Genomic DNA, 57,671 nt, shown 5'->3' with positions numbered 1-57,671 from the left:
TATCATGTTGGCAGATTTGGTAGAGAAAGGTTTTCAAAACAAATTAAAAAGAAAAAGTAGAGGCGTAAAGCAAATTAGCCTTTGGGTTTTACATAATACCTATATGCCAAGTGTGCTTATTGAAACTGGTTTTATTACCAATAGTACCGAAGGTAAATATTTAAACTCTTCGAAAGGACAACAAGAAATTTCGAAATCTATTAGTGATGCTATTTCAGATTATAAAGCTTCTTTAGATCAAAATATAGGCGAATTTGTTTTCTCACCAGAAGTAGATGAAGAATTTCCTAGTGTTAGTAGTGAACCAGAACAAATTGTGAAAAATGTAGTTTTTAAAGTGCAAATTGCCGCTAGTTCTAGAAAATTAGCGCCAAAAGCATATAATTTTAAAGGTTTACCCGATGTTTCTAGAGAAAAAGAAGGGAATCTTTATAAGTATTTTCATGGCTACACATCAGACTATACCAAAGCGAAGCAACTGCAATCCAATGCTAAAAAGAAAGGATATACTTCCTGTTTTGTCGTCGCTTTTAAAGAGGGAAAAAAAATTACACTAGACCAAGCCTTAAAAACAAGTGCTAATTAGAGTCGTTCTTTGTAAATTTATTTCTAATTTTGTTTCATAACCAATCCAATATACGTTGAAGTTATCTAGAGAAGTTAAAACTGCCATACTTGTTATATCAGGAGTTGTATTCCTTATAATAGGTATCAATTATTTGAAAGGAGTAAACATCTTTCAACCCAAAAATGAATTCTACACAGAGTTTGATTATAATGCACTTACACCATCATCTCCTGTTACTATTAAAGGAAATAATGTAGGTAAAATAAATAGCATTAAATATGATTTTGAATCTGGTAAAACACGAGTTGCTTTTACTATAGATAAAGACTTGAAATTCTCTAAAGACAGTAAAATGCGCCTATACGAACTAGGTTTAATGGGAGGAAACGGAATTGCAATTATTCCAACGGAAGGAGGAGTTCCTGCAAAAAATGGTGATTTCTTGCATTCGGAAGTAGAAGAAGGTCTTGTAAAAAGCCTAACTAGTAACTTTTCTGGATTGAGTTCTGGATTAGATGGTACTCTAGAATCTGCAGATTCTCTTTTAGTAAGTTTAAATAGATTAGTAGAAGACGATTCTGAAAAAGGCTTGAAAAATGCTATTGGCGAATTGAACGCTACTATAAAGTCGTTTAAAACATTATCTTATTCTTTCAATTCTCTAATTGCTAAAAATGATGAAACGCTAACTTCTATGCTTACTAATTTTGATAAAGTAAGTAAAGATTTAGGAGCGCTTTCCGAAGATTTAAAAGATGTAGAATTATCTAAAACCGTGAAAACCTTAGACCAAACTTTACTCAATGTAAATACGCTTTTATCCGATTTAGATAAAGGAGAAGGTACGCTTGGTAAACTACTTACAGATGACGAGTTGTATACCAACTTAGAAGTAGCCTCACAGCAACTACAAGAGTTATTACAAGACTTTAAACTAAATCCAAGTAGATATATAAAAGTATCTGTTTTTGGTAAAAAAGACAAAGCAGGATACATAAAACCAGAAAGCGAAAGACAATAAACCAACCTATACATGAATTACTTACCAAATATAATATTTGCCATTGCACTAATTGTTGGTCTTGGCTATTTTGCAAAAAATGTAAAAAAACTTGTCCGAAATATAAAGTTAGGACAAGATGTAGATGTTAGTGATAATAAATCACAACGTTGGAAAAACATGGCAAACATTGCTCTAGGGCAAAGTAAATTAGTGAAACGCCCGGTTTCCGGATTTTTACATGTTGTCGTATATGTAGGTTTTATTATTATAAATATTGAAGTCTTAGAAATTATAATCGATGGTCTTTTTGGTACACATCGTATTTTTTCTAGCGTATTACCAGAAGCGGTATATGGCTTTTTAATTGGTACTTTCGAGGTTCTTGCTCTATTAGTACTCGTTGCAGTAATTATTTTCTGGATAAGAAGAAACATTATAAAATTAGCGCGTTTCTGGAAACCTGAAATGAAAGGTTGGCCAAAAAGCGATGGGAATATCATTCTGTATTTCGAAATGGTATTAATGACCTTATTCCTTGTGATGAATGCTACAGATCTTCATTTTCAAGACATGAATTCTGGAAACATAATAAGCCAATATATTGCACCATTATTTTCTGGAATGGCAGAAGGTACCGTACATTTCATAGAAAGAGCAGCTTGGTGGTTACATATTTTGGGTATATTAACTTTTTTAAATTACCTATACTTTTCTAAGCATTTACATATTCTTTTAGCGTTTCCAAATACCTTTTATGGTCGTGTAAATAATAAAGGAGAATTAAACAACTTAGCATCTGTAACTAAAGAAGTAAAAATGATGATGGATCCAGATGCAGATCCATTTGCAGCAGCACCAGAAGGAGCAGAAGATGAAGTGCCAGAGAAATTCGGAGCAAGTGATGTACAAGATTTATCTTGGGTACAATTACTAAACGCGTACACATGTACAGAATGCGGAAGATGTACTAGCGAATGTCCTGCAAACCTAACAGGTAAAAAGCTTTCGCCTAGAAAAATCATGATGGATACTAGAGATCGTCTAGAGGAAGTTGGGAAAAATATAGATGCAAACAACGGCGAGTTTAAAGAGGATGGTAAACAACTATTAGGCGACTATATCACCAACGAGGAAATTTGGGCATGTACTAGCTGTAATGCTTGTGTAGAAGCTTGTCCGGTAAGTATCGATCCATTATCTATCATTATCGAAATGCGTCGTTATTTGGTAATGGAAAAAAGTGATGCTCCTACAGAATTAAACAATATGATGACCAATATTGAAAACAACGGAGCGCCTTGGCCATACAATCAGCAAGATAGATTAAACTGGAAAAACGAATAAAATAATTTAGGCGTGTCCAACGAAGCTTTAGCGTAGTTGGGCGTTACCCAAGGGTCGCGCTATCGGCAGTCGCTTTTTTTGAGAAAAACAAAAAAGAGCTTCAACAAATGCCTCCATCGCTAACGCAGTCTTTCAGGAACGAAAGTAATTTGAAAACAGAAGAAGCATTAGTAAAAATAAATAACAAGTTTCACATGCTAAAGGTTATAAAGCCAATAGCTAAAAGCTAAAATAATGAGCGAACAACTTAACGTGCCAACCATGGCAGAATTAATGGCAGCAGGTAAAACACCAGATATCTTATTTTGGGTTGGTTCTGCTGGAAGTTATGATGATAGAGCAAAAAAAATCACCAAAGCATTTGTTAAAATATTAAACAAAGCTGGAGTTAATTTCGGAGTTCTAGGTACCGAAGAAAGTGCAACTGGAGATCTAGCAAAAAGAGCAGGAAACGAATTCTTGTTCCAAATGCAAGCCATGATGAATATTGAGGTTTTAAATATGTATGAGGTAAAGCGCATTGTAACTTGTGATCCACACGCATTCAACTGTTTAAAAAATGAATATCCAGGTTTAGGTGGTACTTATGAAGTGATGCACCACACCCAATTTATTAAGCAATTAATAGATTCTAATAAATTAGATATTAAAGAAAGTGATTATAAAGGAAAACAAATAACTTTTCATGATCCTTGTTACTTAGGTAGAGCAAACTCCGAATACAATGCACCAAGAGAAGTTTTAGGTTCGCTAAATGCTAATTTAGTAGAAATGAAACGTCACAAAGCAACCGCATTATGTTGTGGAGCAGGAGGCGGACAAATGTTTAAAGAACCTGAAAAAGGAGATAAAGACATTAATGAGCTTCGTACAGAAGATGCATTAAAAACTAATCCAGATATTATTGCAACGGCTTGTCCGTATTGCATGACAATGATGTCCGATGGAGTTAAAGTAAAAGAAAAAGAAGCACAAATAAAAGTGATGGACATTGCAGAACTAATTGCAAGTTCACAGAATTTATAAGACTAATACTAATTACGAATGCAATAGAATAAAAGCAGCAATCGTTAATTCATATTCATTTATCAAAAGAAAATGCTAGTAGAATTTAATACATTACCTGAAGAATCTCGTGTTTGGATCTACCAATCAAACCGTTCTTTTACCGAACAAGAAATAGAAGAAATTTCAAATAAGCTAAATATATTTGTCGAAAACTGGGCGGCACATGGCGCAGATTTGCAAGCAGGATATACTGTTATTTATAAGCGTTTTATCGTTATTGGTTTAAATCAAGACATGAACAATGCAACGGGCTGTTCTATTGATGCGTCTGTTCATTTTATTCAACAATTAGAAAAAGAATACAACGTTGATTTAATGGATAAAATGAATGTTTCTTACAAGCAAGGAGAATTCATTGCATACAAGACATTAACCGATTTCAGAAAAATGGCTAAAGATAAAGCGGTTTCTAAAAACACTATTGTTTTTAATAATCTAGTAAATACGGTTGCCGAATTTAAAGAAAATTGGGAGGTGCCTGCTAGTGAGAGTTGGCATAGTAGATTTTTAAATTAAGGATAGTAAATAAACAGTAAGCATGACCAACGAAATTTTTTTATTAAACATTTCTGGACCAGACAAACCAGGACTAACTTCAAGTTTAACAGGTGTTTTAGCAGATTATGGAGCTAAGATTTTAGATATTGGTCAAGCAAACATTCACGATACACTTTCCTTAGGTTTCCTTTTTGAAATCGGTTCTAAAAAAAAATCAGCAGCAGTTTTAAAAGATTTACTTTTTAAAGCCTATGAACTTGGTGTGACTGCAAAATTTACTCCAATATCTCTTGAAGATTATGAGAAATGGGTTTCCCTTCAAGGTAAAGATCGGTATATCGTTACCATTTTAGGAGAAAAATTGGCGGCAGAACAAATATCGGAAGTAACGAAAGTAGTTTCAGAACAAAACCTGAATATCGATGCTATAAAAAGACTGACAGGTCGTACATCTTTGGTGAGAGAAGAGGAATATCCACGTGCATCTATTCAGCTTTCTATTCGAGGGAAAATCCAAAGCAAGCCAGAGCTTACCGCTAAATTCATGCAAATTTCTCGTGATTTAGATGTAGATATTGCTTTTCAAGAAGACAATATTTATAGACGTAACAGACGTTTAGTTTGTTTTGATATGGATTCTACATTAATTCAAGCAGAAGTTATAGATAAACTTGCTGAACTAGCCGGTGTTGGTGACGAAGTGAAAGCCATTACGGAATCTGCCATGCAAGGAGAAATAGACTTTAAAGAAAGTTTTAAACAACGCATGAAGCTGCTTAAAGGTTTAAGCGAAGATGTACTGCATGATGTTGCTGTTAATTTACCAATAACTAAAGGAGCAAAAAGACTTATAGATACTTTAAAAAAATACGGATTTAAAACAGCTATTCTTTCTGGTGGTTTTACCTATTTTGGACATTACCTACAAAAAGAATTAGGTATGGATTATGTATATGCTAATCAATTAGAGATTAAAGATGGTGTGTTAACAGGTGGTTATCTTGGTGATATTGTAGATGGTAATAAAAAAGCAGAATACCTTAAAGAAATCGCAATCAAAGAAGGTATAGATATTAGTCAGACTATTGCTGTTGGTGATGGAGCTAACGACTTACCAATGCTAAGTTTAGCTGGTTTAGGTATCGCTTTTCACGCAAAACCTACAGTAAAAGACAATGCGCAGAGTTCTATTTCTAGTATCGGATTAGATGGTGTTTTATACCTTTTAGGCTATCACGATAGACATATCGATTTAATAGAGTAAGGCTATTTATTTTTTTGCGACTATGTAACTATTGTTACAAAATATGTATGTACTTTTTTCGTTATTTACATATTAAATCGCGTTATATGAAAAAGATAATTGCTGTTGCTTTTATACTGTTCTTTTCAGTATCCAGCTTTGCACAAGAATGGCTCACAAATTTTAACGAAGCTAAAACGTTAGCTACACAAAACAATCAAAAAATAATTTTAGTTTTTCAAGGATCCGATTGGTGTGCACCTTGCATTAAATTAGATAAAGAAGTTTGGAGTACCGAAACATTTCAAACATTAGCAAAAGATAAGTTTGTCATGTTACAAGCAGATTTTCCTAAAAGAAAAGGAAACAAATTAACTCCAGAATTACAAGCACACAATAATAAATTATCAGAGAAGTACAATCCTAATGGTTATTTTCCTTTTGTTGTTGTTTTAAATGAAGAAGGTACTATTTTAGGAAATTCGGGCTACGAAAAATCTACGCCAAAAAAATACTTTAATAAATTAAATAGCTTTTGAAAAAGTCACTTTTCATAGTCGCTTTTTTAGCATTTTCAACTGCTTTTTCTCAAGAAGTTTACCATAGAACATTGAAGCTAATGGGAAGTCGTTTTGATATTTCAGTAGTAGCAAATAATAAAAAAGAAGGAGAAGCATTTATAAATATAGCTGTAGAAGAAATTGAAAGAATAGAAAAATTAATTTCCTCTTGGGATGAAAATTCGCAAACCTCTTTAATAAATAGTAAAGCAGGAATTACACCTGTAAAAGTAGATGCTGAATTGTTTCATTTGATTGAACGTGCTTTAAAAATTTCAAAATTGACTAGTGGCGCTTTTGATATTAGTTATGCTTCTATGGATAAAATTTGGAAGTTTGATGGTTCTATGACGGCTATGCCTTCCGAAGAAATTATAAAACAATCTGTAGATAAAGTAGGATATCAAAACATTCTCTTAGATCAGAAAGAACAAACCGTGTTTTTAAAACGTAAGGAAATGAAAATTGGGTTTGGTGGAATAGGTAAAGGTTATGCCGCAGATAAAGCTAAGATTTTATTGCAAAGCAAAGGAGTGAAAGCTGGAATTATTAATGCGTCTGGCGATTTAAACGCATGGGGAAAACAACCCAATAATAAAGATTGGATGGTTGCCATTGTAAATCCTTTAAATAAAGACAAAGTGTTTTCTTGGTTGCCAATTCATAATCAAGCTGTAGTGACTTCAGGTAATTACGAAAAATATGTCACGTTTAACGGCGAATTGTATTCGCATATAATAGATCCTAGAACCGGCTATCCTAGTAAAGGGATTTTAAGTGTTTCCATTTTTACAAAGTCAGCAGAACTAGCAGACGCTTTAGCAACTTCTGTTTTTGTAATGGGAGTAGAAGTAGGATTAGATTTTATAAATCAATTAAAAGATGTAGAGTGTATTATTGTTGATGGTGACAATAAAATTATTACATCCAACCACATAGAATTAAAGCAAAATAATGATGATTAAAAAAGGCTTATTAGTAATAGGAATTATAGTTACATGCAGTTCTTGTGTTGCTGTAAAGGAATATGAAAAAGTGTATATAAATGATCCAGATATGGATTTGTCACAAAAAAAAGTAGATCGTTTTGAAACCAACTTTCAAGTCTATCGTGAAGCGGCTTCTGGAGCAAATGGAGGTAAATCTGGTGGAGGCTGTGGTTGTAATTAAGTGTAACAAGTTTTTGTTTTATAAAAACGTAAGTTGAACTTATCCCATTGTAAAATGGGATCTCATTATATCAAAAATAATTATGAAAAATATTTTAACCTTAGTAGTTTTATTTGCAATTGGAAACACTTTTGCACAGCAAGATTCTACAGCGGTATATAAAAAACGTGTTTTAGAAACTACAGAAGTAGATTTTCTAACGAGTTATTATTCGCAAGATGGCGATAATGCATCTGTTACAGGAGGAATTGGATCTGAAGAATTAACCGATTTTACGCCAACATTAATTGTTAGTTTGCCATTAAGCGCAGATGAAGTTTTAACTATTGATGCAGGGATTTCTTCTTATTCTTCTGCTTCTTCAAGTAATTTAGATCCATTTGATGGGGCTAGTGAAGGTAGTCCTTGGGTAGCTTCTTCGGGTGCTTCGCAACAAGATACTTGGGCAAGTCTTAATGTAGGTTATTCGCATAGTTCAGACGATAGAAATAATATTTGGAGTGCCAATGTTTCGTTTGCTAATGAATTCGATTATACTTCTATTGGTTTTGGAGGTGGTTTCGCAAAACTCTTCAACGAGAAAAATACAGAAATAGGAGTGAAGGCTAATGTGTATTTAGATACTTGGAAACCTGTGTATCCTATTGAATTGGATGCTTTTAAACAAACGAAAGGTAATTTAAATCAAGGCTTTTTTCAAGGAATAGATATATTAGATCAAAACGGAAGCGTTAGTACAAATTGGAGTCCTGTTACTGGTTTTGATTTAATAAAGGATAAGGCCAGAAATTCGTATTCACTGTCTTTTAGCTTTTCTCAAATATTAAGTAAAAAAGCACAAATGGCGTTGTTTTTCGATTTGGTGAAACAAGATGGCTGGTTGGCAAATCCAATGCAACGTGTCTATTTTGGCGATGTAGATAACTATTATGTTGGTAATGCGGCAAGTATTGCTAATTATACTTCTTCTAGTAATAAAGATGTGTTTCAGTTGGCAGATGATATAGAAAGACTACCGGATAGTAGATTTAAAATTCCATTAGGAATGCGTTTTAATTATTATATAAACGAAACCATTTCCCTAAGAACGTATTATCGTTATTACTTTGATGATTGGGGAATTAACTCACATACAGCCAATGTAGAATTGCCTATTAAAATAACTTCCAAGTTTACACTTTATCCTTCGTATCGATTTTATAATCAGACTGCTGCAGACTATTTTGCTCCTTATGAAGAAAACGTATCTACGAGTGAATTTTATACTTCCGATTATGATTTGTCAAAATTCTCAGCCAATCAATATGGCTTCGGAGTTTCATATACCGATATTTTTACCAACTTTAAGATCTGGAAATTTGGACTGAAGAATGTCGATTTTAAATACCATAACTACAAACGAAATACAGGTTTATCAGCAAATATTTTCGCTATTGGTTTTAAGTTTGTTATGGATTAATCTTGGTTATTCATAAACTAGTTGATAATTCTTCTAAAATCTATCATAAAGTCCGTAAAACTTCGTTTTAAAAATGTTATTTTGGCATAGTTTTTAAGCTATATTTATTAAACAATTTTATGCGTCGTCACTATATATTATTTTCCATATTATTTTTTCCCATTTTTAGTCATGCTCAAGAGTATAATCCGCTTTTAAAAGGGGATGGTATTTCTCAAAATAAATGGGTAGATAGCGTTTATAATAGCATGACGCTACCAGAGAAAATCGGACAACTTTTTATGGTGCAGGTGTTTTCTAATCAGGATGCTAAAAATAAAGCCAAGGTTGTAGATTTAATTATCAAACAAAAAATTGGTGGTGTAATCTATTCTAACGGCGGACCAGTAAGGCAAGCGAAACTAAATAACGAATTACAAGCAGCTTCCAAAATCCCTTTATTGGTTGGTATGGATGCCGAATGGGGTTTAAGCATGCGCTTAGATTCTACCTATGCATTTCCTTGGAATATGACACTTGGAGCTATTAAAAATAAGCAATTAGTAGAGCAAACAGGAAGACAAATAGGAGAGCATTGCAAACGATTAGGGGTGCATTTTAATTTTGCTCCTGTTGTAGATATTAATACCAATCCGAAAAATCCAATTATTGGAAATCGCTCTTTTGGTGAAGACAGAGATAATGTAACCGAAAAAGCCTTGGCTTTTATGAAAGGTATGCAAAGTGCTGGAGTTTTAGCAAACGCAAAACATTTCCCAGGTCATGGAGATACCGAAAGCGATTCGCATAAAACCTTACCATCGGTTCTTTTTGATGAAAAACGCATCGATTCTGTAGAGCTATATCCGTATCGAAAATTAATAAAAGAAGGCTTATCTAGCGTGATGGTAGCGCATTTAAATGTTCCAAGTTTAGAGAGCAGAGAAGGGTTTCCTTCTTCCTTATCGAAACATATTGTTACTGATATCTTAAAAGAACGTTTAGGTTTTAAAGGTTTAATATTTACAGATGCATTAACCATGAAAGGAGCTGCAGATTATATTGAAAAATCTTTGGATGGAAATACTACAAAGGAATTACAAACAGGAGGAGAAATCGATTTAATGTCGTTTTTAGCTGGTAATGATGTGATGCTAATGTCTGAAGATCCAGCAAAAGGAATCGCTAAATTTATGGATGCTTTCGGTAAAGGGAAAATTACGGAAGAACGCTTAGCGCATTCGGTTAAAAAGATATTACAAGCAAAATATAAAGTCGGCTTAAATAATTATTCCCCAATTGGAACTACAAATCTAATTGCAGATTTAAATAGAATAAAAGATGATGCTTTATATGAAGATCTTTTTGAAAATGCCATTACGGTTGCAGAAAATAAAGCAGGAATCTTACCATTGCAACAGCTAGAAACGAAAAGCATTGCGTATGTAAAGTTTGGTGACGCAGATGGTACTGCTTTTTATAATGAACTAAAAAAATATACACGAGTACACGAAATTAAAGCAGATAATTTAGAGGGACTTTTAAATAAGCTTAAGCCATATAACACGGTTATTATTGGTTTGCATCGATCTAACGATAATCCTTGGAAAAGCTACAAGTTCACAGAAAAAGAACTAAAATGGCTAATCGAAATTGCTAAAAACAATACGGTTATACTGGACATTTTTGTAAAACCTTATGCGCTTTTAGATATAGATCCAATTAACAATATTAAGAGTGTTGTTGTTAGTTATCAAAATAGCGAAATCGCACAACAAAAATCGGCACAGATTATATTTGGAGCATTACCAGCAAAAGGTACTTTGCCTGTTTCCGCAGGAATTGATTTTGCTGTTGGTCAAGGAGATTTATATAATGAAATTAGCAGATTGTCCTATACCATTCCAGAACGTGTTGGTATGAGTTCTTCTAGATTGAAGAAAATAGATTCTATTGCAAATCATGCTGTAAATGGCGGAATGACACCAGGAATTCAATTGCTAGTAGCTAGAAAAGGAAAAGTGATTTATAATAAAAACTTTGGAAAACATAGCTATAGCAAAAATGGAGAAAAAGTAAAATTTGAGGATATTTATGATGTTGCTTCCTTAACTAAAATACTAGGAACATTGCCATTGCTAATGGAATTAGAAGAACAAGGAATCGTTTCCTTAGATAGTAAGTTGTCTGAGATGCTTCCAGAATATAAAACGTCCAACAAAAAAGATGTAACGATTAAAAGAATGCTTTCGCATTATGCAAGATTAAAACCTTGGATTCCTTTTTATTATGCAACATTAGATTCCGTTACAAAACGTCCTGATCCAAAATACTATAGAAAACATTTTGATCCAGAATTCAGTGTTAAAGTAGCAGATGAATTGTACATGCGTAAAGATTATAAAGATTCTATTCAGGAAATAATTAAAGATACCGACTTACTTTCTAGACAACGTTATCGCTATAGTGATTTACCTTATTACATTTTAAAGAAATTTATTGAGGAACATTACGACAAACCATTAGATGAATTGGCTAAAGATCATTTTTTCGAATCATTAGGTGCAAATTATACCATGTATAATCCTAATAATAAGGTAAGTAATAGAAATATTGTTCCCACGGAAGAAGACGATTACTATAGATACCAAAAAATTCAAGGATATGTACATGATATGGGAGCGGCAATGCAAGGTGGCGTTGGTGGTCATGCTGGTATTTTTAGTAATGCCAATGATGTTGCTAAAATCATGCAAATGTATTTGCAAAAAGGATTTTATGGTGGTAAGCGCTATTTAAAACCAGAAACCATAGATAAGTTTAATACTTGTTATTATTGTGACGACAATAATAGAAGAGGTATTGGTTTCGATAAACCGCAATTAGGAGATTCTGGACCAACTTGTGGTTGTATTTCTATGACGAGTTTTGGGCATTCCGGATTTACAGGAACTTACGCTTGGGCAGATCCAGAAGAAGAAATTGTTTATGTCTTTTTAGCAAATAGAACCTATCCAAAAGCTGGAAAGAACCTATTGCTACGAGAAGATATTAGAACCAATATTCAAGCGGCTATTTACGAAGCTATTAAAGATTAATAGAAAAGTACTTAAAGTTATTAGTATGTTAAGTTGAAAAATTATATCATGTCGTAAGATTTTTTAGTTTTATATGCGAAATTAATAACGATTTATAAAAGCTAATTATGTATTGCTTTCCTTTTTAAAAAAGGAGCAGAATGCATTTTGATTTTCGTAAAAGAAAATTAAAAGCAAAAAGAGTTTAATAAAAGTTTAATTAAAAAGTTACCTGCTTTCGCAGGCATGATAATGAAAATAGGAATTGTTTGTTACCCAACATTTGGAGGAAGTGGAGTAGTAGCCACAGAATTAGGTATTCAATTATCTAAACGTGGTCATGAAATTCATTTTATAACCTATAACCAGCCCGTTAGACTGGAATTGTTAGGTAACAATGTGCATTATCATGAAGTGAATGTGCCAGAATATCCTTTATTTCATTACCAACCTTATGAACTTGCGTTGTCTAGTAAGTTAGTAGATATGGTGAAGCTTCATAAAATTGAAGTGTTACATGTGCATTACGCTATTCCGCATGCCTATGCAGCATATATGGCGCAAAAAATGTTACGCGAAGAAGATATTTATGTGCCAATAGTTACTACGCTTCACGGAACAGATATTACACTAGTTGGTTCGCACCCTTTTTATAAACCAGCAGTGACTTTTAGTATAAATAAATCAGATGCGGTAACCGCAGTTTCTCAAAGTTTAAAAGACGATACGCTACGTTTGTTTGATATTAAAAACGAAATTGATGTAGTTACTAATTTTATTGACGTAAGTAAGTATAATCATGGTTTTACAGATTGTCAAAGAGGTATGATGGCAAACGATGATGAAAAAATAATTACACACATTAGTAATTTTCGTCCTGTAAAAAGAATTGAAGATATTGTTCATGTATTTTATAACATTCAAAAAGAAATACCAGCAAAATTAATGATGGTTGGTGAAGGTCCTGAAAAGGAAAAAGCAGAATTATTATGCGAAAAACTTGGTATTTCTGAAAAAGTAGTCTTTTTTGGTCAGAGTAACGAAATAGATAAAATTCTTTGCTTTAGTGATTTGTTTTTACTTCCTAGTGAAACCGAAAGTTTTGGTCTTGCAGCCTTAGAAGCTATGGTTTCGGGTGTTCCAGTAATATCTAGTAATACTGGAGGAATACCAGAAGTAAATATACAAGGGGTTACAGGTTTTTTAAGTAATGTTGGAGATGTGGAAGAAATGTCTAAAAATGCAATCTATATTTTAAGTGATCCCGAAAGATTAAATACGTTTAAAGCAAATGCAAAAAGGGAAGCTGCAAAGTTCGATATACACAATATTGTTCCGCAATACGAAGCTATTTATGAAAGAACACTTAGTAGATGTTTAATTAAAGATTAAAATCTATATCGTGCACTAACACCAACATCAATATCTAGGTCATTATTGTCGTAAGCACCATCGCCAAAACCTAATTCTGGTCTTAGATCTAAAGATAAAAGTAAAGGGAAATCAAAGTTGTATTCCACACCAATATCACCAGAAACAAAAACAAAAGAGTCTTTGTGGTTTTTGTATCCACGGGAATCAAATGTGTAACTAGCAAAACCAGCTCCAGCACCAAAGTACCAATTAAAATCACCTTCAAGTGGCTTAACCCATTGAAATAATCCCACAGCCTTGATACCATTATAATCGCTGTCGTTACTCCAACCAAAATTTACTTCTAATCTATTGTTTTCTAAAATTGCGCGCTGGTAAGAAATGCTTGCGCCTAAACCATTGGCATCTCCTAAACGTAACCCTATTGCGTTTTCTGCTATTTCTTGAGCAGTTGTAGATACGGCAAATCCGAATAAAGTCATTATAATTAAAAATCTTGTTTTCATAAGGCTAAAAATTTTATTCTATGTAAAATAATAACGCAGTTGTTTAATAATTATTGGCAAAGTACCTACAAATTTAACCTTTAAATTGATGTTATTTTCTTTTCCGCAAAATAAAAATGAACAACGTTATTAATAATCTTAAAAATCAATTTCTTCAGAAGTTATGTTTAGAGCATTTAAGATCCTCTCCTTAAAGTATGCATGTTATTATAACTATTAACATATCAGTTTGAAGTGTTTTTTACGGAATAAAAAAAAAGCCAATGAAAAAATTTCACTGACTTTTTAAACTTCAAACTAATCAATCTGAAAAAAACTATTTTACTACAGAAACGTCTATTCTTCTGTTTTTTGCTCTTCCTTCTGGAGTTGCATTATCACCAATTGGTTCTACAGAACCCAATCCTTTTGTGCTAATACGACTAGCTGCAATTCCCATTTCTACTAATTTATTTTTAACAGATAATGCTCTACTTGAAGATAATTTGTTGTTTCCTTCTACAGATCCAGTGTTGTCTGTATGTCCTCTAAATAAAATATTTACTTTAGGATATCCTTTCATAATAGCCACAACATTTTCAATTTGATTCATTGAATTTGCATTTAAAGAATCAGAACCAGTATTAAAATATAATCTATCAAAGGCATAATGTTTTCCATTTCTAAATCTACCTTCTTTAATGTAACTTAAGAAGTTATCTTCAAAACCACCTTCTGGTATACTTAACGCTGTTCCATTTGGTAATTTAAAACTAAAGAATGCACCAATCGCATCACCAAAGGCATTTACTACTTTACCGGAAGCATCTACAATACCTCCAGCTACATTACTAATTGCATTACCAGCAGCATCTACAGCGTTTCCTGCTGTATCTACAGTGTTGCTTACTACATTTCCAGCAGCATCCACAGTATTGTTAACCGCATTACCAGCAGCGTCCACCATATTTCCGGTAGCATCTGTAGCAGAATTTGCTGCTCCTTTTACTGTTCCAGTAGTTTCACTAGCTGCGTTACTTACGTTATCCATTATAGATGAATCGCTATCACATCCTTTTATAAAAAAGAAAACAAATAATAATGCTAATAAACCAATTACCCATGGTAATATTTTTTTAATTAAAGAACCACCTGCATTAACCGCATCAGAAGCGGTACTTGCAGCAGCTCCAGCAACATTACTAGCTCCATCAAAGGCTGCTTTCCCAGCATTTCCTGCTAAATCTGCAGCGCCACCAACTACTTTTCCAGCACCATCATATGCAGCTTTCCCAGCATTACTAGCCAAATCCGAAGCGCCACCAATAACTTTACCAGCACCATCTAAAGCAGCTTTTCCTGTATCACCAGCAATTCCTAAAGCACCACTAGCTAAGCTTCCTAATTTATCTGAAATACCAGAAAAAGAAGCTAAACCTAATAGTGAAGTTAACCCTGCAGGAGCATATTTATCTAAGAAACTTCCTTGGTTTGATAATAAACCAACAAAAGAACCTACATCCATTCCTGAAGCTTTTTGTTTTCCTAAAACACCACCAAGTACAGAACCAGCAACATTTAAGATAGAAGAGGATCCGTTTTTGTCCATTCCAGACACAGAGCTAATAATATCAATTACCCCCGAAGCTTTATCTCCTAATATATTTTTAACAAAATCTAATCCTTTATTTAAAAACCCATCTGATTTTTCACCACCTGCTCCAATAGCATTAGATAAATTACCTAATTCACTTCCATCACCAAGCATACTGAATATAGAAGAAGCTCCTTCTGTTGTAGAAGCTTTGTCCATAATACCACCTAATAATGCAGGTGCAGCAGCCATTAGTCCTTTTTGAATAGTGTCATTGTTTTCTCCTCCTAATAGATTTGAAACATTGCTAATAACATCTCCAGATAATTGTTCTTTAAATAAGTTTAATAGATTCGTTGCCATTTATTGTTTTTTTATTTTAAATTAATAATAGCTCAAAGGTATTTATATATTCAAGTTTTCTACTTTTACAAAGTGAATTTTAATGATAACCCCGATAAAGCGCGTGTTTAAGATGATGAAATACGTGTTTTGTTAACTTTTTGTAATTTAATCATGAACAAAAGTATTTTAAAACTATTGAATGATAGCCTCTTAGGTGAATTATTCTATGATGATTTATTAAAATCTATATATGCAACAGATGCTTCTGTTTACCGAAAGTTACCTCTAGCTGTCGCTTTTCCAAAAAACGAAAATGATATAAAACTACTTATTGCTTTTGCTAAAGAAAATAATACGTCATTAATTCCTAGAACAGCAGGAACATCTTTAGCGGGACAATGTGTTGGGGAAGGCATTGTAGTTGATGTTTCGAAGTATTTCACGAAGATTATAAGTGTAAATGAAAGCGCGCAAACCGTTACCGTGCAACCAGGAGTTGTGCGAGACTCCCTTAATAATTACTTAAAACCTTTTGGTTTGTTTTTCGGACCAAACACTTCTACGTCCAATCGCTGTATGATTGGCGGTATGGTTGGTAATAACTCCTCAGGAACCACCTCTATTCAGTACGGAGTTACTAGAGATAAAGTTTTAGAATTGCATACTATTTTAAGTGATGGTAGTGATGTTGTCTTTACGGAATTGTCTTCGGAAGCATTTAAAGACAAAACAAAACTAGATACTTTAGAAGGTAATATATATACATCTTTATATTCCGAATTAGCTTCGGAAGCCGTGCAACTTCAAATAAAGAATGAGTTTCCAAACCCGGAAATACACCGAAGAAATACCGGTTACGCCATGGATGAATTGATAAAAGCATCTATTTTTTCATCGTCGAGTGCTAATTTCAACATGTGTAAATTACTTTCTGGTAGTGAAGGTACACTTGCATTTACCACACAAATCACCTTAAAATTAGATGTGCTTCCTCCAACCGAAAACATTATGGTTGCTGCACATTTTAACAGTGTTGCAGATTGTTTAAAAAGTGTTACCGTTGTGATGCAACATAATTTGCATACTTGCGAAATGATGGATAAAACCATTTTAGATTTAACCAAACACAATAAAACACAAGAAGAAAACAGACAATTTATTCAAGGAGATCCAGAAGCTATTTTAATGTGTGAAATAAAAGGAAACACTATTAATGAAGCAAAAAAACAAGCCGAATCACTTATAAAAGCCATTGAAAACCAAGGTTTAAGCTACGCAAATCCTTTGTTGCTAGGTGTAGATATTGATAAAGCAGTGGAGCTACGAAAAGCGGGATTAGGTTTGTTAGGTAATATGATTGGCGATAAAAAAACCGTTGCATGTATTGAAGATACAGCAGTTGCCTTGCCAGACTTAGCAAATTATATTGAAGATTTTACGGCTTTAATGAAAACCTACAACCAAAAAGCAGTGTATTATGCACATGCGGGAGCAGGAGAATTGCATTTAAGACCGATTTTAAACTTAAAGAAAAAAGAAGATGTTATTCTGTTTAGAAAAATAACAACCGATGTAGCTAAGCTAGTAAAAAAATATAATGGGTCAATGAGTGGTGAACATGGCGATGGTATTGTTCGTGCAGAGTTTATTCCATTGATGATTGGTCCTGTGAATTATGAAATTTTAAAACGAATAAAAGCAACTTTCGATCCTGAAAATATCTTTAATCCTGGGAAAATTGTAGATGCATATCCTATGGATGAAAGTTTGCGATATCAGCCAGACAGAGTAGAATCAGTTATTGAAACCATATTAGATTTCTCCAAATCGGAAGGCATACTTCGAGAAACCGAAAAATGTAATGGCTCTGGAGATTGCAGGAAACTTCCGGAATTTGGTGGAACCATGTGTCCCAGTTATAGAGCCACGAGAAATGAAAAAGATACCACGCGCGCAAGAGCAAATGCATTACGTGAGTTTCTAACCAATTCCGATAAACCCAATAAATTTAATCATCAAGAATTAAAGCAGGTTTTCGATTTATGCCTAAGCTGTAAAGCATGTTCCAGCGAGTGTCCGAGTAGTGTAAATGTGGCTAGTTTAAAAGCCGAATTTCAATACCAATATCAAAAGGAAAATGGGGTTTCAATACGTACCAAATTGTTTGCTTATAACAACCAATTAAACCAGTTTGGAAGTCATTTTCCGAAGCTTACCAATTTTATGTTTTCCAACGCTTTTACGGCTTCTTTGTTAAAGAAATCCTTCGGAATTGCTAAAGAAAGAAGTTTGCCATTAATTTCAAGTAAGAGTTTAAGTAAATTATTTCAAAATACTATTATACAGAAAGTTGATGAAAATAATATTAAAACTGTTTATTTGTTTAATGACGAATTTACTAACTTTTTAGATACACCAATTGGAGTAGATGCTATATCGCTTTTAACGGACTTAAATTATAAAGTAAAGCTAATTAATCATGAAGAATCTGGTCGTACTTTTATATCGAAAGGATTATTAAAACAAGCCAAAAATGTAGCGAATAAAAACGTTACTATTTTTAAAGATTTGATTACTGTAGAAACACCGTTGCTAGGTATAGAACCTTCCGCTATTCTAACTTTTAAAGATGAATATATGAAGCTTGTAGATGATAAAGTTTCCGCAGAAAAAATTGCAAAAAACACCTTTTTGATTGAAGAATTTATTCAGCAAGAAATAAAACTCGGAAATATAAAAGCTTCTCAATTTACTAAAGAAGCCAAAACGATTAAGTTTCATGGACATTGTCATCAAAAAGCACAAGCAAGTCAGCTTTCTAGTTTTGCGGTTTTAAACCTTCCAGAAAATTATAAAGTAACCATTATACCAAGTGGTTGTTGTGGTATGGCAGGAAGTTTTGGATATGAAAAAGAGCATTATGATGTGAGTATGCAAATTGGGGAACAAACGCTATTTCCAGCAGTAAGAAAAGCAAGCAAAGAGACTGTTATTTCTGCAAATGGAACAAGTTGTAGGCATCAAATAAAAGATGGTACGCAGCGTCAGGCATTGCATCCTATTACCATTTTAAAAGAAGCGCTAATCTAATTTCTTTTTGTTTTGATCTACAATGGTTATTGCGGCAATTAAATCTTTCATTTCCATTTCTTTAATATCTTCATCAGCAAAAAAAGGGGAGAGTTTATCTTTGTTGTAATGGTAGATTTTCCAACGTTTAAATTGGTATTCTAGAGCGGTAAAGTTTTCTACCCAATCCCCAGAATTCAAATACATTGTCTGGCCATTTTTATTACCTTTAATAATCATTTTTGGTTGGTGTATATGTCCGCAAATAACATAATCATAACCATTTTCAATAGCTAAATCTGTGGCTACTTCTTCAAAATCATTAATATATTTAATGGCACCTTTTACGCTATTCTTTATTTTCTTGGAAAGGGAATACCGTTCTCTTCCTAAACGTACTAAGCACCAGTTTACAAAGCGGTTAATAACAATAAGAAGATCATAGCCATAACCACCTAGTTTAGCTAACCATTTGGCATTTTGAATGGAAACATCAAAAACATCACCATGAAAAAACCATGCAGTTTTACCATCCAATTCGGTTACATATTTATCTACAATAGAAATTTTACCAATTTGTGAATCGCTAAATTTCCGCAACATTTCATCATGATTTCCAGTAATATAAATTACCTCTGTACCATTTGCTGCCATGGTAATTATTTTTTTAATCACCTTTAAATGTGCAGGAGGAAAGTAGCGTTTGCTAAATTGCCAAATATCTATAATATCCCCATTTAGGATTAGTTTTTTGGGATCTATGCTATTTAAGTAGGTTAGCAACTGTTTGGCATGACAACCAAAGGTTCCTAAGTGCACATCGGATATTACAGCGATTTCCACTTTTCTTTTCTTTTTCAAACTAGTAACATTTTAACTTTTATTAATTACTCAAATTACACACTTGTATGTTATTTGAATATTAACAGGTAATTATATAATTACTAGGGAATTGTAAAGTTTAGGTTATGTGTTTTTTAGATTATAATTAAAAAGAGAAAAGTTAATAAAATAAAAAAGCCTCGAAAATCGAGGCTTTTTAATAAAAATTATATTTCAAGATTTGCTTAATTTATCTGAGCAGTTCCATTAATTAGTGCATTAATATTGGTTGTTACGCTTAAAGCATTCCCATTAACACCTTCTGTACCACTTATTGGTTTTAAGAAAAAAGGAGTAGTTGCATCACCAGGAACATCTGGTTCAATAGAGATAACAACAGGTAATCCATTAATATTTCCATCTACACCAGTAGGTAGGTTAGATAAAAAATCTTCACCAGGAAAAGCAGGAACAGGTTCGTTTCCACTATATGGAGAAGCGCTATCTACACCAGAAGCCATTGTAAATTTACCAGTAGTAACAGGAGTTGATCCGGAGTTAAATACCACCCAGCCTTCATATTTCCATCCAGTTGCTAATGTTGGTAAATTAATTAAACCTGGAGTTGTTTCGTTTTGAATAAACCAAATACCATAATCATCATTACCATTGTCAATTCCTCCAGTATTATCAGAAGGAGTAGCTTTTATAAAAGATCCAGAAAAAGGACTTACAGCGTTAACAAAATTACCAACCATAGCGTTAATACTTAATGTTGCGGCACCAGCAACAAAAGTACCGTTCAGTATTTTTGTATTAGAAGGCGCTGGATCATCATTACTTTTAGGCTCAATAGATAAAATAAAAGCGGTTGCTATTTCTAAATCGGCAGTAGCAATACTAAAATTTTTAGTAGTAGATGCAGATGTTGTATTAAACCTTCCTGTAGAAACAGGTAAACCGTCTACCATAATCCAACCTTCATACGTTAAATCTCCATCTAATGGTTGTACACCATTAAGTGTTATTTTTAAAGTTGACTTTGGAGTAGAAGGAGAATCATCATCACTACTACATGCAACTATTAGTAAAACAGAAGCAAATAATAAAAGGGTTTTTACATTTTTCATATTAATCGTTTTTTTAAGCAACAAAAATAAGCTTATATTGTAATAGTTCAAACTAATATTCATATAATATTTTGAATATTAATGCATTAAAATATTTGATGCAATTAATTTTTTTATTTCTCTAATAATAGATTTACATTAGCACAAATAACTATTCGTAATATAAAAATGGCAGGAAATTCTTTTGGAAATATATTTAAAGTTACCACTTTTGGTGAATCTCACGGTGTTGCAATTGGAGGTATAATAGATGGTTGTCCTTCGGGAATACAATTGGATTTTGAAGCTATTCAAAACGAATTAAACCGAAGAAAACCAGGACAGTCTGAAATTGTTACCCAACGTAAAGAACCAGATACTGTAGAGTTTTTATCTGGAATATTTGAAGGACAAACCACAGGAACTCCAATCGGTTTTGTTATTAAAAACGCAAATCAGAAATCTAAAGATTATACGCATATTAAAGATGTGTATCGTCCTAGTCACGCAGATTACACCTACGATCAAAAGTACGGTGTTCGTGATTATAGAGGTGGCGGACGAAGTTCTGCACGTGAAACGGCATGTAGAGTAGTTGCTGGTGCCATTGCAAAGCAAGTACTGAAAAATGTAAAAATTAATGCGTTTACATCTTCTGTAGGCGAAATTTTTATAGATAAACCATACCAAGATTTAGATTTTAGCAAAACGGAAAACAATATAGTACGTTGTCCGGATGAAGCAATTGCAGAAAAAATGATTGCTAGAATTAAAGAAATTAGAAAAGAAGGAGATACCATTGGTGGAACCGTAACTTGTGTTTTACAAAATGTACCGGTAGGTTTAGGAGAACCTGTTTTCGATAGATTACATGCAGAGCTTGGTAAAGCCATGCTTTCTATAAATGCCGTAAAAGGCTTTGAGTATGGTAGCGGATTTTGTGGTGCTAAAATGAAAGGTAGCGAACATAACGATATTTTTAATGCAGACGGAAGTACGAAATCAAATCTTTCTGGTGGTATTCAAGGTGGAATAAGTAACGGGATGGATATTTATTTCCGTGTTGCTTTTAAGCCAGTGGCGACCATTATGCAAAAACAAGAAACCATAAATAGCAAAGGTGAAGTTTTAGAAATGCAAGGAAAAGGAAGACATGATCCTTGTGTGGTACCTCGTGCAATTCCTATTGTAGAAGCAATGGCAGCGTTGGTTATAGCAGATTATTATTTACTAAACAAAATGTATAAATAAAATTCCTGCGAAAGTAGGTATTTCATAAATTTATAAAAGGTATTTCAATGCAATCTGATATTTACTATACGGCGTTAAAAACATATGATGCAGATAATACCACTGGGTTTAGCTGGAAAGAATACATAGATTGGACAGAATTATTTCATGTTAAAGAATTGGTTTCTTTAGATGGTAATTTAAACCGATTAGCATTTGTCTTAGATTTAGATGCGGCTGAAGTGTGGGATTATATTATATCGGATAACGGTATGGTCATGTTCTATTTTAATTCCTTAGATTATGTCTTGAATCATGTGAAGGATATTCCCTTTTTTAATTTACTAGCAATAATTAAAGAACCAGGAAAAGAAAAAGCAGATTTAAACGCTACCTATGATTTTATAGGGTATGATTTAATCGAAATAGGAGGAGACACAAGTGCTCTGACTAACTGTGGTGGTTTTGATGAAACTTTTCTACCAAGTGATTTAAATGGGTATGGATTAGTTTCAGACTATGAAAAAGCCAAAAGGATACAGAAAGAATTACCAATTAATAATCCAGAAGAAGAACATACAGACTGTTATCTTTATGAGGTTTGGAGACATAAAACAATAGGAAGAAAAACGAACTAACGAAGTTTCCGCCTAACGGAAATGAAAAATAAATAACATGAAATTAGCATTGCACTGGAAAATAATAATAGGAATGATATTGGGTATTGTCTTCGGATTCATAATGAATGCGTATGATGGCAAAGATTTTGTTTCCGATTGGATTGCTCCTTGGGGTAAAATCTTTATTAACCTTTTAAAGCTTATTGCTGTTCCGTTAATTCTTGCTTCGTTAATTAAAGGGATTTCCGATTTAAAAGATATTTCTAAAATTAAATCCATGGGATTACGAACCATAGCGATTTATGTTGGTACCACGCTAATTGCAATTATTATAGGGTTAACAATTGTAAATACCGTGAAACCAGGAGTTGGAATGTCTCAAGATACGATTACTAAAATCAAAATGAAATATGAAAATGATGCTGGTGTTACCGATAAATTAGCCAAAGCTACAGCGCAAAATGATGCTGGACCATTACAGTCTTTAGTCGATATTTTTCCGAGTAATATATTCGTTTCTTTAGGAGAAGCAAAAATGCTTCAGGTTATTTTCTTTGCTTTATTTGTAGGTATTTGTTTATTACTAATTGATGAGAAAAAAGCAAAACCGTTAATAAATTTCTTTGATTCGTTAAATGAAGTCGTAATGAAAATGGTGGATTTAATTATGTTATTTGCACCTTATGCCGTATTTGCTTTAATGGCAAACGTAATTATAGCCTTTGATGATACCGAAATTTTATTAAAACTTTTAAACTACGCAGGCTGTGTAGTGCTAGGTTTAGCCTTAATGATTGTTTTCTATTTAGTGCTTATAAAGTTTGTGGTGAAGAAATCACCGCTTTGGTTTTTAAAAGAAATATCTCCAGCGCAATTATTAGCTTTTTCTACAAGTTCTAGTGCTGCAACTTTACCCGTGACTATGGAACGTGTGGAAGAACATTTAGGTGTCGATAAAGAAGTTTCTGGGTTTGTATTACCAGTAGGAGCAACCGTAAATATGGATGGAACAAGTTTATATCAAGGTATTGCTGCTGTTTTTATCATGCAGGTAATTTGGCCAGAAGGATTAACATTTACGAACCAATTAGTGATTATAGCAACGGCTTTATTGGCTTCTATTGGAAGTGCTGCGGTACCAAGTGCAGGAATGGTAATGCTAGTTATCGTTTTAGAATCTATAGGTTTCCCAGCAGAATTATTACCAATTGGTTTGGCCTTAATTTTTGCAGTAGATAGACCTTTAGACATGTGTAGAACGGTTGTTAATGTAACTGGAGATGCTACTGTTTCCATGATTGTTGCTAAATCTTTAGGAAAGCTTCATGACCATCCGAAACCAAAAGAATGGGATGATAATTATGATGCTGTTAAGTAAGCAGAGAACACGTTTTTTTATTTTGAAAAAACGTTGTGAATCGCTTATCCTGAGGCACGAAGGATCTCATGCTATTTAGGAAATCTTTATAAAAAAGAAGAATCGCAATGGTTTTTTCGATTTCTAGGAACAACGAAGGATCTCTTGATATTTTAGAGAGTATCAAGAGGCACGAAGGATCTCATGCTATTTAGGAAATCTTTATAAAAAAGAAGAATCGCAATGGTTTTTTCGATTTCTAGGAACAACGAAGGATCTCTTGATATTTAAGAGAGTATCAAGAGGATTGAAGGATCTCATGCTATTTAGGAAATCTTTATAAAAAAGAAGAATCGCAATGGTTTTTTCGATTTCTAGGAACAACGAAGGATCTCTTGATATTTAAGAGAGTATCAAGAGGATTGAAGGATCTCATGCTATTTAGGAAATCTTTATAAAAAAGAAGAATCGCAATGGTTTTTTCGATTTCTAGGAACAACGAAGGATCTCTTGATATTTTAGAGAGTATCAAGAGGCACGAAGGATCTCATGCTATTTAGGAAATTTTTATAAAAAAGAAGAATCGCAATGGTTTTTTCGATTTCTAGGAACAACGAAGGATCTCTTGATATTTTAGAGAGTATCAAGAGGCACGAAGGATCTCATGCTATTTAGGAAATCTTTATAAAAAAGAAGAATCGCAATGGTTTTTTCGATTTCTAGGAACAACGAAGGATCTCTTGATATTTTAGAGAGTATCAAGAGGCACGAAGGATCTCATGCTATTTAGGAAATCTTTATAAAAAAGAAGAATCGCTATGGTTTTTTCGATTTCTAGGAACAACGAAGGATCTCTTGATATTTAAGAGAGTATCAAGAGGCACGAAGGATCTCATGCTATTTAGGAAAGCTTTATAAAAAAGAAGAATCGCAATACTTTTTTCGATTCCTAGGTACAACGAAGGATATCAAGCTATTAAAGAGAGTATCAAAGAGGAAATTTTTTTTTAAATTTGAATTTGTTTTTAGTATTTAAATAATTATGGTGAATATTTCTATTTCAGAACCTGTAGTTTCCGTAGACTGGTTATATAAAAACCGAGCTGCGACTAATCTTGTTATTTTAAATGCTACCATTCCTAAAATAGTAAATGGAAGTGCCGTTTTTCCGGAAGAAACACAAATACCAAATACGCGATTTTTCGATATTAAAAAGAAGTTTAGTAATGTAGAGGATGCCTTTCCAAGTGCCTTTCCTTCCGAAGCACAATTTACTGCCTCTACACAAGAATTAGGTATTAATAAAGACAGTGCCATTGTAGTTTATGATGAAAAAGGGATTTACTCCAGCGCCAGAGTTTGGTGGCTTTTTAAAGCTTTTGGTTATGATAATGTTGCTGTTTTAAATGGCGGATTCCCAGAATGGAAACAAAAAGAATTTCCTATTGAAATAAAACAAACGCATCCCGTACAAGTTGGTGATTTTCAAGCCAGAAAGCAACCTGGTTATATGTTGTTTTTTGATGATATTTTAAAAATTCAAGAAGACAAAAACTATACTATCTTAGATGCAAGATCTGCAGGTAGATTTAATGGAAGTATTGCCGAACCCAGAGAAGGACTGCGAAGTGGAACGATACCTAACTCTATAAACCTTCCGTTTGAAGATTTATTAGAGAATAAAAAGCTACTATCTGAAGAACAGTTAAAAACAGTTTTTAAAAGTGCAACCACTAAGGAGGAGCATCTTGTTTTTTCTTGTGGTTCTGGAATTACAGCTTGTGTTTTAGCTTTAGCAGCAGATCGTTTAGGATATAATAATGTTGCTGTTTATGATGGTTCTTGGACAGAATACGGAAGTTTAATAGATAACAATAATAAGATGCATTGGACTAAAAACGAATTAATTGCTTATACTTTATTATACGCTGCAAACTCTAATTTTGAAGAAGATAATAAAGAAAGAAACCTAATCATTGAAAAAGTAGACATGCAAACCTTTCAGAAAATTCATGATGAGTTTGATGCAGATAATGATTATCAGAGTATTCAAAAAATTCAAGCAGGTCTAAAAGAACATCACTTCACAAAAGAGGATATCGATAAACTACTTGTAGAAATAAAAAAGATGTTTTTTGCAGATGGAGAGTTTGATGTTATGGAGCGTATTACCTATAGAAGCTTGAATAAATTATTCAATTTATAGTAATCCAAAACACTACTTAACAAAGCTTTTTACAGCCATTATCCATTCAATCTAATTTTATTCATTTTAAAACCCCTCTAAAACAATAGGTTTTTGAGCAAAACTTGAAAATAATAGGTTGTTCATCGATTTTTTTTACAATTATTTTTTCATCATCTAATATACTCGTTCTATACCGAATATATTTTAGCATATTAGATACTACCGCTACCTTTACTTCAACAAATTAAAGGTCTCATGAAATTAGTAACAACCCTCTTATTGGTTATTTTTTCTTTTTTTGCAGCATCTGCTCAAGATATAGAATTAGTAAATGAATTACATTCAACTCCTATTACCATTGAAAATATTTGTGTAACTTCTATAAACGAAGTGCAATTATTAGAGTTTAAAGTGGACACAAATACCATAACAAGAAAGAAATCTTACAAGTATATTATTGAGAATACACTTTCTGGTAGAAAGAATTTAATTTTTAAAACAAAGCGTGGTATTAAAAACTGCTAATCGTCTTTATATACTCTAAAAGAAAATAAATGAAAAACACCATTAACTCTAGTTTCGTAGTTGTATTACTTATAGTTTCTACATTATTTTCTTGTAGTACTAATGATATGGACGACAACCAAAACGAAACGAATACATTAGTTGGTGAATGGCAACGTGCAGATTCTAATAGTAGTTTTGCAAATGGCTTTGTTTTTCTTGCGGATAATACTGGAGTTCAATTTACTTCGGAAAACCATGATGATGGAACCGCTATTTCTAATGCAGTATCTTTAGAGTGGAATTCTTCTGGTACCAATTTACAATTAATGATGGACGAAGAAATAAACACTTCCTATTCTTTTAATGCAGAAGGAGAACTTCTTTTAAGTGCTATTTCAGAAATTCCTTTTGTTAGAATCGATTAACCTATTATCCTAAAAACTTATCTTTTAATTCGGGAGTAGGTATCATACAAGCATCTTTTTTACCATACCATTTATACCTGTTTTTAGCAATGTAGTTGTACACGCTATTCCGTATAAACGTTGGTACAATTAAAAACACGACCATTATATTATTCGGAAAACCTAAATGCTTGGCAATATACAATGCAGCTGTAGATTTCACTTTCAATCCATTTTCATTAGAGTAGAGTAGTATAGAATCCGTTTTTACAGGATCTATATGATACTTGGCTATTATGGTTTGACCAATAGCACTTTGCAAAGGCGCAAACCGAAACACATCTTTCTTATCGTGTTTTATCACATATTGTACTGTGCTGTTGCATAAGTTGCAAACACCATCAAATAAGATTAGTTGTTTATGTTTTGGTAATTGGTTCATAGTATTATTCCTGCGCAGGCAGGAATCTGTTTATATTACTGTTTATTCATTCAGAAGATTAAAACCCTCCGATTTTTTCTTTTTAAAAAATCACCTCCCTTGGTTTAAAGGGAGGAACAAGTACTATATTCCTTTTTAGTTCTTATTTACTATGTATAGTAAAAAGAATGTTTTTTATAGCTTTGCTCTTTTTTAGAGAGGAGAATCTCTTTTTATTAGTGTTTATATAACCAAAAGATTAAAACCCTTCGATTTTTTCTTTTTAAAAATCATCTCCTTTGTTTATAGCGAGGAACAAGTACTATGTTTCTTTTTATATGGTATTAAAAGGTAGTCTAAAAGCATTTTTTTTTAATGCTCTCCTCTTTTTTAAAGAGGAGAATGAATTATAATTTCTAATAAAAGAAATTATAAGCAAGAGGAGTTAATACCTAAAGGACATTCTAATTTTTACTAACTACTTTTTAACAGCCTCTACAAGTTCTAACATCGCTACACTAACGTTAGTCGTAAAAATACCATAATTCACAACGGCCTTGTTTTTTTCCATTTTATCAATAGTTCCAACCGCACGACCATCTTCCATACGTACACGATCACCAACTTTTAGAATCGCTTTCGGTTTTTCGGGAACGATTGCTTTTTTCTTGGCTTCCTTTTTCTTTTCTCTAATAACTTCTACTTTCTTTTCTACTTCTTGTTTGACTTGCGTCTCTTTATGTTTTTTCGCTTTTTTCTGCTTAACAGTAACTTTTTTACGTTTCGAATTTTCAATCTGTACCAGCTTAAACAGTTCTGCCATTAATTGCTTTTTCTGTTTATTATCGAAGAATTTTTCGGCTAAATCATTCACTTTGGTTCCTAAATACACCAAACGTTGATTGCTATCATATAGCTCTTGATAGTTTTCTAGTTTTTTCTGCACCTTCGCATTTATCTCTTCGAGCTTATCTGCTTCAGCAAGTTTTTTCTTTTCGTTTTCTTTTAAAGATTGTCCGGTTTTCTCTAGTTTGCTTCTTTCCTTTTGAAGCTTTGCAATAGTAGCATCAAAACGTACTTTACCACGTTCTATCTTCTTTTTAGAACGATTTATTAAACTATACGGAATCCCATTTTTCTGTGCTACTTCAAACGTAAACGAACTTCCTGCATTACCAATCACCAGTTTGTAAATAGGCTCTAAACTTTTTTCATCAAAAAGCATATTTGCATTTTCCATAAAAGGCAACTCGTTCGCTAATAGTTTTAAGTTGGAGTAGTGCGTGGTGATAATCCCAAAAGCTTCCCGATGATAAAATTCTTCTAAAAAAGTTTCTGCTAAAGCACCACCAAGTTCCGGATCTGATCCTGTACCAAATTCATCGATTAAGAAAAGCGTATTCTTATTACACTTTCTTAAAAAATAATTCATTTGCTTCAGTCGGTAGCTGTAGGTACTCAGTTGATTTTCAATAGATTGGTTATCTCCAATATCACTTAAAACTCTATCAAACAAGCACACAGAACTACGTTCATGTACCGGAATTAACATTCCACATTGTAGCATGACTTGTAGTAATCCTACGGTTTTTAGTGTAATACTTTTTCCTCCCGCATTGGGACCAGAAATAACGATAATTCTACTGTCTTGTTTTAATTCTATGGTTTGCGGGAATGTTTTTTCCTTCTTCGCTTTATTATTTAAAAGTAATAAAGGATGATATGCATCGCGTATAAATAGCGTTCTGTTTTCATTAATTTCCGGAAGAATAGCATCCATAGATCGTGCATATTTCGCTTTCGCGGAAATTACATCGATAGCAATTAAAAAGTCTTGGTACTTTTCTAATAAAGGTAAAAAGGGTCTTACAAAATTGGTGATTTCCTTAAGGATTCTTACAATTTCTTCGGCTTCTTCAAACTCTAAATTATTAAGCTCTCTGGTGTGTCTTAAAGTCGCTTCTGGTTCAATATAAACAATACTTCCTGTTTTACTACTTCCCATAATAGCACCTTTCACCTTACGTCTATGCATGGCTTTTACAGCAAGAACCCGCTTGTTTTCTACAACAGATTCGCGTATATCATCTAAATAATCGAGTTGATGGTAACTGTTTAATGCCGAAGCAAAACTGCCGTTAATTTTACCTTTAAGGGTATTCATGCTTTTTCTTATCTCAAAAAGCAGGGGAGAAGCGTCGTCTTTTATGTCGCCAAAACGATCTACATTCGCATCAATTTTTTCAATGATTTCTTTGGTCACTTCGATATAGAAAGCGAAGTCATGTAATTTAGGATAATACTCCTGAAACTTTTTAAGGAATGTTACAATCTCATTACACGTTAATGAAATAGATACCAATTTTTTTAAACTGTGTATTTCTAAAAACGTGTTTTCAATTTTTAAAAGCTTTAATTCTTTAGCAATAGTATCAAAACCATGATTTGGAATTCTATTGTCATTATGAAAAGACGATAGATATTCGTCCACCAATTGTAGGGATACTAGTAATTCTTCTTTGGTTTTATATGGCGTAATTTGTAACGCTTGGGCATGTCCTAAAGGCGTAATGCAAAGTTCACTTACTTGTTGTAAAACGGTAGAAAATTCTAAATCTTGTAATGTTTTTTCGGGTATGTTTATCATAATTTATTCCGCGAAAGAGGAAATGGCATTATTGTTTTATGGAATACTTTTTTATAGCACAACAAAGTTAAGCAATTGCCTTGAGACTTGGAATTTTACTTTTAGATGTAGCTTTTAGTACTTTCTAAAAAATAAGCTCCAAAGCATCTTTTTCTATTTCTATAATGAGGTCGACTAAATTTTGCTGATCTTCTAAAGTTAATCGGTTAAAAAGGGCATCGCCTTCCGTTAACATTTCCAGTCCTATTTCTAGACCTTTAATTTGTTGTGGAGTATAGGTGTTTTCCTTTTTTCGCATCATTTTTATTAGATACTCAATAATTCCTTTGATTTTTTTAATGAGGATTTTATCGTGTAACACATCAAATAACGATTCTGAAATACTAATAAATTTCTCTATTTCTTCCCGAGATAATAATTTAATGAGCGCATGTATCTTTTCTGGATCATAAGGTCCTTCGATCTTATTTTTTATGGCTTCATCTACCAGATTATTTTCAAAGTTATCTGCAGCTTTAAAAGACTGCATGGCCTTTAATCCGGTATTTAATATTTTAGGAAGGTGTCTTCCATATTTAAAAATCAGTTTGGTAGCATCTAGTGCAATACTTACTAATTTTTTGGGATGCTTGGTGAATTCTTCCAGACTGCTAAACGCCTCGTTTAATTCTTGTCGTTTTTCAAATTCTGGATACATATAATTCAGAAAATACTCCCGAAGCTGGTTTACGGTTTCGGCATCTATAGAATCTGGAAGTCCATAGGTATCCTTGATATTTTGATATTGATAACGTTGCTGAATCGTATTTCGGTATCCAGTAATGATTTCTTTTAAAACTTGCTCTCTCTCCATGTTACTGTGTTTTTTATTCCGTGAACCTGCCTGTCGGTAGATAGGAACGGAAAAATACTCCTTCTTTTAATAGGTGTTTTTGGGTACTACAAATTTACGAAATTGGTAGCATGTTCCCGCGAATTAGCATTAAATTTACAACGATTAATAACACCTAATTATGAGATTCTTTTTACTACTTATTTTTTCTGTTTTATTTATGAGTTGCACTAGTAAATATGATGCCTATAAAAAAATACCAGATTATATTTCCAAGGCAGATGCTTCGGATAAAGCGTATTTTGAAGCCTATGACGAAACCCTAAAGTTATGGGATGTCGCTTTTGAAGAATTATACATTCCGACTACAGATGGTGTTGCACATGTGATTGTTAGCGGACCAGAACATGCCGCACCTGTAGTTTTATTACATGGCATGAATGCGAGTTCTACCATGTGGTATCCAAATATTAAAGCACTTAGCAGCAACCATCGTGTGTATGCTATTGATTTTATACTAGAACCAGGAAAGTCTTATTTGTATACAGATTTAGATAGTGTAGACCACGTTATCGATTGGTATCAAGAAGTGTTGTTTGCTTTAGAGTTAGACAGCTTTCATCTTATTGGCGCTTCTCGTGGCGGTTGGTTAGCGGTAAACCTTGCTTTAGACAACCAGAAAAGAATTAAAAGCCTGATTTTATTGAGTCCGGCGCAAACCTTTACCTGGATTAAACCAAGTATGAATTTACTTAAAAATGTTGCTGCATTGCTTTCTTCTAAAGAAAAACGCATCGCACAAAGCCTAGAAAGTATGTCTAGTAATGTTGCTAATATTAGCGATGCCTATTTAGAGCAATATTATATCGCTACCGAAAAAGACTCGGTAAATCAATTTATGTCTAGTATGCAACCGTTTTCTAATGACGTGCTAAAATCTCTGCAAATGCCGGTGTTGGTTTTAATTGGGGATGACGATATGATTAATGAAAGAAGAACCATAGAAATTGCCAAAATGCTACCACAAGGAAAAGGGGAAGTTATTAATAATGCAGGCCATTTTTTATCTATTGATCAAGCGGAAGTGGTGAATGCAAAGATGTTGGGATTTTTGGAAAAATAATCCGCGTTAATCTTTCTTATAATACCGCTGATTTCCTTTTTCAAACACAAAATCTTCGTGTGGTTTTAGCTTCGGTAATTTGAATTTCTTGTCTTTAACAGCATGGGCATCTACTTTTTCTAAGGTCATTGTAGCGGTCATAAAGCCGTTAGTTTTCTTTACGATTTTTAAAGGCAATGCATTGGATTTTTTTAAGAATTCAAACCACATATCGTACCTATGATTGGCATATAAATTAGGATCCATTGGAAGGAATTGCGAATTATAGTAATACGCATAAACTCCCGATTGCCAAGTGACCACTACTTTTTTACAAGTATGCGAAAGAATTACTTCCTTAGTATCTACAATTTCTATTTTTGGAAGGTTTCCTGTTTTTTCAAATTCTAAATCTATATTCGTTATTATTGCCGAAACTAAATCTAGTTTGCTATCGATAGTTAAAAGCTCCTTTCTTTCCGGGTTATAAATCTGTTTTATTCTTGAATTTGACGCTTCCATACAATAATTACCTTGCTTATAGGTGATTTCCGTGTATGCAAAAAAGGAATTATTTTTTTTCATTTTTTCAACGGTGAGCCCTGTTTTTTCTACAAGTTTTTTTGAAAGTACAAGATCGTTTTTATAGGTAAGTGTTCCTTCAAAATTCTGACTAATAGCAATGCAGGAATAGAAAATAAAAAAAGAAAAAAGTAGGTGTTTCATAAGGTTTTGTTAGTAGGAAACTAAGTGATATAATAAAAATGGAATACTATATTTATGCGTCATTTGGAAAATAGGAGATAAGATAGCAACAAAAAGAAAGATGTTATATTATTTGTTCATGGACTTTAAATACTTTTTGAATTGCATAATTTTAATTGCAGAGAAAATCATAAAAGTAAGACCAGTTACATGGTTAAAAGCATCTAAGTTAATAAATATATAGCGAATAGCATGCGAAAGGGGTTTTGTGAGTAGGCTAGAACTAGCAATAAATTGTATACGGTGTTATGCTCTGTTTTAATTTATTTCTTTTATTAATCAAAAAGGTTTGATTTAGAAACCTGTCTTGAAATATCATCTAATTCGTTATAAACTCCTTTATCATCGGCAGTTCCAAAAAAGGCTATCACTAAATTTCGAGAAGGTGAAATGTAAAGACCTTGTCCGCTAAAACCACCTTTATAAAAATCTCCATCTTCCATTACTTTGTCCCATTGATAGGTATTGTGATGAACAACTTCTTTATCAAGCGTGTAATTTTCAGAACCGTATGCAGTAATCAAATGAGGACGACCTTGCTTTTGAATTTTATCGAAATATTCATTTGAAACGAAAGTATTATCACCTGAACGACCATCGGTTAAAAACATATAGCCAAATCGAGCTAAATCTCGAAGTGTAGAACTAATTCCTGCGTGAGATACACTCGTGCCATTTGTTTGCGTAATAAATGCATCAGATTCCGCACCAATTTTTCGCCAAATTTCACGCTCAATATTTTCTGCATAAGAAAGACCTGTGATTCTTTCTATTAGGCAAGAGAGAACGAAAGTGTTCACTGAAGTATATTCAAATATTTCTCCAGAAGTTTTTGCAGATGATAAGGTTTTAATGTGCTCAAAAGCATTGTCTGCGGTTTTTTCTGTTCGTTTTAGAAATCCAAGAGCTGCTTCAAATTGATAGTAACAAGTTTCAGGGTTTTCAAAAGCGCCATCCACCCATTCACGACAATCAATTCCTGAAGCCATATCAAGAATGTCAATTATGGGTACACTTTCCCATCCAGACCCTTTAAGTTCAGGTAGATAATGTTCTATTGGTTTTGTTACATCAAGTTGTTTTCTGTCTTCCAAAACTGCTATAAGAGTTGAAGCAAATACTTTAGATACTGACCAGTAAAGATGCCTATCGTTTGAAAACATTCTTGGGTAGGCTTCATATACAATACGGTCTCCTTGCAATATTATCATACCATCCACTTTGTCGCAAGTTTTGACATAGTCTTGAAGTGTCATTTGTCCTAATTCAGAAGTAACAACAAACTCCTCGATTTCTTTGCGGTAATCTTCTTTTAGGCTTTTAACATTTCCTTCTCTATGGATTATGGCGTGAGTCCAAAATTCAGGCATATTTAAAAATATATAACGAGATATTTCACCTCCATCATCCCAATTATCCATATTCCATTGCTTAAATACGGACTGAATTTCCTCGTTTGAAAAACCATCATAAGTTTGAGCAAATAAATTTGAATAGGAAACAATTAATAAGAGAAGTAATAGTCTGAAATAGTTCATTTTTTTAAGGATGTTCATTTTAGAAATTGAGCATAACGGTTAGTATATGAAACGTAGCGTGTAAAAAGACGCTATCGTTTCGGATTATACACGAGCCGAATTTTTAAATTTTTCTTTTTATCTTAATTTTACTAAAAGCCAAATTTAAAAATTTGGCGGTCTTTACAAACACACAAAAACCTTTGGTAAAGCCTATAGTAGCTATGTTTTATATACATTGTTAGCCACTGGCATTTATTACTATTCTTCTTCTTCAGTTAATTCAATTGTGTATTTATCGATTGCTGATTTGTACATTAAATTCACACTATCTTGAAATCTAGTTTTATTACTAAGAAGTTCTGTAAATTTCCCGTAAACATTTTTGTAAATTATGTTATGAGCAGGATTTTGAAGAAGTTCATCTTTGTATTCATCCATTTCAAATTCTTCTGTTGTCGCTTTCACCAATAGTTTCAACAAGTCATCTTTACTAATTTGGTCTAATTCAGTCCATTCTTCGGTTGTTCCCTCAATTCTATAGTGTCCTTTATTATTGTCAATTTTTAAGTATGTCATATGTTTGTTCTTTTCTTTCATTATATGCATCGAGACCTGCCTCTAAACAGCTAAGTAAAGTTTTATAATTTTCGATTTTGTTTCCGTCTGGACTTACCAGTTCTTTATCTGATGGATAACCAGTATAAATACGATAAATGAATTCTCCATCTTCTATGCTTTTTTTAGTTATTGCTATAAAATTTGGTTTTATCGAAGCTCCAACTGTGCTATTGTGAGTTACAACAACTACAGGCATCAAAGTAGAAATATGCTTAATTATTGAGTTAATTTCTTTATTAAGAAAATTGTTATCAAAAGAGGATTCAGGCTCATCTATTAGCAATAAATCATATTTCGTAGCGTCTTGAATTTCGTGAATTAGATTGAATTCAGAACGTTCTCCTCCCGAAACTATAAATCCATCTTTATTTAAGGTAACAGATTCAATTTTGATGAAAAAATTAAACAAGTTAGCATCTTCAACACCTAATTCCTTGAGTTTTAATAAATATTGATATGAAGATGTGTTATAGTGACTAAAAGCAATACTATAAGTTTTCTTGTCTCTACCAATTTTTTGAAGGTCTGCGGCTCCTTCAATTTTATTTGTAGAAGTCACAATAGAGAACTTGCCTAATTCTTCTCTATGTATATCTCTGCTCATTTTGAGTTCGGATGCTACAGTATTAAATTTATTTACTCTAACTTCATCCAAAGCTATCTTGTAAAAGTCCAAATCCTCAATTACCGAACCAGTAGTTTTAATTCTTAATTCTCTTGTAATATCGCTTGTTAAGGAATTAATCCAATTCTTTTTATTATTGTCAACATTTGAATCAATAGCCTTTTGATTTAGTTCAATTGCTAAACTTTTTAATTTTTTAGTTTCTAAATGCTTTTGGATAATATCTTGGTATTCATTGTTTTTTATTAACGTCTCAACGGCTTTTATAACTTTGTCTAGATTACTTAAGTCGTTGATTATAAAAGCATTTTCACTGAATATTACACATTTTGAATATAAGTCCTTTTTCTCGTTTTCGGATGCGAATTTTTTCAGTGAATCAAAATAATTCTCAATTTCTATGTGATTTTTTTCTAAATCTACTTGAACAGTCTTTTCAACTACTTTTCTAAATTCCCCTAAAAAATTATGACGAACTAAACTAAGTCTAGCGTTATTCGTATCATTAAATTGTTGCTCATCATTATGTAATAATGAAAACTGTTTGATATATTTTGCATTGCCAGACGAAGCAGATATTTTGTTTAATGTTACAGATTTACCAGACGACCTTTCTCCTAATATAATTGTCAAGCCTGTTGATAACACTAGTCCATCGTCTGTTGCTTGGAAAAAATCATTTCCACTTTCTTTGGTTAATGATATTTTACTTCTATCACATAAACAGGACTTAATTCCAGAAAGCGATATGTCATTTAAGTCAATATATGTTTGGCGTGACGGGAAATTAGTTAGTTGAACCTTAAAGCGAACATCACTAAATATGACTGGAACTAAACCATCGTCATCTTTTATCGCACGTTTAAATTTAGAAACACTTGCAACTTCTCCAGATGTGATATGAGGCTTTAATGCATCAATTGTTTCTTGCTTAATATTTGGTTTCTTATCGTTATGAGGTATTAGGATATATTTTGATAAATCTGTAAAAATCTCGTTGAATTGCTCGATTGATAAAGTGTCTTCACTAGTTCGAATGATACTAGAAACTTTATTACACTTTTGTTCAAAATCAGAGATTTCAAATTCATTTGGGTCAGTAATTACAAGAATATGACCACCTTCTAAGTCAACTTCTATTCCTGGAAAAACTGTAATTGATAAGCTATTCCGTATTTCGAAATACTGCTTTGAGTCGAACGTATTATGATTAGTGATTGCAATAGCATCAAGTTCTAACCTCTCCACATATTCCTTAACTTTTGGTAAGCTAAATTCAAAGTCACTATCGCTTACAGTAGGTATTGTATGTGTATGAAGGTCAATTTTTTTCATCAATGTTTCTCTTGCTTGTGGCTAACTTTTTATATAATAACTAAACTTACTCTTATCCTATAAGCGCAGAATAACAAAAGCACTTCTAGTATTAAAGTTTATAACGCCAAGCTACTATTTAAAACAGTAATTTACAATACGTAGTTCTACGTATATTTACAAAGTAATTAACAGTAGTTGACCACTCGAAGGTATAACAAGAAATAATATTCTTATTACGGGAAACCGTATGGCTATGCATTTCTTTAAAATAAAAAGCACAAATCTAGGTTTGTGCTTTAAAGTGTGTTTTGTTGTGGTGGGTTAGGAGTGGTGATAAATTATATATGGTGTTGTGTCTAGTTTTTTAACTTATGAATAATCGTCTATAGAATCTTCTCCAGTCCATTCTAGACCTAATGCTAGATTAAATTGTTTTTGTGCTCCGATTAAGGTGAAAAATGTGCCTAGACTTTCATGAACAAACTTTTCATTTTCTATATAAACTTTTGCGAGTGCGAATGGTTTAATACTATCACTTTTCGTTAATACTAATAATTCTCTTTTGTTTTCATGTATTTGAAAATCCTCCACTACAGATTTCCCATATTGATTTTTTGAAAAGGCACTTCCTTTCACTAGGTTTTGTTTATAACTGTCAATTGAGTTTTCAGATACTGAAGTTGGACAATTTGGAAATTCGCTTTGAGTTTTCCACTTTTTTTGAATTGCACTTGTTGTTAAGGATTCTGTTAATAGATTTTCCTCCTCATACTTTTCTGGTTGTTGTGTATAATTTAAAAATATCCATTCGCCTAGCTGTCCTCCTGATGGAATTTTTCCTTTTTTAGCCCAATTCAGCAAATTTTTTAAAGTATTTTCTGATTCTTCTTTTGTAACCGTTCGCATCCAATCAAATCTTTGATCAAGTTCGCCATCTATTGGTTTAGATGGATTTGAAAGGAAATTGTCAATACTGCCATATTTGGAAATTAATCTTGAAAGACTGATTGGATTTAGTAAGATGTTTTCCAATCTTGTTACCCATCTTAAGTTTTCAGGTCTATTGTTTTTCCTATTCGTGTCAATATGGTCGACAACATGTTTTTCCGAAGGTTGTTTTCCATGAAACGCAGTTGCCACAATCCTATGAACTGTCTCTGATGAGAAGTTCATATAGCCTTGTTGCTTACATGGATTCCCGAAAGTCCACTTTTCGTCTAAAGGTCTTTTTCTTTTGTTGATTTTTTGACATCTAAAAATAGAACCATTTTCTCTTACGTGATAAGTTTCACCACGATATTCGCAGGTTTTTTCAGGTTCATGTATGTCAAATAGATTGTCCAAATTTTCTTTTTTGGTATTGGTTTCCACATTAGGTACTGCGTTTATGCATAAGAATAGTTTTCGGTTTGTCAGCGAGGATTTCCCGAAGGAAAATCGCAATTGTTTGTATACGGTGTTGGTAAATCGATTTTATTGTTTAATTAAATTCGTTTATAAATTTCGTTAATTATACTGCTTTCAGAAGCGGATATTTCCCCACTTTTCTTATATGCTGAAAGACTTTCTTTTAATTCATTTTTGTCAATCTTTTTGAATTCAATCTCGGGATTTCTAATTAGTTTTGGATTTTTAGTTGTCAATAATATTTCAACTCTTTCTAATGCATTTAACCTTATTTTAGGGTTTTTTAAATCTCTAGAAAGTAAATCCGTTTGTATTGATTTTTTAATTTTATTCCAAGTCATTTGATTTATTTTTTAAAACCCTTGTATTTTTATTTTCTAAAAGAGCAATTAATTTAAGGCATTCGTGCTTTCCTGCTTCTAAATAATTAAGATGGTTTGCCAGACCTTTGATTTTGCTTTGCAACATGTGGTTTCGCTAATCTAAAGCATTTAAACATTGTTTGGTGGTTTCTTATGCTACAGCTCATCGGTTTTGTATCTAGCTCGTAGTCTGCAAATTATAAAATTATTTTGGTATGAAGCAGGAGCCAAGTTGAAAATCAGAAAACTGGGGTGCACCTGCATCTATTCCTTAAACATACTATCCTTGTAAGGCTTGAATTTTTTCCTGTGTCTCCATGGCTTTATTGCTTTGGCCAGATTTATCATAAGCCATTTTTAGCGCTTCTAAAATAGCAATATTGTTTGGTTGCTCTATGGAAGCCATTTCAAAGTAATACACGGCATTTTTAAAATGCGCATTAGATTGTTTTTTTATACGTTGTTGTGCTTTCGTTATTTGTTTTTAAGTTCAAGATTAATCCTTACTTTTAATTCTTTTATATTAATCAGCATATCGCTAAGGGCTTTAGTATTGTTAATTTCAGTATAATATTTTAAACCTAATGCACCTTCAAGTGTCAAAATAATTTCTTCTATATTATCATGGATTCTTGAACCTTTATACATAGGTTTTTTCGTGTTTAATCTAAGAAGACCTAATTGAAGCGGTTTCATTAGCGCATTTAAGTATACTTCATTATTGCCATTAGACACTTTACTGAAACTTTCTTGAGAGCGCTTTACATCCAGTAGATGATTTCGAATAATTTCTGGCATTAATTTTATATCTCCTGTCGATTCTAATGTTTGAATAGTATTCGTGTTAAATGATGCGTATCTAGATACTCTATTAATTTTAAGTAATTCCTGCATAATTTGATTAGGCTCTAAATCTAAAGTCTCCAAATATTTGTTGTATGCTTCAAAAGAGACAGTGTTACTTTTTAAAAAGGAAATTCGATTTGTAATGTTTTCTATTTCTTTATCCAGATCCACTAAAATCTGACTATAGTAGTTGTGCCTTGTTTCATCAAGTTTATTAATTTCTTTGGCATTGTTTAATTGTAGCGCAATTAAAATACCGATAACAACCAGTATAATTTCTCCAACTGCATACATTAGATATTTACTGAATTTGTTTTCAGAAAGTAGTCGCTGTCTTATGTGTCTAAAGAACTTCATCATATATAAGGTTTTGTAATTATCTTACAGGAAACGGTGTTTGTGTTATTAGCGCCAGATGCCCTCAGGGATTGGTTTTTCCTCTACTATTTCTACTAGCAGACCGTCAAGGCCTCTAACGAAAAAACTTTTCATACCATACATAGAATCTATTTTTATATCCTGTACAATGTCTAACCCAGCAGCTCTCATTTTATCCATTACTGGTTCAATATTTTCGAATGAAAAACTAATATGATCGATTGCACTACCATCTGTTGGTTTCATTTTTTCTTTAGGCCACCATGATTCTTTCTCCACTGGTTTGCCAAATACTATGATATTAATATTATCGACGGTTAGTAAATTCCATTTCCACCGAAGCTTGTTGTTCTCCCATTGTTTTGCCTTTTCATATAGAGGAAGCAACCCCAAATTAGATTTGAACCAATCCATCGTTTTATCCACATTAGTGGCTAGTAAGTGTATGTGTTCAAATCTATGGTTTTTATTTCCGGTATAAACCTCTATAACTTCCTGTTCTGGACCAAGAAAGTACATCCAAAAATTATCGTAAAGTGGCGTAATAGGTGTATGAATCGCTATTCCTTCTTTCACTCTCCAATCAAATTCGGATTGCCCATCTACACCAGACCAACCAATATGCCATAAACTAGAACCTAAATGTGTTGAAGGTTTGTTATCTACGAGATGCATGAATAAAAAGGATTTCTCCGTAAACAGGGCGTCCGCTTGGTCGCGGTATTTTACTCGAGTTGCGCCAAAGTATTTTTCATAATATGCTATGGTTGAATCTCTATCTCTGACATTTAGATGCACATGATGAAAACTCGCTTGGATAGCATTTTCATTCGCATCCGCATTTTCAGATACCTGTTTACAGCCAACCATTTGAAATAGTAGCGCTGCAAATACAAACAGGGGAATTCTAAATTTTATTTCCAGGAAACTATTCATTTTTTTATAATTGTCGTTAACCGATTTGTATATAATTAGTGGCGTTGTTAAGCACCTAATTTAGCAAATAAATGACAGATAGAATATTCCGTAGGAATGTTTGTAAGCTAGTATTGAGTTGAAAAATAACGGTTTACGTTGTTGGTCTTTCGTTAATTTGCTAATTTATTGTACACTACATTACCATTAAAAATGGTCATGACGATTTCGGTATTTAAAATCTGATTTTCTGCCACGGTCATCAAATCTTGATTGTAAATTGTAAAATCAGCAAGCTTACCACTACGAATAGAACCTTTAATGTTTTCTTCGAAGGCGCCATAAGCAGCATCTAAAGTATATGATTTTAAAGCCTGCATTCGTGTCATTTTTTGTTCTGGCTCATAACCGCCTTCCGGAGTTCCTTTAAGTGTTTTACGACTTACACTAGCATAGAAACTAGCAATAGGATTAAGAGGTTCTACAGGTACGTCCGTTCCATTAACAATAGGAACGCCACTCTGTAATAAATCTTGCCACATGTAGGCACCATCTTTGATTCGTTTTTCACCTAAACGGTCAATGGCCCAAGGTCTATCGGAAGACAAGTGTATTGCCTGCATTGCAGGAATTACATTTAATTCTGCAAAACGAGGAATGTCATCTGGATGTAAATGTTGGGCATGTTCAATACGGAATCTATGATCGGTATCTAACATATTTAATTCCTTTAAAGCTAATTCATATTGATCCAGAATTTCTCTATTAGCACGATCTCCAATAGCATGTGAACAGACTTGAAAATTGTTTTGAAGTCCTTTTATTGCTACTTCTTTTACAAGATCCATAGGAAGCGTTTCATGGCCATAGTGCCCTGGGCGATCTGTGTAAGGTTCTAATAGCCAAGCACCTCTTGAACCTAAAGCACCATCACAACTTAATTTTATAGAACGTATAGTAAAACGATGGTCTGGATCTATCCTTGGACCTTTTTCTAACCATTCCTTAAGTAATTCTTCACCACCTCTTAACATAGCATACATTCTAACATTCATTTTTCCAGCCGATTGCATATCATCGTAGAGCGCTATGGTATTTTTTGAAATACCTGCGTCATGAAAACTAGTGATACCATTTTTATGACACGCTTCCATAGCTAGATTAAAAGCTTGCATGTTTTTTTCTGGCGTCTCTTCTGGGATATACTTGTAAATCAGAGATAGTGCACGTTCATTGAAAATTCCTGTTGGCATACCAAATTGATCTACAATGACTTCTCCTCCTTCCATACTATAAGTATTGATTCCCTCTTTACGTAAGCCATTTAAACCTGCAATTTCCATAGCCTTAGCATTTGCGAAGCCTGCGTGACCACTTGCATGACTTAAAAAAACAGGATTATCTGGTGATATTTCGCTGAGTAAATGATGCGTCTGAAATCCTTTAACTATGTTTGCTGGCATAGAGTCCCATTTGCTTTGGTGCCAACCTCCACCAAGAATCCATTCCCCTGGTTTAGACGTTTTCACTTTCTCTGCAACAGCGTCTACAATATCTTGATAGCTTCTCGTATTCATAAGGTCAAGCTCTAATTCATTATAGCCTAAGCCCATAAAATGACCATGACCTTCAATTAAGCCAGGCGTCATTGTCTTCCCTTTTAAATTTATAAGTTCCGTTTGTTCATTTTGATAGTTTTTGGCTTCTTCAAAACTTCCAGCAAAGAGAATTGTATTATTTTTTGTTACAACTGCCTCTACTGTTGGCTGTATAGAGTCTACGGTATAAATGGTTCCTCCATGAATAATCATGGTGCCAAATTCTTTTTCATTATTAGAACATGCACTTAAAAAAAGGCAGGCTATTATTATATTTAATTTGTAAAATCGTAGTGTCATGATAGTTTAAATTACTTTTAGTTAATTAATATTCATCCTATAATTTAGATAGAGAAATGTAATCTAGAGTAATATAGAATCTGTCGTTTATTCTTTCTTAAATCTATTTTTAAATCAAACGGACTCCTTGCACAATTTGTGCTTGAAGTCGGTTTCTAATATGGAAACATAACTTATTATATAACCAATAAAGGCACCATTTTATATTAGTAAAGTGTTTGTAGTCATGTGATTGACGAAACTAAGTTACCATTTAAAATCCCTTTTTGCAATAGGTGTTTCTACGTGTATTTTGTAGGTGATATATAGCAATTTAATGCTTGAAACTGTATGGCTATACATTTATTAGAAATAAAAAGCACAAATCTAAGTTTGTGCTTTAAAGTGTGTTTAGCTGCGGTGGAATAGAGGAGAACCTAGTGATATTTTATACAATGTTGGCTACAATTATTTGAATCTATCTGATGAATTAGGCATCGTAAATGGTGCGGTTAAAAACCGATTCACAATTTCATTAAATATTTCAGGAATCATGGTTGGAGCAGCATGTGTAGCTCCTGGTAGAATACACAGTTGCGCTTTTGGAATATGGTTAAACATTTCAACAGAGTGTTCATTTTTAATAATATCTCTATCTCCGGCGATTAATAATACGGGCGCCTTTATTTTTTTTAAATCCTCGTGACTCATGTTGGGTTGGTTAAGTAACAGACCAAATTGTTGTAATATCAAATTCCAATCTCTGGAGGTATCTCCTTTTGCTATAAACTCTTTTACTTGTATTTCATATTCTTTAACTTTATTTGGAGCCCAGCTATGTACCGCGGTGCTATCTGGTCTTAGATTACCAGCCATCGCTGCAATTCTTTTTATCTTCACTTCATTATTAATCCCCATTTGAAGTCCTAAAATGGCGCCATCACTCCATCCAAGGATATGTAAAGAATCTAGCTGTAGGTGTTTTACTAAGCCATCTAAATCCTTTGCTATTTGCTTATAGGTTAAAGAATCCGTTTTTAATTCGGACTTTCCATGTCCTCTATTGTCCGCAATAATGACTCTAAATTTGGATTTAAAATATGCAATCTGATTTTCCATATTTTTAATGCTTCCTCCATTTCCATGAATTAGTAAAAGCGGTTCTCCCTTTCCATATTCTTCATAATATATTTTTGCACCGTTTAGGGCTATGTATTTTCCAACGGTTTCGTTGTTCCCATATAAAGTATCCGTTTTCTCTTGTGCATGGGTAGCTCCAAAAATAAATAGGGTAAAAAATAGCGTTATTTTTGCGATTGCATTTTTCATATCGTTGGTTTTAATTTTAGCGAAATATTTATATCCTGTAAACAAGTGCTTATTTCACTAAAGTGGTTACCACCAAGTTACTATTTAAAATAGTAACATGCAATAAGTAGTTTTACGTGTATTCCATTGAGAAACAGTATTTTATATTAGTGGATTATAGCGTGTAATGCTATTCTAATTCGAGGAAATAGTATGGTTTTGTATGTATTAAAAATAAAAAAGCACAAATCTAGGTTTGTGCTTTTAAAGTGTGTTTGGTTATCTGTCCATATTAATAAATTGAAATTCGGTTTTACTTTTGTTTATAAAACGCAATACCGAGCGCACATTATTATTCGTAACGTTTAAATATTTAATTCTCTTTTTTAATACGATTTGGTTATTTCAAAATTCAGCATTTAACTCGTTATTGATTTACTTATTTCCGCGTTGTATTTTCTTTTTTCATTCTAGTTATTTATTGACAAATCCAAATTCCGTTACCTTGGTCAATACAAGCATTTGGACAATCAGCATCCGTTGTGCAAAGTGTTTCATCCGTATAACCATTACAATTATTGTCTACTCCATCTGTAGTATTCTCAGGTGCTCCAGGATAAGTATTAGCATCATTATCATTACAATCCGTATTGTCAATAACATATCCAATTGGTGCAGTGCTTCCTGCAATTATTGTATCTCCTGGGTTTCCAAACAAATCACTATCGTTATCTTTATAATAGGTTACCGCTGCGGTACAAGAACCGTTTTCACAAACTTCTCCAAATCCGCAATCTGTTGGATTTTCATCTATAGTTCCGTTACCATTATCATCTATTCCATTACATAATTCTACTGCATTTGGATATGCCGAAGTATTATTGTCATCAAAATCTGTATTATCAGTAACATATCCACTTGGTTGATTACAAGATTTTTGGGAACTACTTGGGTTTCCAAATCCATCTCCATCATTATCTTGGTACCAAGTTTGTTCCGAACAATCATCGTCTTTACTGCAAGAGTTGATAGTTACAATTCCGATAGTTAAAAATGCTAGTAAGTAAATTGTTTTGCGTTTAGTCATAATTTCTAATTTTGTTCTTAATATAATTTTTCAAGTATATTTATTTTTGTAGCAAAAGAACAGTACCATTTGATTAACGGAGGTTTTCATTTGTTAATCTATCATTCCGTTCTAATTTTTGCCAACATCTTATTATAAAAAATCTGACAGCCTTTTTTATTTCTTACATTAATTTCAATTGTAAATGGATTATAGAAATCGGTTATTTTATTATTTAAAATCCGAGAATCTTCATTAACTGCGTTTTTTGCTTCCGCAATTCATAACTACGTGTATTTATAAAGTGATTTACAAATTTGCGCATTATAAAAAAACGGAATGTTGTGCTTTTAAAGAATGTCTTGGTATGGTAAGATAGGAGTGTAGTAATTCCTTTATAGGACTTCCGTTTGTCTTCTAATACATTGGAAATCTATTTAGCAGTTCTAAAATTTCCGTAAATTAATGCTATTATCAATAATCCAATTCCTATTCCAACGAAGGAACCTTTTGCAAAATCTGGTAATGCGAAATAATGAGAAAACACCTGTGAAGCTGCAATTACGAACATTCCAATAGGTATAAGAAGTAGTGCTTTTCTTTTTGTTGTCTTTTTCATTTTATTTATGTTTTAATAATAGGTAGGTCTATTTTTAAATTTGTTACATAATTTCTTTCTAATTATATGCAACTTGTTAAAAAGCAAATACTGGTAACCTCTACTTGCGAAGCATATTACTATAAAGTATTGGCTTTTTTATGTGCAATTCTAAGGTGTAAAATAAAACGCTTTATACAAATACAGAAACAACAAATGATATGAATATACGTTTGCAAAAGGGAAAGAGAAAAGATCTCCTTTTAAGAACGAAGTAATAAACGATTAAACACATGAAAACATTTTTTAAAAGAATGCTAGTCGGTATTCTATTCATATCTACAGCTTCTTTAAGCGCACAAGAGATAAATAGTAAAAAAGGCTACGACACACAAATAGGTGTTATGGTTTATATGCTAGAAAATTTAAAAAGTGACATTATTACCTATACAAAAAGATACAATCAAATGGAAACAGATTTTCATTTTGACGACAAAGCAAATTCAGTAGGTGCTATTATTATGCATCTAGCAGCTGTAGAGGCATCTTATCAGGAAACTTCCTTCGGCGCCGATGTTTTTAATGCCTATAATGAGGAAGAAAAAAAAATGTTAGAAATGGCGATCAACTTAGAGGATTCTAAAGAAATATTAAAAGAAAAACCAATACGTTATTACTTAGATATCTATAAAAAAGTAAGAAAGAAAACATTGCAAGAATTTAAGAAGAGAAATGATGATTGGTGGACTAAAAATACCCATTGGGCTTGGTTTCACGTGATGGAACATCAAGCACACCATTTGGGACAAATAAAATTAATTTCGAAAAGATTCCCAAAATAATTCCCAAAATAATTCTTTAGATAATTTCCTGGAATTTATAGATTTTTATAGGCATAAATTGAGATAGAGACTTTTTGTTTCATAAAGGAAATAGGTTCCTTTACTGGAGATGTAAAAAGGACTTATGTATTTGCTATTCCGTTTATTGCAATACATGGAATTCTAATTCTGTAAATTCCATATTGCTATGCCTATATTAAAAACAAAAAAGCACAAACTAAGGTTTGTGCTTTTAAAGCATATTTTTTTAAAGTACGCGAGGAATATCAAATCCTTTTATAGGATGTTACTTATGTTATTTTATAACTTCATATTCCCAATAAACACCACTAATATCTGTGATTCTTAATTGGTAGGTTCCACTAGGTAGATTTTCCAGTTTTTGGTTTTCTAAATGCAGCTTCGCTTTTGCACCCAAAGGAACTATTAAACTATGCTTTCCAGGTTTTATTTTGGCTACATAGTAGTTAGAAATGCTTTCTTTTTTCAAGGCTGCCAAATCTTCTTGCGAATACTCTAGAACGGTATTGTTTTGTTTATCTAATAACGCAATACGAATAACCCAAGATCCATAAACATCAACGCCTTCCGTTCTAAAAACATCAAAACTTAATTGGTTATTTGTGATTTCTCCAGCAGAAATTTCTAGTTTTGGTTTTACCGATTTATTATGAAGTGTTCCCCATAAACCGCCATGAAACACTTGGTTTGTCATTAAGGTTATTCCTAAAATAAAAAGAGATCCGATTAAAACAATTTTTGGAAAAACACTTTCCTTAATTGGTAATATACCAGAACCTAACCAAGCAAAGCCTTTCTTTTTGGTGATTGCAAAATTATTTTTCATTAGATAGTTATCTATAGAGTATTTCCCGCTTCCTGTTAAAAATAATACAAAACCTGTAGCGATTCCTAGTACACCTATTTGCCATTCGTCTAGGCAAGTGGTACCAATCCAGCCAGAGCCCAAAAGGATTCCCATAGCAAGCATAAATACACCAATACTCATTAGTCGTGTAAATAAACCCAACATAATACACAGGCCAACAACACCTTCAATAATGGTAAAAATCACCATGTTAATCCATAATACATCTGGATTTTCAACTAAATATTGAATCATTGGTTTAATACCTAAAGCATTGGGTAAAAACGCATTGAATTTTTCGCCAATATATCCAGCAACTTCTGGGTCGAGTTTATTGGCTAGCGCAGTTCTTCTCCAAAAGGCTGAAAAATACGTCCAACCAACTACTAATCGCAATGCTAAAGCCAATAGCCCAGCATCGTTTTTTATACTAATGTTTTTCATTTTAAATAGTTAAAGTGTTAAACCCTTGTTTCGTTAATTGGAAACCGTATAGTATGCCATTTGGAGTTATTTTCAAATTAGCTGGCATGGTACTAGGAGCAATGTTAAACTTGTTAAGCGAAATGCCACAAACAAAGACTTTTACGTTTTGGGGTTTAGCCTTTTCCAGGAGGATTTTAAAATCGGAATTATCAGCAATAGCATGTACTGTTTTGCCGCAAATGATGACATAAAATTCGCCATACTTTTTCCCGTCTTCTTTTGCTAATGCATTGGCAGTTAGCAGAACCGGTTGAAGTTGTTTTATGTTTTTGGAAAGTACTAGATAATTATTTTTTTGAGGATTAAAATTTTGTGCTTGTAATTGGATAGTACCAAATATTAAAAGAAATATAGTGGATATAAATAGGATGGAATTTTTCATTGTTTTTGAATTTTTAAGGTTGGATTAATACGGAAGAAAAGAAGTCCACTTAGTAAGAATACATTCTTAAAAGCGGGCATAAAGTTGCCATTTATCCAATAGTAACGGTTAATGTTATAGTAATTATAAAAATGAAGCTAAGCAAAATACGAAGGATAACTATAGAATTATAGCTAACTTCAAGTTTTTTTTCTGAAAGTTCATTTTTTATTATTTGTAATGGATACATACAGTACTGTAACTGCTTTAAATTTTTCTTAAGAAGAAAATCAATTACGAATAAATCTTTAGGTTCTGATATAAAATGTAGAGAGGAACATCTGTAGCATGTTGGCTTTTCGATGCATTTTTGTGGTAAGCATGTTTATAAACATAGCTTGTAATGTTAAAAGTTGCAGCTTGTGGAATTATAAAATTTGATTCCTGAAAAGTAGGTTTAGAAAGAGATGGAATTCCCTCAGAAAACGCTAACGTCTGGCAATTGGATTGCGAAATTGTAGATTGACTTTTGCTGGAGACAGTCGTTTGCGGAATCCCTAATTCGGCTTGAACAAAATTACGAACCTTGCAAGGAGATAGCAATAGCAACATCGCAAGTCCAAAAACGGACAAGATGGAATTTACTTTATTTATGTTACAATTTGCTTTCACTTTAACAAATATAGATGCAATTTTTTTAAGATTATGTTATTTTTTTCTTAATACTACAAGTTGCTTTTACCAACAACCTTTGCTCTTTGTATTAAAGCCTAAACTTTTGCTCCAGATGTAGTATCTCCAAATTCCATTCTTGCTAATTTTCTAGAGGTATTCCTTTTTAAACTTTTTATTTAAATTTTCCATGCTTTTTTAAAACGTTTTTATTAATTGAATCAGGTACACGATAGAAATACTAATAGCCAAACCAAGACTTACTTTAGCAAAATCTTTAGCGATGAGTTGGTAGGAACTTTTTAATTTCCCTTTATTAAGCAAGTAGTTTATAGCTATTTCTCGTCCGGCAAGAATACCAATAAAAGTCCAAGTGGTACTCATTGGTATGGCATTATAGTTTCCGTATATAAAAAGAATAACACCATAAAAAAGATCAATAATAGTTGCAGAACGAATGTTTCTAGTATTGACTTTTTGGTTGACCATTTCCTGGATTTTACCTCCACGGTTTTTAAAAATATAGGCCATAATAGACAAGATAACCACTAGAGAACCAAGCAGTTCCCAAATAGATAATCTTCGCGGTAGAAAAACATAGATGTTTGCAAAATCTTGAATAAGCCATTGCGACCATAAAAATGCAGTAGAAAGCCATTGGGCAACAATCCAAAATCTCTTTTGATTGGTTTTATGGACGTTCTCTAAAGAGGCCTTAGATTCTAGTCTTTGAGCAATTAAGAGATAAATTAAAAAGGCGGTAATTACAGAAATACCATAACCATACACCGATTTCAGAATCATTTTCTCAATAAATTGCTGACTAGAAAAAACACTAAGAATCATAAAGGTCGTGCTTACTGGTATTCCCAAACGGGTAATTATCAATAAGGCAAGTGGAGCTATTAAATGCCACCATTTTAGGGTTTCGGGAAGCGTGATGCTATTTAATCTTTGGTAGGAAACGTCTCCATCATACATATACCAACCAAAAATTAAAGTGGCAGATAGAATAATACCGGCAAATCCCCAAAGCGAGGTCCAATGTGTTTTGTTATTGGAAGAAATAAAAGTACCTAAGGTTTGTATAACATCATTTCCTATTACGGCATAGGCTGCAAGTAAAAAACCAGTATAAAGAATAAGTATTTCCATAAGGTAAGTAGCGTTTGTTTTTACCTGCTAGCAGACTATCAAAAGTATAACAATTCGAGCTATAATAAATTCGCGAATTCGTACTATTATGCATTTACTTATAAACAAAAAACACAAACTAGGGTTTGTGTTTTTGAAGTGGTTATTAATAAGTTAATATTCCCAATTAGTTGTTTTAAAACGTTTTAGTCTAAAACTACGTAGTATTTCTTTTCACTTTTTATATTTCTAGTGAATTCTAGTTTACCATCGTCATTGACACGATATAGCGGTAAACTATTTCTGCTTAGATTAAGGATTCTATTGTTTGCATCTGATAATAGATCGAAAGTTACAACGTATTGTTTGTCGGAAAACTTTTTATAAATATAGATTCCAGAAGGAGTATCGCCTTCGGTTTCTACTTGATATTCGTGAATTTTATCTATGTTATTTGAAGCGGTAAAGATAATTTTATAGGGTTTCGATTTCTTTTTCCATTTGTAGGAAACATACCATCCTTCTTTTTTTAACTGGGCTATTTTTTTTTCGATTTCTTCGTTTACTTGGTCCTTATCGGCCTCTTTATCTGATATTTCTATGGTGGATACTAATTCGATTTTACCAGATCTATAAATGGTAATATCGTCTGCATGGTTAAAGCAAGCATTTAAAATAAAAAATAGGGATACGAATAATAGCTTTTTTAAATTTTTCATTTTCAAATATATAAAAAAAAATAAATTAGGAACTATTTTTTAAATCCGTGAGATTCTTTTAAGTAGCAGTGTTCGATTCTTTTAATTGAGAACGATTATCTATCCAACTTTTTATTTTGGTATACACCAATAAATATAAAGTAGCTGCACCAAAGGAAATAAGCGTGCCTAAATAGATACCATACAACGGATATACAATAGATATGGTTAAGGAGTAAATAATCAAAGAAAACATGCCTATGGGAACATTCTTAATAATAGTATGAACATGTTCTTTAGAATAGGTGAAATGGATGATTATCATTAAAGGAAATAGGGTAGTAGGAAAGGCCGAAAAAAGTCCTGCCCAAGTAGGACCAACAAATTTTGGAACTGTGGTGATGAGTAAAATAATTAGAGCAGCAAAAAAGGCTCGGACGAATAGAATTCTAAAATTGATCTTTGCCTTGGTTTGAATGCCAATATTTTTGATGTCTTTAAAAAGATAGATACATAATAACGAAACGGAAATTGGAATTAATATGGCTATGTATTTATTGATTTCAAGCCCCTGTAATAGTGTAACCACTGCAAAATATGCGAGTATAGCAGCTAAAGAGGATAGGATAATAGTATGTTTTTTAAAATACCTAGATGCTATATAATAGACATACACAAAGGTTAAAGCGGCAGTTAGTCCAATCATATTAAATACAGCGCTTTTTGCTGCGTATTCTGGACTTACTTCTAATCCGAAAAAAAACAAAGTGATAGCAGAACCTGTAGGATATCCAGATAGGATTCCGGCCACTTTTGGACTTACATTTTCGGCAAGAAAAGACAAGCCAATAACAAATGTAATGGCTACCACTAACTTTACTAAGAATAGTAATTCTATCATTTTTTAAGGATCAAAAGTAGGTTAACTATTTCAATTATTGGAAAGGAATTTTCTTAATATTTTACCAATTTAAATGCAAAAAGCACAAACTATGGTTTGTGCTTTTAAAGTGGGATGGAATCGTTCTTATTCTATAATCCAGGCTATCCAATCTGTTTTATCTATAATAGACCAACTATGCGGATGTCTTTCTCCGTTGGATCGATATCCTTTGTTTTCTGTAGGAATATATGTTACCTGATTAAATCCGGAATTTTGAAGGCTTTCGGAAAGCTTTTGAATGTAATAGGCATTCATTTGGTCGTAATCTGCCTTTCTGTTTTCTTGCCACCAAAGCGTATCTGGTTCGGTGTACAGTCTAATTTTTGTGTTTTTTAAACCTTTCCAATTGGTGATGGTGTTTGTTTTGGAAGTATAAATGGCATGTTTTTCGTATTGTGGTAGATTGGCTTCTGGCGTTCCAAAATTTTCTTTTAAGGTTGCGATGATCCAATTGGATTCTTGTATGGCAGGTTCTGAAAAATTTCTTTCTATATTTTTTTCGGAACTTCTATACAGCGCTATTAAGTCTATTGGTGAATCTACTATAAAAACACCTTTTGGTTGTATCTGAAAGTTTTTATTTTGGGTTAGAAAAGCACTAATTAATACAGCCATATTTCCACCACTTGAAAATCCGCCAATATAAGTTTCCTTGGTTGGAAGCTTATTTTCGCTAAAGATGTTTTGCAGTTGCTTGGCAAGTGTTTGTTTTTGGTTTTTTTCTAACCACAATTTTTGATTGTAGTTCATATAAAGTAAGGCGATATTCTTTGCTTTTGCGAGATCGCGGATTTTGAATTCTCGTTTAATGTCTTCTGGTGTTTCTGGAAATCCGCCAAAAAGGACTACTACTTTTTTAATGTTTTTAGTAGGTGCAAATAAATGGTACTGGCTGTTTATTATTTCCTGATATTCTGTTTTTACAATGCTTTCTGCTTTTTGTTTCTTTGTATTTTTACAAGAAATACAAATGATGGCTAGTAATAATATTCTTAAAAGTTTATGCATAGGTATTCCAATTAGTGTACAAATTAGTCGTGAAAGCTTTTCAATCCTATGAAACTCCAGTACAAAAAAACATTGTAGCGACTAAGAAATAGGATATTAATAAACTCGTTTTATGCTCACGGAATCGATTCCGCGAAAGCGTTATTTATAAATAACTAGAAACGGTCATAACTATTAAAGTAAAGATTATTAGGATGATGAATAAAGGCATCACGAATTTTAACCATTTGTTGAAACCGACTTTTACTACTGCTAGTGAGGCTAAAATTAAACCTGTAGGATTTACAAAATAGAAAAGGCCCATACCGTATTGATAGGCATTTACAACAATTTCTCGTCCAACGCCAACGCTATCTGCTAATGGCGACATGATTGGCATGGTTAAAACTGCCATACCAGAACTACTTGGAATGAAAAAGGAAAGTCCGGCATAGACTGCTGTCATGGCACTTGCAAAAATTCCTTTGTTCATATCTTGGGTCATCGAACTTGCATAATGTAAAAGGGTATCACTAATTAATCCGTCGGCCATAATAACCGTAACACCACGTGCAATCCCGATAATTAGGGCAACACCTAATAAATCTCCTGCGCCTTTTACAAAGGTGTCGATAAATTCGGTTTCTTTAATTTTGGCAATAAAACCAATAAGAATCGACCCTACTAAGAAGGTTGCTGTCATTTCTACAAACCACCATTCGAGTGCTACCACACCATAAATCATGATGATAAAGCAAAGTGCAAATACAATTAATGCCAGACGTAATCGGGTTGTAAATGCAACTATTTTTATATTTTCGTGTGTAAATAATGCCGCTATTTGTGCTTGTTGGTCGTAAATAATCGATTTTGTAGGATCCTTTTGTACGCGTTTACCATAGCGTATAATGTATATAAGAGCAATAGTTAAGCAGGCAGCTAACATAAAAAGTCTTCCGCCAAGTCCTGTAGTCCAACTTATTCCTGCCGCATCACTTGCTATAATGGTACTAAACGGATTGATAGTAGAACACATGGTACCAATAGAACTTCCTAAAAAGATACAAGCGATACCTACCATGGCATCATATTTTGCTGCTAAAAATACGGGAATTAGAATAGGGAAGAAGGCAATGGTTTCTTCGGCAAAGCCAAAGGTGGTTCCTCCAGCAGCAACTAATGTGGTTACTAAAATAATGAGGATAAATTCGCGTCCTTTTAGGGCATTGGCGAGCCAAGAAATACCAGCATCAAAAGCACCTGTACTATTAATAATACCAATTAGCCCTCCAATAATTAAAACGAGGAAAATGATGTCTGCAGCTTCTATAATTCCCTTTACAGGCGATTTTATAAATTCTAAAATACCTTGTGGTTTCGATTCTAGTTTTTGGTAAGTATTTGGTATGTTTATGGGTTTGTAAATATCACCATTAGTAAATTTCTCTAATGGAATTTTGATATTTAGTGTTTCTAAATGGTCTTGTGAAGCAGGAATGATTTCCGATTTATCGATACCAATTCTAGTGAATGTATTATCGTCTTTATTGTAGCCTAAAGTTTCGTATTTACCTGCAGGAACGAACCATGTTAGTATAGTTACGAATCCTGCTATGATTAATAAAATGGTTTGCGCCGATGGAAATTTTAGTTTTTTCATATATAATTAAATGCTAAAAAGGGTATCAAGTTTAAAGATAGTATTATTTTAGACTTTCTTAAAATTTGGTAAAAAAAATGCAATATAACATAGATTCTAGTTGGAAAGCACATTTATATGAAACGTTTCATGCACCTTACTTTAAATCTTTAATGGAATTTGTAGCGGAAGAATACAAAGCGCACGAATGTTTTCCGGAAAGCGATAAAATTTTCAATGCTTTTAACTTATGTGCTTTTGAAGATGTAAAGGTGGTTATTATTGGTCAAGATCCCTATCATGATGTGGGTCAAGCTAATGGTTTATGTTTTAGTGTGAATGATGGTATTGCGATTCCGCCTTCCTTAAAAAACATTTATAAAGAGATAGAAAGTGATTTAGGAAAAGTGGTTTCCAATACTGGGAATTTAGAATCTTGGGCAAAGCAAGGTGTATTGTTACTAAATGCTACATTAACGGTTAGAGCACATCAAGCAGGAAGTCATCAAAAGCGAGGCTGGGAAACTTTTACAGATTCTGTAATTAAATTAATAAGTGATAAGAAAGAGAATGTGGTATTTTTACTTTGGGGAGGTTTTGCAAAAAAGAAAGCCAAACTTATTGATACTACTAGGCATCATATTTTAACTTCTGGTCATCCTTCGCCATTAAGCGCGAATAGAGGGTATTGGTTTGGAAATAAACATTTTAGTAAGACTAACTCCCTGTTGGAGCAAGATGGTTTTCAACCTCTGATTTGGTAGGTCGAACACTAACTACTTTTTTGTTTTTGTTTAAGGCTTTAAGTCTTCTTCTAGAGGTCTTATTACAACTAAATACCAAAAGAATAAAGTTGATGGCAACTAGGAAAATAAGGATTGATGTAATTATTAATAACATAGGCAACTAATTTAGTATTTGTAGCTTTGGAGTACAAATATACGATTTTAGTTAAATAAAGTTAACAAAATTTAACAATCTTGAATAATTAAGTGGTTAAACTGCAACATTTTAAGGTTGAAAGGTTGCTTACTGTAGAGGTTTGGGGTTTAAAGTTTTGTTATTAATTTATTGTATTCCCATTTTTCTGAAATAATATCTAAATCAAATAATTTTTCTTGTACGTTAGCGACTGTTTTTTCGTCCATAACATCTTGAGACCATTCCGTTAAGCTTAGCCATTCTTGTACATCTTCTAGTTTTTGATCATACCGATTGGCAATCGATTTATCAATGGAAGGAATATCTTTAAATTCTTTGGTAGTATTATTAATAATATTCAAAATGGTTTGCACATCTTCTTTATTATTTTCTAAAAATTCTGTTCTTACTGCAATCACAAAACAAGGCCAAGGAGAAGGGCAGTTAGCAACACGACGAAAGGTACCATCATCTACTAAGGGTTTTGTGGTAAATTTTTCCCACATAAAATAGTCCGCCTTTTCGTTGGTAAGTCCTTCTACTGCACCATCTAGGTTTTTAATAACCTCAAAGTTTAGGTCTTTATCTAAGTCCCAATTATTATTTTGCGCATTAATATATGCCATTAAATGAGATCCAGAACCATATCTACTAATGGCCGCTTTTGTTCCTTTTAAGTCTTCAACAGTTTTATAGTTAGAGTGCTCTGCAACGTGAATTCCCCAAATTAAAGGAGATGCTACAAAGGTTTGCACTATGGTACTTGGATTACCATCAATAATATCTTTAACAATACCTTCGGTTAGTATTACTGCTAAATCTATTTCTCCATCACGAAGCGCTGTACACATTTGTCCGGTACCACCAAAATAATCTTTCCAACGCAGATTAATTCCTTCGTCTTTATATTCTCCATTTTTAAGTGTAAGATACCAAGCAAGATTAAAATGCTCTGGGACACCACCAATTTTTACTGTCTTCATATTTCTTTCCGCGAACCTGTCTGCCGACAAGCAGGAGCAGGAGTTTAATTTAATTATTCTACTAACTTATTTAAGGTATATGTGATTAGCTTGTTAACCACAGCTTTTGGGTCTGCACTAAATTCACCAGTTGCTCTATTTGCAATAATAGCATTCATAGATAGTGCATGGTGTCCTAAAAGTTTTGATAAGCCGTAAATAACAGAGGTTTCCATTTCAAGATTTGTAACTCTAAAATCTTTAAAATTAAAAGTGTCCATTTTTGTATTTAGGGTAGCGTCTGCAAGTGGTAAACGTAAAACACGTCCTTGTGGTCCATAAAATCCTCCAGCAGTAGCTGTCATTCCTTTATGAATTTTATCGCTATCTAATAAAGCTTCTAACTTTTTGCTATTATTAATTATAATAGGTCTTGCTTTTTCTTTACTCCAATTTGTAAATGCCATAAATGCATCTTCAATTTCTGGATTAGAAATAGCGTGTATTTGATAGAAATGTAACATCCCATTTAAATCCAATCCATGAGTACTCATTACAAATGAATCTACTGGAATATCTTTTTGTAGCGAACCAGAAGTACCAATACGAACTATGTTTAAACTAGTCAGTGTTGTTTTTGGTTTTCTAGTTTGCAAGTCAATATTTACTAATGCATCTAACTCATTAAGTACAATATCTATGTTGTCTGGACCAATTCCTGTAGAGATTACAGTAAATCTTTTTCCTTTAAAGGTTCCCGTTTGTGTTTTAAATTCTCTTTTTTGTTTTGTGAATTCAATACTATCAAAATGCTTGGTTATTTTCTCCACACGATCTTGATCACCAACAAAAATGATATCATTAGCAACATGTTCTGGTTTCAGGTTTAAATGATAAACGCTTCCATCCGGATTTAAAATTAGTTCAGATTCTTTAATCGCCATGCAATATTGTTTTTATAAGTTTATTTTCTTTTTTATTAAATTGAAAATCTAAACGATTTACATTTCCATAAATCATGTTGTCATTTATTTCTAAAGCATAATTTTTATGTCCTAAAAGTACTTCGTGACCTTTTCTATTTAATTTAATAGTATCGTTTTCTTCCACATAGAATATAGCGAGGTTGTCTATTATTCGCATAAGCTGTATATCGCCAAAACCATAGTAACCTTGATAGTTTAGTGCATAACCTAACAAGTGATGTTTCGATTTCACTTCGTATTTATCCAGTAGACTTAAAATATTATGTTCTAAAGTACTTAATCCACTTCTAGAATCAGGAAAACGTTCTAAATGTGCTTTTAGGCAAATACCAAGATATTCAAAAGAGGACTTTTTAGTAATATATTTTTTTAATAGATTATGATCTTTACCACAATAAATTTGCCAAATATTTACAGCTATATCTTTGTCTTCTTCGGTTAATTTTATTCGATTTTTATAATGAGAATCCAATTGCTCAGGAGTAAGTTCACTTA

The 57,671-nt window shown here is 32.8% G+C and carries 52 protein-coding genes (2 of these 52 only partly in view); 22 read left to right on the top strand and 30 right to left on the bottom strand.

Features of this window, described 5'->3' with window-relative positions:
- The 12 genes from FG167_RS14625 to bshA form a co-directional block, all read left to right on the top strand.
- Window positions 1–586, top strand: the 3' portion of a protein-coding gene (locus tag FG167_RS14625; protein WP_203458966.1) for an N-acetylmuramoyl-L-alanine amidase. It extends 539 nt beyond the left edge of the window; 586 of the gene's 1,125 nt are visible here — the last part of the coding sequence; the start codon falls outside the window, past its left edge; it ends in the stop codon at window positions 584–586.
- Between the two features lie 55 nt (window positions 587–641).
- Window positions 642–1,589 (top strand): MlaD family protein, encoded by a 948-nt coding sequence (locus tag FG167_RS14620; protein WP_203458965.1) that lies wholly within the window; start codon window positions 642–644, stop codon window positions 1,587–1,589.
- Window positions 1,590–1,601: 12 nt separating this feature from the next.
- Window positions 1,602–2,915, top strand: a complete 1,314-nt coding sequence (locus tag FG167_RS14615) for a (Fe-S)-binding protein (RefSeq protein ID WP_203458964.1) — start codon at window positions 1,602–1,604, stop codon at window positions 2,913–2,915.
- 234 nt (window positions 2,916–3,149) lie between these two features.
- On the top strand, window positions 3,150–3,941 hold the full coding sequence (locus FG167_RS14610) for a (Fe-S)-binding protein (protein ID WP_203458963.1): 792 nt from the start codon (window positions 3,150–3,152) through the stop codon (window positions 3,939–3,941).
- 72 nt (window positions 3,942–4,013) lie between these two features.
- On the top strand, window positions 4,014–4,499 hold the full coding sequence (locus FG167_RS14605) for an ABC transporter ATPase (protein ID WP_203458962.1): 486 nt from the start codon (window positions 4,014–4,016) through the stop codon (window positions 4,497–4,499).
- Window positions 4,500–4,521: 22 nt separating this feature from the next.
- Entirely contained in the window at window positions 4,522–5,745 is a 1,224-nt protein-coding gene (serB, locus tag FG167_RS14600; RefSeq protein ID WP_203458961.1) for a phosphoserine phosphatase SerB, read from the top strand.
- Window positions 5,746–5,831: 86 nt separating this feature from the next.
- Complete coding sequence (locus FG167_RS14595; protein WP_203458960.1) at window positions 5,832–6,263, top strand: thioredoxin family protein; 432 nt, start codon at window positions 5,832–5,834, stop codon at window positions 6,261–6,263.
- The gene (locus FG167_RS14590; protein WP_239004403.1) at window positions 6,260–7,249 is read left to right on the top strand and encodes an FAD:protein FMN transferase; all 990 of its coding nucleotides are present in this window, start codon (window positions 6,260–6,262) and stop codon (window positions 7,247–7,249) included. Before FG167_RS14595 ends, FG167_RS14590 begins: the two co-directional genes overlap by 4 nt.
- Window positions 7,242–7,454: a DUF4266 domain-containing protein gene (locus tag FG167_RS14585; RefSeq protein ID WP_203461128.1), complete on the top strand. Its 213-nt coding sequence runs from the start codon at window positions 7,242–7,244 to the stop codon at window positions 7,452–7,454. The genes FG167_RS14590 and FG167_RS14585 overlap by 8 nt, the downstream gene beginning before the upstream one ends.
- A gap of 82 nt (window positions 7,455–7,536) precedes the next feature.
- Window positions 7,537–8,913 (top strand): DUF3570 domain-containing protein, encoded by a 1,377-nt coding sequence (locus FG167_RS14580; RefSeq protein ID WP_203458959.1) that lies wholly within the window; start codon window positions 7,537–7,539, stop codon window positions 8,911–8,913.
- A 119-nt stretch (window positions 8,914–9,032) separates the two neighbouring features.
- Window positions 9,033–11,990 carry a glycoside hydrolase family 3 N-terminal domain-containing protein gene (locus tag FG167_RS14575; protein WP_203458958.1) on the top strand — a complete coding sequence of 986 codons (2,958 nt, stop codon included), beginning with the start codon at window positions 9,033–9,035 and terminating at the stop codon, window positions 11,988–11,990.
- 231 nt (window positions 11,991–12,221) lie between these two features.
- Window positions 12,222–13,361 (top strand): N-acetyl-alpha-D-glucosaminyl L-malate synthase BshA, encoded by a 1,140-nt coding sequence (gene bshA / locus FG167_RS14570; protein WP_203458957.1) that lies wholly within the window; start codon window positions 12,222–12,224, stop codon window positions 13,359–13,361.
- On the opposite strand, the gene FG167_RS14565 is transcribed toward bshA, so the two are convergent.
- A complete protein-coding gene (locus tag FG167_RS14565; protein WP_203458956.1) occupies window positions 13,358–13,849 on the bottom strand; it encodes a hypothetical protein in 492 nt (163 codons plus the stop codon). The two genes, bshA and FG167_RS14565, sit on opposite strands and share 4 nt — an antisense overlap.
- A 316-nt stretch (window positions 13,850–14,165) precedes the next feature.
- Complete coding sequence (locus FG167_RS14560) at window positions 14,166–15,785, bottom strand: OmpA family protein (RefSeq protein WP_203458955.1); 1,620 nt, start codon at window positions 15,783–15,785, stop codon at window positions 14,166–14,168.
- Window positions 15,786–15,938: 153 nt separating this feature from the next.
- On the opposite strand from FG167_RS14560, the gene FG167_RS14555 reads away from it, so the two are divergent.
- Window positions 15,939–18,857, top strand: a complete 2,919-nt coding sequence (locus FG167_RS14555) for an FAD-binding and (Fe-S)-binding domain-containing protein (protein ID WP_203458954.1) — start codon at window positions 15,939–15,941, stop codon at window positions 18,855–18,857.
- Here the strand turns inward: FG167_RS14555 and FG167_RS14550 are convergent.
- On the bottom strand, window positions 18,849–19,697 hold the full coding sequence (locus FG167_RS14550) for a UDP-2,3-diacylglucosamine diphosphatase (RefSeq protein WP_203458953.1): 849 nt from the start codon (window positions 19,695–19,697) through the stop codon (window positions 18,849–18,851). The genes FG167_RS14555 and FG167_RS14550 overlap by 9 nt on opposite strands.
- A gap of 206 nt (window positions 19,698–19,903) precedes the next feature.
- The gene (locus FG167_RS14545; protein ID WP_203458952.1) at window positions 19,904–20,788 is read right to left on the bottom strand and encodes a hypothetical protein; all 885 of its coding nucleotides are present in this window, start codon (window positions 20,786–20,788) and stop codon (window positions 19,904–19,906) included.
- Between the two features lie 168 nt (window positions 20,789–20,956).
- Here FG167_RS14545 and aroC point away from each other — a divergent pair, with 168 nt between their 5' ends.
- The 6 genes from aroC (at window position 20,957) to FG167_RS14515 (ending at window position 27,094) form a co-directional block, all read left to right on the top strand.
- Window positions 20,957–22,018: a chorismate synthase gene (gene aroC, locus FG167_RS14540; protein WP_203458951.1), complete on the top strand. Its 1,062-nt coding sequence runs from the start codon at window positions 20,957–20,959 to the stop codon at window positions 22,016–22,018.
- Between the two features lie 47 nt (window positions 22,019–22,065).
- Window positions 22,066–22,635 carry a hypothetical protein gene (locus tag FG167_RS14535; RefSeq protein ID WP_203458950.1) on the top strand — a complete coding sequence of 190 codons (570 nt, stop codon included), beginning with the start codon at window positions 22,066–22,068 and terminating at the stop codon, window positions 22,633–22,635.
- A 37-nt stretch (window positions 22,636–22,672) separates the two neighbouring features.
- The gene (locus FG167_RS14530) at window positions 22,673–23,995 is read left to right on the top strand and encodes a dicarboxylate/amino acid:cation symporter (RefSeq protein ID WP_203458949.1); all 1,323 of its coding nucleotides are present in this window, start codon (window positions 22,673–22,675) and stop codon (window positions 23,993–23,995) included.
- Between the two features lie 1,021 nt (window positions 23,996–25,016).
- The gene (locus tag FG167_RS14525; RefSeq protein ID WP_203458948.1) at window positions 25,017–26,180 is read left to right on the top strand and encodes a sulfurtransferase; all 1,164 of its coding nucleotides are present in this window, start codon (window positions 25,017–25,019) and stop codon (window positions 26,178–26,180) included.
- Between the two features lie 237 nt (window positions 26,181–26,417).
- Complete coding sequence (locus FG167_RS14520; RefSeq protein WP_203458947.1) at window positions 26,418–26,687, top strand: hypothetical protein; 270 nt, start codon at window positions 26,418–26,420, stop codon at window positions 26,685–26,687.
- Window positions 26,688–26,716: 29 nt separating this feature from the next.
- Window positions 26,717–27,094 (top strand): hypothetical protein, encoded by a 378-nt coding sequence (locus tag FG167_RS14515; RefSeq protein WP_203458946.1) that lies wholly within the window; start codon window positions 26,717–26,719, stop codon window positions 27,092–27,094.
- Between the two features lie 4 nt (window positions 27,095–27,098).
- Here the strand turns inward: FG167_RS14515 and FG167_RS14510 are convergent, their stop codons facing one another.
- The 3 genes from FG167_RS14510 to FG167_RS14500 form a co-directional block, all read right to left on the bottom strand.
- A complete protein-coding gene (locus FG167_RS14510; protein ID WP_203458945.1) occupies window positions 27,099–27,515 on the bottom strand; it encodes a thiol-disulfide oxidoreductase DCC family protein in 417 nt (138 codons plus the stop codon).
- 457 nt (window positions 27,516–27,972) lie between these two features.
- Window positions 27,973–30,141: a DNA mismatch repair protein MutS gene (locus FG167_RS14505; RefSeq protein ID WP_203458944.1), complete on the bottom strand. Its 2,169-nt coding sequence runs from the start codon at window positions 30,139–30,141 to the stop codon at window positions 27,973–27,975.
- Between the two features lie 124 nt (window positions 30,142–30,265).
- Complete coding sequence (locus tag FG167_RS14500) at window positions 30,266–30,994, bottom strand: hypothetical protein (protein ID WP_203458943.1); 729 nt, start codon at window positions 30,992–30,994, stop codon at window positions 30,266–30,268.
- A 160-nt stretch (window positions 30,995–31,154) separates the two neighbouring features.
- Here FG167_RS14500 and FG167_RS14495 point away from each other — a divergent pair, with 160 nt between their 5' ends.
- Window positions 31,155–32,096, top strand: coding sequence for an alpha/beta fold hydrolase (locus FG167_RS14495; RefSeq protein WP_203458942.1), 942 nt, complete (start codon window positions 31,155–31,157; stop codon window positions 32,094–32,096).
- A gap of 6 nt (window positions 32,097–32,102) precedes the next feature.
- Here FG167_RS14495 and FG167_RS14490 read toward each other — a convergent pair whose 3' ends face one another.
- From FG167_RS14490 to FG167_RS14430, 13 genes are all read right to left on the bottom strand, one after another.
- The gene (locus FG167_RS14490) at window positions 32,103–32,801 is read right to left on the bottom strand and encodes a hypothetical protein (protein WP_203458941.1); all 699 of its coding nucleotides are present in this window, start codon (window positions 32,799–32,801) and stop codon (window positions 32,103–32,105) included.
- Between the two features lie 314 nt (window positions 32,802–33,115).
- Entirely contained in the window at window positions 33,116–34,378 is a 1,263-nt protein-coding gene (locus FG167_RS14485; RefSeq protein WP_203458940.1) for a serine hydrolase, read from the bottom strand.
- A 240-nt stretch (window positions 34,379–34,618) separates the two neighbouring features.
- Window positions 34,619–34,936, bottom strand: a complete 318-nt coding sequence (locus FG167_RS14480; protein ID WP_203458939.1) for a hypothetical protein — start codon at window positions 34,934–34,936, stop codon at window positions 34,619–34,621.
- Window positions 34,917–36,938, bottom strand: coding sequence for a PHP domain-containing protein (locus tag FG167_RS14475; protein ID WP_203458938.1), 2,022 nt, complete (start codon window positions 36,936–36,938; stop codon window positions 34,917–34,919). Before FG167_RS14475 ends, FG167_RS14480 begins: the two co-directional genes overlap by 20 nt.
- A gap of 351 nt (window positions 36,939–37,289) precedes the next feature.
- The gene (locus FG167_RS14470; protein WP_203458937.1) at window positions 37,290–38,291 is read right to left on the bottom strand and encodes an HNH endonuclease signature motif containing protein; all 1,002 of its coding nucleotides are present in this window, start codon (window positions 38,289–38,291) and stop codon (window positions 37,290–37,292) included.
- Between the two features lie 113 nt (window positions 38,292–38,404).
- Window positions 38,405–38,668, bottom strand: a complete 264-nt coding sequence (locus tag FG167_RS14465; protein ID WP_203458936.1) for a hypothetical protein — start codon at window positions 38,666–38,668, stop codon at window positions 38,405–38,407.
- A 301-nt stretch (window positions 38,669–38,969) separates the two neighbouring features.
- Window positions 38,970–39,110 carry a hypothetical protein gene (locus FG167_RS14460; RefSeq protein WP_203458935.1) on the bottom strand — a complete coding sequence of 47 codons (141 nt, stop codon included), beginning with the start codon at window positions 39,108–39,110 and terminating at the stop codon, window positions 38,970–38,972.
- 53 nt (window positions 39,111–39,163) lie between these two features.
- Window positions 39,164–39,895 carry a DUF6090 family protein gene (locus tag FG167_RS14455; protein WP_203458934.1) on the bottom strand — a complete coding sequence of 244 codons (732 nt, stop codon included), beginning with the start codon at window positions 39,893–39,895 and terminating at the stop codon, window positions 39,164–39,166.
- A gap of 45 nt (window positions 39,896–39,940) precedes the next feature.
- Entirely contained in the window at window positions 39,941–40,588 is a 648-nt protein-coding gene (locus FG167_RS14450) for a VOC family protein (RefSeq protein ID WP_370568386.1), read from the bottom strand.
- Between the two features lie 413 nt (window positions 40,589–41,001).
- Window positions 41,002–42,726, bottom strand: a complete 1,725-nt coding sequence (locus FG167_RS14445) for an amidohydrolase (protein WP_239004402.1) — start codon at window positions 42,724–42,726, stop codon at window positions 41,002–41,004.
- A 447-nt stretch (window positions 42,727–43,173) separates the two neighbouring features.
- Complete coding sequence (locus tag FG167_RS14440) at window positions 43,174–44,034, bottom strand: alpha/beta fold hydrolase (RefSeq protein WP_203458932.1); 861 nt, start codon at window positions 44,032–44,034, stop codon at window positions 43,174–43,176.
- Between the two features lie 457 nt (window positions 44,035–44,491).
- Complete coding sequence (locus tag FG167_RS14435) at window positions 44,492–45,100, bottom strand: putative metal-binding motif-containing protein (RefSeq protein WP_203458931.1); 609 nt, start codon at window positions 45,098–45,100, stop codon at window positions 44,492–44,494.
- A 412-nt stretch (window positions 45,101–45,512) separates the two neighbouring features.
- Window positions 45,513–45,698: a hypothetical protein gene (locus FG167_RS14430; RefSeq protein ID WP_203458930.1), complete on the bottom strand. Its 186-nt coding sequence runs from the start codon at window positions 45,696–45,698 to the stop codon at window positions 45,513–45,515.
- Window positions 45,699–45,970: 272 nt separating this feature from the next.
- On the opposite strand from FG167_RS14430, the gene FG167_RS14425 reads away from it, so the two are divergent.
- On the top strand, window positions 45,971–46,519 hold the full coding sequence (locus FG167_RS14425; protein ID WP_203458929.1) for a DUF664 domain-containing protein: 549 nt from the start codon (window positions 45,971–45,973) through the stop codon (window positions 46,517–46,519).
- Between the two features lie 295 nt (window positions 46,520–46,814).
- Here the strand turns inward: FG167_RS14425 and FG167_RS14420 are convergent, their stop codons facing one another.
- From FG167_RS14420 to FG167_RS14390, 7 genes are all read right to left on the bottom strand, one after another.
- Complete coding sequence (locus FG167_RS14420) at window positions 46,815–47,831, bottom strand: TQO small subunit DoxD (RefSeq protein ID WP_203458928.1); 1,017 nt, start codon at window positions 47,829–47,831, stop codon at window positions 46,815–46,817.
- Between the two features lies 1 nt (window position 47,832).
- A complete protein-coding gene (locus FG167_RS14415) occupies window positions 47,833–48,255 on the bottom strand; it encodes a sulfur reduction protein DsrE (protein WP_203458927.1) in 423 nt (140 codons plus the stop codon).
- Between the two features lie 849 nt (window positions 48,256–49,104).
- Window positions 49,105–50,061 (bottom strand): hypothetical protein, encoded by a 957-nt coding sequence (locus FG167_RS14410; protein WP_203458926.1) that lies wholly within the window; start codon window positions 50,059–50,061, stop codon window positions 49,105–49,107.
- Window positions 50,062–50,246: 185 nt separating this feature from the next.
- The gene (locus tag FG167_RS14405) at window positions 50,247–50,759 is read right to left on the bottom strand and encodes a hypothetical protein (RefSeq protein ID WP_203458925.1); all 513 of its coding nucleotides are present in this window, start codon (window positions 50,757–50,759) and stop codon (window positions 50,247–50,249) included.
- Window positions 50,760–50,817: 58 nt separating this feature from the next.
- A complete protein-coding gene (locus FG167_RS14400; protein ID WP_203458924.1) occupies window positions 50,818–51,639 on the bottom strand; it encodes a hypothetical protein in 822 nt (273 codons plus the stop codon).
- A 126-nt stretch (window positions 51,640–51,765) separates the two neighbouring features.
- Complete coding sequence (locus FG167_RS14395; protein WP_203458923.1) at window positions 51,766–52,689, bottom strand: hypothetical protein; 924 nt, start codon at window positions 52,687–52,689, stop codon at window positions 51,766–51,768.
- A gap of 145 nt (window positions 52,690–52,834) precedes the next feature.
- Window positions 52,835–54,328, bottom strand: a complete 1,494-nt coding sequence (locus FG167_RS14390) for a YfcC family protein (protein ID WP_203458922.1) — start codon at window positions 54,326–54,328, stop codon at window positions 52,835–52,837.
- Window positions 54,329–54,405: 77 nt separating this feature from the next.
- On the opposite strand from FG167_RS14390, the gene FG167_RS14385 reads away from it, so the two are divergent.
- A complete protein-coding gene (locus FG167_RS14385) occupies window positions 54,406–55,071 on the top strand; it encodes a uracil-DNA glycosylase (protein WP_203458921.1) in 666 nt (221 codons plus the stop codon).
- 285 nt (window positions 55,072–55,356) lie between these two features.
- Here the strand turns inward: FG167_RS14385 and FG167_RS14380 are convergent, their stop codons facing one another.
- The 3 genes in view from FG167_RS14380 to FG167_RS14370 are tightly spaced (at most 53 nt apart) and all read right to left on the bottom strand, a layout consistent with a single transcriptional unit that may run on beyond the window.
- Window positions 55,357–56,211, bottom strand: coding sequence for a substrate-binding domain-containing protein (locus FG167_RS14380; protein ID WP_203458920.1), 855 nt, complete (start codon window positions 56,209–56,211; stop codon window positions 55,357–55,359).
- 53 nt (window positions 56,212–56,264) lie between these two features.
- On the bottom strand, window positions 56,265–57,134 hold the full coding sequence (locus FG167_RS14375; protein ID WP_203458919.1) for a nucleoside phosphorylase: 870 nt from the start codon (window positions 57,132–57,134) through the stop codon (window positions 56,265–56,267).
- Window positions 57,124–57,671, bottom strand: partial view of a DUF1835 domain-containing protein gene (locus FG167_RS14370; RefSeq protein ID WP_203458918.1) — the 3' portion only. It continues 394 nt past the right edge of the window; only the last 548 of its 942 coding nucleotides appear in the window; its start codon lies off the right edge, out of view; its stop codon occupies window positions 57,124–57,126. The genes FG167_RS14375 and FG167_RS14370 overlap by 11 nt, the downstream gene beginning before the upstream one ends.

This window comes from Lacinutrix sp. WUR7 (assembly GCF_016864015.1).
In the GTDB taxonomy this organism is placed as follows: Bacteria; Bacteroidota; Bacteroidia; order Flavobacteriales; family Flavobacteriaceae; genus Oceanihabitans.
The sequence above is the reverse complement of the archived record's forward strand: the minus strand, read 5'-3'. Positions and strand labels throughout refer to the sequence as shown.

Bases quoted from the DNA above. Each gene is read 5' to 3' on its own strand.
- FG167_RS14605 (WP_203458962.1), top strand. From the start codon at position 4,014: ATGCTAGTAGAATTTAATACATTACCTGAAGAATCTCGTGTTTGGATC.
- FG167_RS14610 (WP_203458963.1), top strand. From the start codon at position 3,150: ATGAGCGAACAACTTAACGTGCCAACCATGGCAGAATTAATGGCAGCA.
- aroC (WP_203458951.1), top strand. From the start codon at position 20,957: ATGGCAGGAAATTCTTTTGGAAATATATTTAAAGTTACCACTTTTGGT.
- FG167_RS14505 (WP_203458944.1), bottom strand. From the start codon at position 30,141: ATGATAAACATACCCGAAAAAACATTACAAGATTTAGAATTTTCTACC.
- FG167_RS14530 (WP_203458949.1), top strand. From the start codon at position 22,673: ATGAAATTAGCATTGCACTGGAAAATAATAATAGGAATGATATTGGGT.
- FG167_RS14415 (WP_203458927.1), bottom strand. From the start codon at position 48,255: ATGAAAAATTCCATCCTATTTATATCCACTATATTTCTTTTAATATTT.
- FG167_RS14555 (WP_203458954.1), top strand. From the start codon at position 15,939: ATGAACAAAAGTATTTTAAAACTATTGAATGATAGCCTCTTAGGTGAA.
- FG167_RS14565 (WP_203458956.1), bottom strand. From the start codon at position 13,849: ATGAAAACAAGATTTTTAATTATAATGACTTTATTCGGATTTGCCGTA.
- FG167_RS14510 (WP_203458945.1), bottom strand. From the start codon at position 27,515: ATGAACCAATTACCAAAACATAAACAACTAATCTTATTTGATGGTGTT.
- FG167_RS14395 (WP_203458923.1), bottom strand. From the start codon at position 52,689: ATGCATAAACTTTTAAGAATATTATTACTAGCCATCATTTGTATTTCT.
- FG167_RS14575 (WP_203458958.1), top strand. From the start codon at position 9,033: ATGCGTCGTCACTATATATTATTTTCCATATTATTTTTTCCCATTTTT.
- serB (WP_203458961.1), top strand. From the start codon at position 4,522: ATGACCAACGAAATTTTTTTATTAAACATTTCTGGACCAGACAAACCA.
- FG167_RS14380 (WP_203458920.1), bottom strand. From the start codon at position 56,211: ATGAAGACAGTAAAAATTGGTGGTGTCCCAGAGCATTTTAATCTTGCT.
- FG167_RS14410 (WP_203458926.1), bottom strand. From the start codon at position 50,061: ATGGAAATACTTATTCTTTATACTGGTTTTTTACTTGCAGCCTATGCC.
- FG167_RS14455 (WP_203458934.1), bottom strand. From the start codon at position 39,895: ATGATGAAGTTCTTTAGACACATAAGACAGCGACTACTTTCTGAAAAC.
- FG167_RS14450 (WP_370568386.1), bottom strand. From the start codon at position 40,588: ATGCATCTCGTAGATAACAAACCTTCAACACATTTAGGTTCTAGTTTA.
- FG167_RS14445 (WP_239004402.1), bottom strand. From the start codon at position 42,726: ATGACACTACGATTTTACAAATTAAATATAATAATAGCCTGCCTTTTT.
- FG167_RS14535 (WP_203458950.1), top strand. From the start codon at position 22,066: ATGCAATCTGATATTTACTATACGGCGTTAAAAACATATGATGCAGAT.
- FG167_RS14515 (WP_203458946.1), top strand. From the start codon at position 26,717: ATGAAAAACACCATTAACTCTAGTTTCGTAGTTGTATTACTTATAGTT.
- FG167_RS14420 (WP_203458928.1), bottom strand. From the start codon at position 47,831: ATGAAAAACATTAGTATAAAAAACGATGCTGGGCTATTGGCTTTAGCA.
- FG167_RS14430 (WP_203458930.1), bottom strand. From the start codon at position 45,698: ATGAAAAAGACAACAAAAAGAAAAGCACTACTTCTTATACCTATTGGA.
- FG167_RS14560 (WP_203458955.1), bottom strand. From the start codon at position 15,785: ATGGCAACGAATCTATTAAACTTATTTAAAGAACAATTATCTGGAGAT.
- FG167_RS14475 (WP_203458938.1), bottom strand. From the start codon at position 36,938: ATGAAAAAAATTGACCTTCATACACATACAATACCTACTGTAAGCGAT.
- FG167_RS14375 (WP_203458919.1), bottom strand. From the start codon at position 57,134: ATGGCGATTAAAGAATCTGAACTAATTTTAAATCCGGATGGAAGCGTT.
- FG167_RS14400 (WP_203458924.1), bottom strand. From the start codon at position 51,639: ATGATAGAATTACTATTCTTAGTAAAGTTAGTGGTAGCCATTACATTT.
- FG167_RS14425 (WP_203458929.1), top strand. From the start codon at position 45,971: ATGAAAACATTTTTTAAAAGAATGCTAGTCGGTATTCTATTCATATCT.
- FG167_RS14435 (WP_203458931.1), bottom strand. From the start codon at position 45,100: ATGACTAAACGCAAAACAATTTACTTACTAGCATTTTTAACTATCGGA.
- FG167_RS14465 (WP_203458936.1), bottom strand. From the start codon at position 38,668: ATGACTTGGAATAAAATTAAAAAATCAATACAAACGGATTTACTTTCT.
- FG167_RS14580 (WP_203458959.1), top strand. From the start codon at position 7,537: ATGAAAAATATTTTAACCTTAGTAGTTTTATTTGCAATTGGAAACACT.
- FG167_RS14545 (WP_203458952.1), bottom strand. From the start codon at position 20,788: ATGAAAAATGTAAAAACCCTTTTATTATTTGCTTCTGTTTTACTAATA.
- FG167_RS14485 (WP_203458940.1), bottom strand. From the start codon at position 34,378: ATGAACTATTTCAGACTATTACTTCTCTTATTAATTGTTTCCTATTCA.
- FG167_RS14405 (WP_203458925.1), bottom strand. From the start codon at position 50,759: ATGAAAAATTTAAAAAAGCTATTATTCGTATCCCTATTTTTTATTTTA.
- bshA (WP_203458957.1), top strand. From the start codon at position 12,222: ATGAAAATAGGAATTGTTTGTTACCCAACATTTGGAGGAAGTGGAGTA.
- FG167_RS14520 (WP_203458947.1), top strand. From the start codon at position 26,418: ATGAAATTAGTAACAACCCTCTTATTGGTTATTTTTTCTTTTTTTGCA.
- FG167_RS14525 (WP_203458948.1), top strand. From the start codon at position 25,017: ATGGTGAATATTTCTATTTCAGAACCTGTAGTTTCCGTAGACTGGTTA.
- FG167_RS14495 (WP_203458942.1), top strand. From the start codon at position 31,155: ATGAGATTCTTTTTACTACTTATTTTTTCTGTTTTATTTATGAGTTGC.
- FG167_RS14390 (WP_203458922.1), bottom strand. From the start codon at position 54,328: ATGAAAAAACTAAAATTTCCATCGGCGCAAACCATTTTATTAATCATA.
- FG167_RS14595 (WP_203458960.1), top strand. From the start codon at position 5,832: ATGAAAAAGATAATTGCTGTTGCTTTTATACTGTTCTTTTCAGTATCC.
- FG167_RS14440 (WP_203458932.1), bottom strand. From the start codon at position 44,034: ATGAAAAATGCAATCGCAAAAATAACGCTATTTTTTACCCTATTTATT.
- FG167_RS14500 (WP_203458943.1), bottom strand. From the start codon at position 30,994: ATGGAGAGAGAGCAAGTTTTAAAAGAAATCATTACTGGATACCGAAAT.
- FG167_RS14385 (WP_203458921.1), top strand. From the start codon at position 54,406: ATGCAATATAACATAGATTCTAGTTGGAAAGCACATTTATATGAAACG.
- FG167_RS14480 (WP_203458939.1), bottom strand. From the start codon at position 34,936: ATGACATACTTAAAAATTGACAATAATAAAGGACACTATAGAATTGAG.
- FG167_RS14490 (WP_203458941.1), bottom strand. From the start codon at position 32,801: ATGAAACACCTACTTTTTTCTTTTTTTATTTTCTATTCCTGCATTGCT.
- FG167_RS14585 (WP_203461128.1), top strand. From the start codon at position 7,242: ATGATTAAAAAAGGCTTATTAGTAATAGGAATTATAGTTACATGCAGT.
- FG167_RS14615 (WP_203458964.1), top strand. From the start codon at position 1,602: ATGAATTACTTACCAAATATAATATTTGCCATTGCACTAATTGTTGGT.